Raw genomic sequence first — 57333 nt, forward strand, 5'->3', positions numbered from 1 at the left:
ACGCCGCACTGAACCTTTAGAACTTCACGTCCAGGCCAAGGCCGAAGGTACGCGGCCGCAGGATGTCGGCAGTGCTGTCCGCGGTATATATCTGGACCGCATCGCGCGAGTCCATGACGTTCCGGACAAAGGCGAAGACGCGGGCACTGCTAAATTCATAGCCGGCCTGGGTATTGGCCACCCAATACGCCGGCACCTTGCCGCGCCGCGTGTTGCTGATGTCGGAATAGTAGGTTTCCGAATACCGCGCATCCGCCCCCACATCGAAGCCCCCACCAAACTTGTAGGTAAAGCCCATATCGGCGGTCAGCGCAGGCGACTTGGGCAGATCATTACCCGAGAAGCCGGTGAATTCGTCGATCTCGGTTTTCAGCAGGCCAACACTGCCGAAGACCGTAAGGCCCTGGGCAACCAGATAGCGCGCACCGATTTCAGTGCCCATTGTATGCGCCTTGGGTGCATTGACGACGATGGCGTCGAAGCTGCCGGCCGGTGTGTAGGGCACCTGCATGCTTTTATAATCGGCGTAGAAAACATTGCCGGTCAGGTTGAGCCGGCCGCCCATCAGGTCGATGCGGGTATAGGCCTCGTAGTTCCAGACATATTCCGGCTTGAAGGCGTAGGAAATGATCGGTGCGAAGAAGGTGAGCCCGGCGCCGCCACCGTTATAGCCGCGCGACACCACGGTGCCGATAGTCCAGTCCTTCTCCACATGCCACGCAACCCCTAGCTTAGGCAGGAAGACCTCGTAGGTTTCGTCCAGATTCACCTCGGTCACACCGCCGGCAAGACGCTGGCGGCGACGGTTCTCGCGTTCCAGACGACCGCCCAGCGTGACATCGACATCGGACAGCAGGCTGTAAGTGCCCTCGCCGAATGTGGCGTAGGTGGTGGTCAGGTCTTTGAAGGTGTTGTTGCCGCCGAAGAAGTTGTAGACGAAGATTTCGTCCAGGCTGGAATGGAAAGCATGCAGGCCGGCTAGGCCCTTAAGGCGGCCATCCAGCGCGGTGAAGCGGATGCGCGGCTCCTCCAGCACCTCGTAACCATCGACGCGGGCGAAACCCTCGCCCGGCGGCGCCAGACGTGTGATGCCGAGATCGGTGTAGGAGAAGGTGTTCTCCAAAGTCATCGCATCGCTTTTTATCCACTTGGTTTCGGCGATACCGCTGAGGGTGCGCGGCTCGAAGGTGGGCATCCGCTGGTAATTCGCGCCCGTGGTCAGGCCTGCTTCCGGCCAGATCACCTGCTGGCCCTGTGGCTGCAGGGTTTCGCTGTAATTCACGGTCAGCAGCGTCGAGAATCCATCGAGCTTCCGAGGCTCGAATAGCAACTTGCCCCGCAACGTATTGGATTCGAATTCACCCGGATCGGACACATCCTTGTAGGGTGTAAAATTACTGATGTAGCTCTGATGCGTGCGGCGTTCCGCGGTCGCACGAAATGCGAGCTGATCGTCGATGATCGGACCCGAGACATAGGCGCCGAGCTGACGCTGCTGCTGGTTACCGATCATGGCGCGGCCGCCGCTCTCCCACTCCCAGGTCGGATCCTTGGTCTTCACCACGATGGCGCCGGCGATGGCATTGCGGCCCTGCATGCTGCTCTGCGGCCCGCGCAGCACCTCGACCTGATCGACATCCCACAGTGAAGAATCGCCATAGACCAGTTCATTGAAGGTGGCCGGACGGCCGTCGATCTGCAGGTTGAGGCGCGGCCGGATACCGGCAGCGAATGCGTAGCCGCCATTTGTCGGCCCGGTGCCATCGATGCCACGCACAGTGGGCGCAAAGTTGTTGCCCGGCGTCGCCACCACATTCGGCACACGCTCGATCAGGCTGTTGGTGCTGGGCATATAGGGGCGATCTTCCAGCGCCTGCCGGTCAAACACCGCCACGCTAGTCGCGGTCTCATGCATTGTGCGTTCGGTCTTCTCGCCGGTGACGGTGAGCGCATCCAGCACCACGCCGCCGCTGCCCTGCGGGGCGTCGAGCAGCGTTACCGTGTTGCCGTCGACCATGCGATAGGTGATGCCCGTACCGGCCAGCAGGCGGCGCAGCGCCTCGCGGGCGGTCAGATTGCCCTGCACGGCAGCCACGCGGCGCCCCTGCAACGACATGCCGGTGGTGACGGTCTGCAGCCCGGTGGCCCGGCTGAAGCCGGCCAGGGCGGTATCCAGCGGCTGGGCCGGCAGGTCGAAGGCATAGGACCGCTCGGCCTGGGCGACCTGGACTGAGCCGGGCGACTGCGCGGTCTGGCCATGGGCTGAAAATACTGAAAAACCGGCAATTATACCCGCAACAACCTGCAGCCCGCGACGCGCAATCATACTAACCCCCAAATGCAAATGCGTGTTCTTTGCATTATGAGACGAGACACTTCCCCGAACCCGGACCAGCCCGGGGCGGAATTTTCAGAAAATCGCGATCAGCGCCCGCGCCGGACCCGCAGCAGCCCGCCCGGCCAGTTCTGCACCTGCAGCGGCATGGTCCCCTGCAGTGCTGCCAGCGCCCGCTCCGGCTCGGCCACCTGCAGACGCGCCGTCACCCGCAGGTCACCCACATCGGGATCGGCCAGCAGGATCGGCGCCCAGCGATAGCGGCCGATCTCGGCCAGCACGGTTTTCAGCGGCACGGCGTCATAGCTGCGCCAGCCGGCAGCGAAATCCGCAATGCTGTTCGGATCGACAGCTGCAGATTTGTCCAGCTGCTCCGCATCGGCGCGCAGGGATTGCCCGGCGGTCAGATGTGCTTCGACACCAGCCCGGTTGCGCACGGCGACGCGGCCGTGCTGCACGGCGACATAATCGCGCACACCATCCTGCGTCACCAGGAAACGGGTGCCGATCACCGTAACGGTCGCCCGCGCTGTCTCCACCATCAGTGGCCGCTGCGGATTGGATACGGCCTCCACCACCACACCACCCTTGCGCAGGACGATGCGGCGATGCGTGGGCGTATAGTCGATATCGACAGCCGCGCCGGCATCCAGCGTCAGTTGCGTGCCATCGGCCAGCGTCGTCTGCAACATGCCATAGGCTGGCGCGTGATAGTCGGCCACGACCCAGGCGCCGAAACCGGGCATCAGCAGCAGTGCCCCGGCCGCGACGAGGGTCAACACCGCCGCGACAGCGGCCATCCAGCGCACGCCGTTGAACGGCTGCGGCACGATCTGCTCCGTGGCCGCCAGGGCCTGGGCGAGCTCGTCACGCCGCCAGAAGTGCACGGCATTCTGCCAGGCCCGTTCATGCGCGGGATCGGCCTGACGCCAGGCCCGGCAGGCCGCATCATCCTCGGCACTGACGCCGGCATCGCTCACACGCATCAGCCAGCGCGCAGCCTGCTCGGCAAGCGCGTCGTCATCGGCGGACGGAAGATGGTGGACGGACATGGTTTCGCTGATCGGTTGTCTTGAACGTATGACGGGGCAGAGGGGGCAACCCCGACGCTTCACGGCTCACATTTAGGTGTTCGGCCTACCTCAGGGCCAGTCCTCACCCAGCACGGCGCGCAGGCGCTGCAGCGCGCGGGTCAGGGCTTTTTCCACCGCGGCCGGGCTCAGGCCCGTCCGTACGGCGATCTCGGCATGGCTGAAGCCGTGCAGGCGCTTCATCGTCAGCACCTGACGCTGCTGCACGGGCAATGCAGCCAGGCCAACCTGCAGCCGCCGCAACAGGTCGCGGTCCAGCGCCACGGTTTCCGGCGATGGTTGCGCGGCAGGCAGGCTTTCATCCAGCGCCTCGCGATCCAGCACGCTGTCGGCGACACGACCGTGCCGCAGCGCGTCGGTAGCGAGATTGCCGGTGATGCGGAAGAGATAGGCCCGCGGGTTATCCAGCAGCGGGTTGCTGTCGTTGACCGCATTGGCGAGCCGCACGAAGGTATCCTGCACCACATCGGCCGCGCGTTCGCGATCGCCGAGCCGGCGCAGCGCAAACCGCTGCAACTCGTCGCGATGCAGCTCGAACAGCCGCGCGATATCGAATGTGCGCCTCACAGACCCCCGGCACCCTTCCCGGTGGCTCGACGCCGCCCGGATTTATCTGATGACTGGGGGCACCCTAGGCTAACTGCGAATGACTCGCAAGTACCGGATTACCGGTTTATGCCCGGCCGCCAGTACCACAGCATCAGGGCTGCCGGGATGCCCAGTGTCAGCCAGGACAGGCCATCCCAGATGCCATCTTCCAGCAGCGCCGAGATCAGGCCGACCAGGCTCATGATCCCGAGCAGGATCGGCATGCCCCACAGTTTCATGTTCATCACACACTCCCCCGCGCGGCGAGATCGAGCTGGGCGCCGGTATCCGCTTCCAGCTCGCGGATGCGCTGCTCCACCGGATTGCGGCGGCGCTTGAGCCAGAGATAGAGCCCGCTGCCGAGAATGACGATGGTGAGGATGTCGAACAGCGCCCAGATGATCTTGAGCGGCATGCCGCCGTAATCGCCGAAATGCAGCGGCTGCGACACCAGCAATGCGGTCGCGTACCAGGGCAGCTCGCGGCTGTCGGTGAGGTCGGCAGTCACAGCATCGACCAGCACCGGCTTGAGCAGGCGCGCGGTGAGCGGCGTCTCGCCACGCATGAAGATGGCATAGTGATGCGGGCTGGAGAAATTACCACCCGGGAAGGCGACGAAGCCCGGCGTCATACCCGACGCATTGGCCTTCGCAGTGGCCATCGCGGCATCGAGAGGCCCGAGCTTTTCCGGCACCGGCTGACCAGCATAAGGCGCCACCATCGCGCCAAGCTGGTCATACTGCCAGTATTTGAAGATCAGGTCGGCCCAAGTGTTGATCACGCCGGTACCGCCGACAACCAGCGCCCAGGCCACGGTGATGATGCCCAGCATGTTATGCAGGTCGAGCCATTTGATGCGGGTGCTGCGCTGCTTGCGCACGGTGCCGAAATCCAGCTTCTTCATCAGCGGGCCGTAGACAGCGATGCCGGTGACGATGGCGACCACGAACAGCAGGCCCATGAGACCGAGGAACAGCTTGCCCGGTAGCCCGGCGAACAGGTCGACATGCAGCTGGAACATGATGCGCATGAAATCGAGATCGTTCTGCGACATCACCTTCAACACATCGGCCGTGCGGTTGTCGAAGGCGAGGAAGTGCAGATTCTCGTTCGCCTTCGGGTCAGCACCGGTGGTGACCCAGACCAGATGCGGCTCCTCGTCGTCCCAGGACATGAACATGACATGCTCGCCGGGCTTCTGCGCACGAGCGGCCTCGACCACCCGGTCGAGCGAGGTCTTCGGCGTACCGGCCGGCATTTCGGCCACTTCGGGCTCGTCGCCCAGCAGATGTTCGATCTCATGATGGAAGATCAGCGGCAGGCCGGTGATGCAGAGCATCAGCAGGAAGACCGTGCAGATCAGGCTGGTCCACTTATGGACAAGATACCAGGCCTTGAAGGTCTTCACGGTCATGGGGCGCTCCGGCGGCGAAAAAGCGGAAAAACAGGGCTCTGCCCTGTTAGACGAAGCAGGCGACAAAAACCGGAACGGAATTTCGGCTTTTAGACCGGCTCGCCCCGCAAAAGACGGGGCACCTGGCCCAGATCGCCCATCGCATGGCGCATGAACAGCTTTTTCAGCGGCGGGATACGGTCGACCAGACCCAGGCCCAGATCGCGGGCCAGACGCAGCGGTGCGATGTCATTGGAGAACAGCCGCGTCAGGCCGTCGGTCACCGCGCCCAGCACCACATTGTCGACGCGCCGCCAGCGCTCGTAGCGCTCCAGCACATCGGTGCGGCCGATATCCAGGCCGAGCCGTTTCGCCTCGACCACTGCCTCGGTCAGCGCCGCGATGTCGCGCAGGCCCAGATTGAGGCCCTGCCCCGCGATGGGATGAATGCCATGCGCCGCATCGCCGATCAGCGCGAGACGATGACCAGTGTAGCGCTGCGCCAGCAGGAAGCTGAGCGGATAGGACCAGCGCGGACCGGTGACATCGCAGGCGCCATAACCGGTCCCGAAGCGCAGCCGCATTTCGACGGCGAAATCCGCATCGTTCAGCGCCATGATCGCGGCGGCGCGCTCCGTCGGCTCGGTCCAGACCAGCGAGGAGCGATGGCGGCCCGCGTCATCGTCGGGCATCGGCAGGATGGCGAATGGCCCGGCCGGCAGGAAGCGTTCCTGCGCCACGCCTTCATGCGGCAGCGCATGCTGCACGGTGCAGACGATGCCGGTCTGGTCGTAATCCCAGTTCAGGGTGCGGATGCCGGCCTGCTGGCGGATGGCGGACTGCTTGCCATCGGCGCCGATCACCAGGCGCGCGCGGATGTGGCGGCCGTTGGCCAGCGTGAGCCCGGCCGGCGCGCCGGCACCGGATGCGCCGTAGACGATCTCGGTCGCGCTCATCGGCGCGATCAGTTCGATCCTGGGCTGCGCGGCGATGGCGGCCTGCTGGGCCACCCGCAGCACGCGGTTCTCGACCAGGTAGCCGAAGGGATCGGTCCCCAAGTCGCTGTGGTCGTAATGGAGGAACAGCAGCGAGTCGCCGTCCGAGACCCGGATATCCCACATCGGCTGGGCCTTTGTGACATGGTCCCACAGACCAATCGTGGCCAGCATGCGCTGGGAGGCCAGCGCGATCGCCGAAACACGGCCGTCAAAGCCGGCTGCGGTGATTCTGGCCGGGTCCTCGCGGTCGATCACGGCCACTGAAATGCCGTGGCGGGCCAAGGCGATGGCCTGGGTCAGGCCGTTCAGGCCGCCACCGATCACGGCGACGTCGAACAGGTCTCCAGCAGAGGCGGGCTGCGCGGTCATGGCGCGTACCATCCGCAGACGGAGGTCGCTTGTCCAGCCGCCCCGCAGCCTTTCCGCGGCAATTTCTTTGGACGGCGGGTGCCTGCCGTACTAGCTTTTGAACCATGCAGTTCAGGCCGCAGGCGCTTCTCCTTGTGCTGGCATGGCTGACGGGCTTCCCGGCCTTGGCCGCCGAGAAGATGCCCGTCGATCTGGAATTGATGCTGGCCATCGACATCTCGGGCAGCATCGATGCCGAGGAAGCCCGGATGCAGCGCGAAGGTTATGCCCGCGCCCTGGTCGACCCCATGGTGATAAAAGCGATCCGCGGCGGCATCCATGGCAAGATCGCGCTGGCCTATTTCGACTGGTCGGATTCCTACATGCAGACCGAGGTGATCGACTGGGTGCTGGTCCATGATCAGGCCAGCGCCGAAGCCGTATCGCGCAAGCTGCTGGAACAGCCGACCCGCACGGCGCGCCGCACCAGCATCACCGGCGCCATCGCCCATGCCATTCCGCGCTTCGGCGCCGGACCGTACAAGGGCGTGCGGCAGGTGCTGGATATTTCCGGCGACGGCCCCAACAACGACGGCGGCCCGGTCGACCTCGCCCGCGACAAGGCGCTGGCCGCCGGCATCATCATCAACGGCCTGCCGATCAACAACAACCGGCCCAGCCCATGGGGCTTCCCGGCGCTGGAAGATCTCGACCGCTATTACGAAGGCTGCGTCATCGGCGGGCCGGGATCGTTCGTCGTGGTGGCCGAGGATTTCAAAAGCTTCGGCGAGGCGGTCCGGCGCAAGCTGATCCTGGAAATCGCCAGCACGCCCCAGGTGGTGCCGCCGGCCTGGCAGCGCATCGGTCCGCCGGTCTTCCACAAGGCCCAGTCCGGCTCCGCCCGCTATTCCAAGGGCTGCGATATCGGCGAACGCCAGAGCCAGGAATTCTGGCGTCGCCGGATCGACCAGTAGCCGCCAAATCTGCGCCAATCCCACCGAAATCACCGGCCCGCGCCTTGGCCTCGCCCGGTTTTTGCCGTATTTCCACGGAATAACCGACCGGACTGAAAAACCGACCCGGCCCACCCGTCTGATCCGCTGCTGTCTCGGAGTATTCCCATGACCACCCGTCCCGGTCCCTTCGACCGCGCCGACTTTCCGTTCGCTCTTCGTCTTGTGACCGAAGCGGCGGCCATCGCCTCTTACGACTGGGTCGGTCGCAGCAAGAAGGAAGACGGCGACGGCGCTGCCGTGGAAGCCATGCGCAAGGCGCTGGGCAGCATCAACGTCAATGCCATCGTGATGATCGGCGAAGGCGAGAAGGACAATGCCCCGCTGCTCTATCGCGGCGAGCGCATCGGCGCCGGTGAGCCGGAAATCGAGATCGCCGTCGACCCCATCGAGGGCACGACCAACATGGCCAACGGTGTCGACAATTCGATGGCCGTGATGGCGATGGCGCCGCGTGGCGCGATGTTCGACCTCGGCCCGAGCTTCTACATGGACAAGCTGGTGCTGCCTGCACCCGCCAAGGGCAAGGTCGATCCGACCTGGCCGGTGAAGAAGAAACTGGAAGCGCTGGCCGCCGCGCTGAACAAGCCGGTGTCGGAGCTGCGCATTTTCGTGCTGAACCGCAAGCGCCATCACGCCATGATCAAGGAAATCCATGATGCCGGTGCGCGCACCGTGTTGCAGGAGAACGGCGATGTCGCCGGCGCCTTCATGGCCGTGCAGAAGGGCAGCCCGGTCGATGCGCTGTTCGGCACCGGCGGTTCGCCCGAGGGCATCATCACCGCGATCTTCGTGCGCGCCATGGGTGGCGAGTTCTTCGGCCGCGTCGATCCGCAGGGCGACGAAGAAGCGAAGAAGGTGAAGGAATTCGGCCTCGACAGCACCAAGTGGCTGTCGGGCAGCGAACTGGTGAAAAGCGACGACGCGGTCTTCATCGCCACCGGCATCAACTCCGGCCCCGTCTGCCGCGGCGTCACTATCGAAGGCGGCATCGCCTATACCCACAGCGTGATCCTGATGGCCAAGACCGGCGCGCGCTACGATATCTCCAGCCGCTTCCCGCGCAGCTGAGCCAGAGCATCCGCATGAACGCGCGCGACGTCGCGATCACGCCCTTCGACGGGCAGAAGCCCGGTACATCTGGCCTGCGCAAGAAGGTGACCGTGTTCCAGAAGCCCGGCTATCTGGAAACCTTCGTGCAGGCGGTGTTCGATACGCGGCCCGATCTCAAGGACGGCATACTGGTGCTGGGCGGCGACGGCCGCTTCTTCAATCGCGAGGCGATCCGCATCATCCTGCGCATGGCCGCCGCCAATGGCATTGCCCGCGTGCTGGTCGGCCAGGGCGGCATCCTGTCGACGCCGGCCTGCAGCGCGGTGATCCGTCGCCGCCAGGCCAATGGCGGCCTGATCCTGTCGGCCAGCCACAATCCCGGCGGGCCCGATGGTGATTTCGGCATCAAGTACAACATCGCCAATGGCGGCCCGGCCCCGGAAGCCGTGACCGAAGCGATCTATGCCCGCACGCAGGTGATTGACCGCTACCGCATCCTGGAGATCGATGCGCCGGGACTGGATCGCATCGGCGAGTTCAGGCTGGGCGAGATGACCGTCAGCGTCTTCGATCCGGTCGCCGATTACGCCGAACTGCTGCAGACGTTGTTCGACTTCGACGCCATTCGCCGCCTGATCGCCCGGCCCGGCTTCCGCTTCCGCTTTGACGCCATGCATGCGGTCACTGGACCTTATGCCAAACGCCTGTTCATCCAGATGCTGGGCGCTTCGGCCGCCAGCGTGATCAACGCCGAGCCGAAGGAAGATTTCGGCGGCGGCCATCCCGATCCGAACCCGGCCTATGCGCCGGAACTGTACAAGGCCGCCGTCACCGATGCCGCGCTGGACTTCGCCGCCGCATCCGATGGCGATGGCGACCGCAACATGATTCTGGGCAAAGGCATCGCCGTGTCGCCCAGCGACAGCCTGGCCGTGCTGGCCGCCAACGCGACGCTGGCTCCGGGTTACGCCAAGGGCATCAGCGGCGTGGCGCGTTCCATGCCGACCAGCCGCGCTGCCGATGCGGTGGCCATCGCGCTGAAGATCGAAAGCTTCGAGACACCGACCGGCTGGAAATTCTTCGGCAACCTGATGGACAGCGGCCGCATTACGCTCTGCGGCGAGGAAAGCTACGGCACCAGCTCCGCCCATGTGCGCGAGAAGGATGGCCTGTGGGCCGTGCTGTTCTGGCTCAACCTGCTGGCGGCGAAACCGGACCAGACCGTGCTGTCGCTGCTGCAGGCGCACTGGCGCCGCTTCGGTCGCCATTTCTACAGCCGCCATGACTATGACGCGGTGGATGCGCAGATCGCCGCCGCCGCGCTGGATCGCCTGCGCACCAGCCTGCCCGGCCTGGTCGGCCAGACCCTGGCCGGCATGACCGTCACGGCGGCCGACGATTTCGCCTATACCGACCCGATCGACCATTCGGTCAGCAAGGGCCAGGGCCTGCGGGTGATTTTCGGTGAGCAGGCCCGCCTGATCGCCCGGCTGTCCGGCACGGGCACCGAAGGCGCCACCGTTCGTTTGTATTTCGAACTGTTCGAAGCCGATCCGGCACGACAGGGCGATGACGTGCAGACCCGCCTTGAACCGATGATCGAGCTGGCCGAACGGCTGACCGGTCTGCGCGCCAGCAGTGGCCGCACCGGTCCGGACGTGGTCACGTAAGGTCTCTGTAACACTTTCATGCAACCGTCGGAGGGATGATGTCGCTGCCGCCGCCGATCGACCAGACACCTGCCTGGCGCGCCCTGGCCGCCCATGCCTCGGCCACCCGCACGCGGCAATTGCGCGACCTGTTCGCCGCCGATCCGGCACGCTTCGAAACTTTCTCCTATCGCTGCGGCGACATGTTGCTTGACCTGTCGCGCCAGCGCATCGACGCCGAGACGCTGGAGCTGCTGCTCGATCTGGCCAAGACCGCCGATGTCGAAGGTTGGCGCGACCGCATGCTGCGCGGCGAGCATATCAACACCACCGAAGACCGCGCCGCCCTGCATACCGCGCTGCGCCTGCCCACCGGCAGCAGCCTGCTCGTGGGCAACACCGACATCGCCGCCATGGTGCATGGCGAACTGGCTCGGATGGAAGAGATCATCACGGCGTTGCGCGATGGCACCTGGCGCGGCATTACCGAAAAGCAGTTCAAGAGCGTCGTCGCCATGGGCATCGGCGGCTCGGACCTCGGCCCCCGCATGGCGCTGGAAGCACTAACCGCCGACCGACTGCCCGATATCGATGTCCATTTCGTCAGCAATGTTGACGGCGCCGATATCGCGCGCGCGCTGGAGAAATGCGAAGCTGAAACCACGCTGTTCATCGTGGCCTCGAAGACCTTCACCACCCAGGAAACCATGGCCAATGCCGAGACGGCGCGGGCCTGGCTGCAGGAAAAACTCGGCCCCGGCATCATCGACTGGCCGCGACATTTCATGGGCCTGTCGGCTAACACCACGGTGCCGGGCAAGTTCGGCATCCGGCCGGAACAAGTGCTGCAGTTCTGGGACTGGGTCGGTGGTCGCTATTCGTTGTGGTCGGCCATCGGCTTCCCCATCGCGCTCAGCATCGGCATGGACAAGTTCCGCCAGATGCTGGACGGCGCCCATGCGATGGACCATCACTTCGCTACCACGCCGCTGGAAGAGAACCTTCCCGTCCTGATGGCGCTGGCCGGCGTGTGGAACATCAACTTCCTCGGCTCGACCTCACTCGCCGTCCTGCCCTACGACCAGGGCCTGTCCAAGCTGGCCCCGTATCTGCAGCAGGCGGATATGGAGAGCAACGGCAAGAGCGTCGACCGCTGGGGCCGGTCGCTGGGTTATGCCACCGGACCTGTGGTGTTCGGCGAACCCGGCACTAACGGCCAGCACGCCTTCTATCAGCTGCTGCATCAGGGCCCGCAGGTGATCCCGGCCGATTTCGTCGCGCCGCTGAAGAGCCGCTACCCGTTAGGCAAGCATCACGACATGCTGCTTGCCAATGTCTTCGCTCAGGCCGAAGCCCTAATGCGCGGCAAGACTCGCGCCGAAGCCGAGACCGAACTGCGCGATGGCGGTGCGGATGACGCCACCGTGGCGGCGCTGGCCCCGCACAAGGTCTTCTCCGGCAACCGGCCCAGCAGCACGCTGCTGTTGCCGCAGGTCGATCCGTATCACCTCGGCATGCTGATCGCGCTCTATGAGCACAAGATTTTCACTCAGGGTGTCATCTGGGGCGTGAATTCCTTCGACCAGTGGGGCGTCGAGCTGGGCAAGCAGTTGGCCAAGCCGATCCTGGAAGAGCTGAGCGACGCGGCCGTGCAACACGAGCATGACAGCGCCACCAGCGGCCTGATCGCCCTGGCGCGCGTGCCCAAGACTTGATCCGGCCCTATTCAGCCGGCGGCAGTCCCACCGCATCGGTGAAATCGGTGCCCTCGATATTGGCGTCCTGCAGATCGGCGCCGGTCAGGACGGTCCCCTTCAGATTCGCGTTGCGCAGATCGGCGTGACGCAGGTTCGCGCCATCCAGGTGGCAGGCGAAGCTGCGCGTCGGCGCGACCACCAGCGGGCTCAGGTCGGCGCCGCGCATGTCGGCATGGCCGAGCTTGGCATCCTTCAGATTGGCGCCGCGCAAATCCGCTCGTGTCAGCCGGCAGTTGCGCAGGTCGGCGCCGGTCAGACGCGCGCCCTGCATGGCGGCCCCTTCCAGATTGAGCCCGAAGAACACTGCCTTCACCGCCATCAGGCCGGTCAGTTGCGCCTTGTACAGGCTGCCGATCTTGCGCAGGTCAAAACCGCTGAAATCCACCAGCTTGCCTTCCGCGCCGCCCGACGTGACCCACAGGCCGTGCAGGCGCAACGCCTCTTCGGGCGTCATGCCCAGTTCTTCCAGCGGCCGGCCGGCCGGCTTGTCGCCCAGCATGCCATCGGTCTTGGCACCGGACATATCGGCCATCTGCAGCTTGGCATCGGTCAACACCGCATTGGTCAGCGTCGCACCGGTGAGCCGCGCGCCCGAGAGATCCGCGCCCGAGAGATCGGCATTGGTCAGGTTGGCATGCGCCAAATTGGCGCGGACAAGATTGCAGCCCACCATGATCGCATCAGTGAAATCGGTGTGATGCGCAACCGCGCCGGTCATGCGCGCCTTGGTCAGGTTGGCGCCCTGCATCGCCGCGCCCTGCATCTCGACTGCGCCGGGCTTGTACTGGATAGCCTTGATATCGCGGGTCTGGCCGTCGCGTTCGGCGATCATGCCGTCGCGCAGGTCGGCATCGAACAGATTGGCTTGCGTGAGATTTGCGCCCTGGAGAATCGCACCGCGCAGATCGGCGCGCACCAGGCTAGCGCCGGTGAGGTTGGCATTGCGCAGGTCGGCGCCAAAGAACACGGCGCGATCCAGGTTGCAGCCACCCAGGCTGGCGCCATAGAGCGCCGCACCGGTAAAATCCGCATCGCTCAGATCGGCGCCGGCGAACAGCATGCCTTCCAGGTCGTGGAACGACAGGATCGCGCGTCGCCCGCCATAGACGCCGTTCCGATAATCCTGATGCAGCTTGATGAGGCTATTAATCTCGGCCTGGGACAGTTTCTTGCGGACCATGCCCGGTTGCGGGGCTGGTCCCGGCGATGTCTGCTTCGGACTATTGTCCATCCGATTTCCTCCGCGTGGGGACTTTCAGTCCCCTCAGAAGGAGATGGCGTCAGGCCGGCATCTTTTCAATGGCAGCCAGGCCGTCCTTCATCAGCTTGGCCGCAGCGGTGCCGCCGCTGACCAGCTCCAGCATACGCACGGCGCCATAGAGCTGCTGCTTGGCCGCTTCCTTGCCCAGCGCGTTCAGCTTGCCGGCCTTGATATCGGCGATCAGCGTGCCGCCACCCTCTTCGATCTGGCCACCGAGCTGCTTCAGCGTGACGCTCACATCCTTGTCGGCGCCGATCTCGCCCGCCACCTTCGCCACCTTCTGGATGGCATAGACGCGGTTCTCCGCCTCGACCTTGGCCTCGAAGATCGCCTGTTTCATGGCGGCTTCCTGGCCCGGCTCGATGCTGGCCGGTGTGGCCAGCGCATTGAGGACCTTATCATCCGCCCCGGCCAGAACACCGGTCTTCACCATATCGCGCAGCTTCACGCCGGCCGCATCCATCTCGGGCTGGGGGCCCTCGGCCATGCCGTCGGCCTTCAGGCGGCCGATCATGCGTACGAAATCGTCGACCATGCCGGCGATATTGCCGGCGTCCATCTTGGCAGCGTCGCTGCGACCGATCGCCTTGAAAAAGCGCTTGCTGTCGCCGGCGATCATGCGGCGGGCATACTGACCCGGCTTGAGATCGGCAATGCCGGTTGGCAGGTCGCCCATTTCACCGAAGATCGGCAGGGCCTGGAAAGCGTCGGTCATGCGCGCCAGCACGAAGGCGATCATATAGCCGGGCCGCGCCGCGCCGAAATTGCACAGCGCCGCGTAGGTGTCCTTGATCGCCTCGACCTGGCTGTCGAGGAACCTGCCGACCGGCTTGGGCGACAGCTCCTCGCGCAACGTCTCGAGGAAGGCGGCGATCTCCAGCATGCCCAGCATGTCGATCAGATCGAGATAGGCGGTTTCGCCACCCAGCTTGGTTACCAGATCGGTGCGTTTGGCCGGATCGGCCTCGGCGGCATCGATCTGCCCGCGCAGATGGCGCGCCGCAACCGACCAGAGCGTCTCGCCCAGCTTGGCGATGCGCGGATCCCCGACCGCACCCATGGCCGGAGGCGCTTCCTTGCGTAAGGACGCTTCCAGCTCCTTCACGGCGGCCTGATCGAGGCCACCCAGCACGAAGTCCCAGCAAGGCGCAAGCGAAGTACGCGATATGCGACCGAATTCCTTGTCGCTGTCTTCAGGGAAGACCAGAAGGTCTTCGAAGGGATGGCAGAAGATGCGCTGCAGGGTCAGATGGCGCGGCGGACGAGTCTTGGCCAGGCGCGGGCGCAGCGTGCCCAACGCGGCATCGGCCAGCGCCGCCGACAACACCACGGCGCGCGAGCGCTCGATCAGCAGGGTAAGCTGGGCGACTTTTTCGTCGGGAATCTCGAAAAGCTTGCGCTCGATATCGCGCAGTTCGGAGGCCAGATCGGTCATATCCGTCTCCGCTTCACATTTTCGACGCGACGGATCATCTCGATATCCAGCGAGCCCGAATTCCATCCCTCAAGGGCACGCACCTGCATGCGCGTGTTCTCCTGCATTGCCTGCACGTTCGGCCGGTTCAACGCTTCTTTCTCGGGGATCATCGGCAGAACTCGATAAATTTCCGTTACTGCTGCCCGCTGGTGGTCCCGGTCCTGCCCTTCGGCATCTTTCCACAGCAGGCTGATGAACTCCCAGCCATCAACGGTCCAGTACAGCCGCTCGACATCCTTCTGCAGAGTCTCCATCGCCTTGTCCCAGTTGGCCAGAACGCGCTCGACATAGTCCACCGGCCGCACCGCCGCAGTCGCCAGGTCGGCAGCGAAGCTTTCAGTGAAGGCCGCCACCTTGGAAATGCCGCGCGCCAGATCGGCGGCCTCCGACTTGTCGGTCATCGACCACTGGTTCAGGCGATCCGAAAGCGTGCCGACCTCCCTGATCAGGCGGCGCAGGCGACAGTCCTTGGTGGTGCCGGGCATACCCAGCGGGGCGATCATCTGCCCCCACAGTTCGAGGCGGGAATACAGCTCGTTGGCGGTGGTGCCGAAGCGCTGGGCGATCTCACCCAGGTCGCTTTTGACGCGCTCCCGGCCAGACGAGGAGGTAAAGTCGGAAAGATGCAGCTTCATCTCGCCGCCGGAGAGCTTTTCCACGGCCGACTTGAACAGGTAGAAGCGCGTCAGCAGCGCCTCATTCTCATCTTCCGCGATCGCTTCCTCGGCGCCGCGCTGTGATTCCGGACCGGCCAGGCCGGTCCGTGCGGTTTCCAGCGTGGCCCGCCGCACATCGGCCGGCAAGCAGGAATTTTCACGGAAGATGGCCTCCTGCAGAGCGCGATCATGCATGGTCAGCGAAAAGATGTCGGGCACGTCCTTCCAGCGGATGACGTAATTACCCTTCACGCCGGAAAAGGCAGAGACCGTCAGCTCGAGCTGGTCGCGGTTATCCAAGCGCACGCGCGCCTGGCTCAGGGCCGGCGTGGTGAAGGCAACCGCTGTTCCGCGCTCATCGAATTTGGCCGGCTGGAACTGCTGTCCCGCGCCTTTCGGAAAATTCATCCCCCACGCCCGACAGTAGAATAGAGAAACCTGTCTCCCTACTTAATCACATGGCAGGGACGGCGCAAACGATCTGGGCCTCTATGCCGGAAGCCAGACCCGTGATTTTTCGATTACCCTGATGGTTTCATCCCAGAGGTCCATCCGATGCAGATCGGCGGGGTCGACCCAGGCGACAGCCGCCGCGTCATCACCGGCCACCGCCTCCCCACCGGTCCAGCGGGCGGCATAATCGATGATGGTGTAGTGGTACAGGACCCGGCCGGCGGCATCGCGCTGAACGGAATCGATCACCTCGACCAGTCCCAGCAGTTCGATCTCGATCCCGGTTTCCTCGGCGATCTCGCGCCGGATACCATCGGCCACCGTCTCGCCCAGATCCTGCGCACCCCCCGGCAAGCTCCAGATGCCAGCCCGCGGCGGCCGGCCGCGCTGCACCATCAGCACCCGGCCATCCTTCCAGACGATGGCACCGAGGCCGATGATCGGCCGGTCGGGATATTCACGCGACATGGGTGCTCCAAACCCCGGCTTGCAAGCCGGATCATTGCTTTGCGTCGGGTGCTGATTTTCGTTATAAAAGACAAATTGCTCAATGATTTAAGCGTGGTTCCGGCATTTTCATGATCGAAATCCGCCCCCTGCACATCCGCATCCCACTGCAGTTCGGCCTTCTGGTTGCCGGCTTCGTGGTGCTGGTCAGCATGAGCCTGACCTCGCTGTGGCTGGCGCGAGAGACTGATAGTGCCTCGGAGCAGGTCGCCCATACCCTGGAAGTAAACAATGCCCTTGTCATCTTCCAGGGCGCCATCCGGCGGGCCGAAAGCGGCCAGCGCGGCTTCCTGCTGACCGGCGATCGCGCCTACCTGTCGGATTACGAGATCGGCCTCAATCGGATGCGGGAAATCCGCCCCGAGGTTGAGCGCCTGATCTCCGACAATCCGTCCCAGCAGGAGAAGTTCGACAGCCTGCAGCCCGCGCTGGACGCCAAGCTGACGGAACTGTCCGAGACGGTGCGCCTGATGACTGCCGGCCGGGACGAGGAAGCCCTCAGACTTACCCGTTCGGGCCAGGGCCTGGAATTGATGAACCGGTTGCTGGCGCAGATTCTGGCGATGATCGCCAATGAGCGCGCCCTGCTGGAAGAGCGGCAGGATTATTCCGATCGCACCAACCTGATGCTGTTCATCGTCAACTTCGCTGGCGGCCTGATCATCGCGGTGCTGGCGCTCGCCTCGATCTCGCTGATCCGCAAACGCAGCCTGCAGCTGGCCCAGGCGCATGCCGAACTGGCGGCAGCCAATGACAAACTGGCGAAAACCAACACCCAGCTGGAAGACCGTGTGGCCGAACGCACCGCCGACCTGCGCGAAGCCAATGAGGAAATCCAGCGCTTCGCCTTCATCGTCAGCCATGACCTGCGCTCGCCGCTGGTGAACATCATGGGCTTCACCAGCGAACTGTCGGCCCTGCAGGAAGAGATTTTCGCCGAGAAGGCCACCGAGGACGCCGGCAAGCGCGAGGCACAGCGCAAGGAATTCAACGAGGCGCTTGGCTTCATCAAGACCTCGATCGCCAAGATGGACCGGCTGATCAACGCGATCCTGCAGCTCTCGCGCGCCGGGCGGCGCGAATTCGTCTCGCAGCCAGTCGACCTGACCGCCCTGACCAAAGGCCTCGCCAACGACATCACACATCGCGCCCAGGAAGCCAACGCCAGGATCGACATCGGCGATCTGCCGAGCATTTCCAGCGATCGCCTAGCGCTGGAGCAGATTTTCTCCAACCTGCTCGACAATGCGATCAAATACCTGCGCACCGACATCCCGGGCCAGATCGACATCACCGGTGAAACGCGGCTCGGCTTCGTCCAGATTCAGGTGTCCGATAACGGCCGCGGCGTCGACCCGAAAGATCACGAGCGCATCTTTGAGCTGTTCCGTCGCGCCGGCGTGCAGGACCGTCCCGGCGAGGGCATCGGCCTTGCGCATGTGCGTGCACTGGTGCGACGCATCGGCGGCACGATCAAGGTCAACAGCGCGATCAATAAAGGCACAACCTTTACAGTAATTTTACCCAAAGCATGGACACCGTAATCTCCCCAGAAGTCAGGAAGCCCCATGTCCGAGAATAAACCCGTAACCATCGTGATGATCGAGGATGACGAAGGTCATGCCCGCCTGATCGAAAAGAATATCCGCCGCGCCGGCGTCAACAACGAGATCGTCGGCTTCAGCGCGGGCGCACCCGCGCTGGAATTCCTGCTCGGCGCTGACGGCACCGGCGAGGCCCACAAGGGCAATGCCCTGCTGATTCTGCTTGATCTCAACCTGCCCGACATGCAGGGCACCGACATTCTGCGCGCCGTGAAGAACAGCCCCGGCGTGGCGCTCTCACCGGTCGTGGTGCTGACCACCACTGACGACAAGACCGAAATCCAGCGCTGCTACGAACTGGGCTGCAACGTCTACATCACCAAGCCGGTGAACTACGAGAATTTCGCCCAGGCGATCCGCCAGCTGGGCCTGTTCCTGACCGTCATGCAGGTGCCGCAGAACGGCCAGCACTGACCGCAGAGTTCAGCAGACAATAAAAAACGGCGGGCCTTGGCCCGCCGTTTTCGTTTCCGGATAGAGCGACCGATTATTCAGCAGCCTGACTCAGGCCGCCATGCAGAAGCTGCCACAGCTTCTGCGGTGTCGCCGGCATGTCGACATGCTTGATGCCCAGATCGGCCAGCGCATCGACCACGGCGCTGATGGTGGCCGGGGCCGAACCGACGGCGCCGGCTTCGCCCGCACCCTTCACGCCTAGCGGATTGGTCTTGCAGGGTACTTCACACAGGATCACGTCGATATCGGGGAAGTTGTCGGCGCGCGGCAGGCAGTAATCCGTGAAGCTGCCGGTCAGCAGCTGGCCATCGGCGTCATAAACCACATGCTCGTACAGCGCCTGACCCACGCCCTGCACCACGCCGCCATGAATCTGGCCCTTCACGATGGTCGGGTTGATCACCTTGCCCATGTCGTCAGCCACCACATACCGCACCACTTCGGCGACGCCAGTGGCCTCGTCGATCTCGACCTCGCAGGCATGACAGCCATTGGGGAAGGTGATCGCCTGAATCTGGTGATCGGCAGCGGTATCCAGCCCGGCGGCCTGGTCATAGCCGACCCCGGAGCGCGCACGCGCCTCCTTGGCCACATCCAGGATGCCGACGCCGCGATCCGTGCCGGCGACAGCAAAGCGTCCGGCCGTGAATTCGATATCGCCGACGGCGGTTTCCAGCATCTCGGCCGCGACTGCCTTGCCCTTCTCGATCACCGCATCCTTGGTCTTGAGGATGGCGCCGCCCTGAGAATAGAGCGAGCGCGCACCACCGGTGCCGCCACCGGTGGGAATCATGTCGCTGTCGCCTTGCTTGATCCGGATCATGTCGAAATCCACGCCCAGCTGTTCGGCGACGATCTCGGTATAGGCGGTCTCATGCCCCTGGCCGGTCGACTGCGTGCCGACATAGACATCGACATAGCCGTCCTCGGCGAAGCGAATTTCCGCGCGCTCGGTCGGCGCGCCGCCGGTGGCTTCCAGATAATAGGCCATACCGATGCCGCGACGTTTTCCACGTTTGCGGGCCTCTGCACGCCGAACCTCGAAGCCGGCCCAGTCGATGGCCTTGAGCGCGGTGTCGGCAGTGTTCTCGAACTCGCCCGAGTCATAGGTAAGCCCCATGGCGCTGGTCCAGGGGAAGGCGGTCGGCGGGATGTAGTTCTTGCGGCGCAGCTCGGCGCGATCGATCTTCAGTTCCTGCGCCGCCACATCGATCAGGCGCTCCATCACATAATTCGATTCCGGGCGACCGGCGCCGCGATAGGCATCCACCGGCACGGTGTTGGTGAACACGCCCTCGACGCGGCTATGCACCGCCTGGAAGCGATAGACCGAGGACAGCACCTTGGTGCCGGCCATGGTCGGGATCATCGGCGCGTAGGTGGACAGATACGCGCCCATATCGGCGATGTTGTGGATGCGCAGCGCCAGGAAGTGATGGTCCTTGTCTAACGCCATCTCGGCATGGGTCAGGTTGGCGCGGCCATGAGTATCGGTGAGGAAGGCCTCGCTGCGCTCCGAAGTCCACTTGACCGGACGGCCGAGCGCGCGGGCGGCAAACAGCGTCAGCACCTGTTCAGGGTAGATGAAGATTTTCATGCCGAAGCCGCCGCCGACATCGTTGGTATAGACGGCAAATTTCTCGTCCGGCAGACCGAAAATCTTGGCCAGCAGCTTCTTCTGCACCCAGACGCCCTGGGTCGGCACATAGAGGGCGAAGCGGCCGGTGTCCTTGTCGAAGGAGGCAAGCGACGCACGGGCCTCCATCGAGGCGACGATGACGCGGTTGTTGTCCAGCGTCAGTTTCACGACCTTGGCAGCACCGGCGAAGATGCCATCGACCTTGGCCTTGTCGCCGACTTCCCAGTCGAAGGCGCGGTTGTTGGGCGCCTCGGGCCAGATCTGCGGCTGACCGGCATCCAGGGCAGTATTCAGGTCGGCCGCGGCCGGCAGGCTGTCATAGTCCACCTCGATCAATTCAGCCGCGTCGCGCGCCTGCGCCACGGTTTCAGCGACCACGAAGGCAACCGGATCGCCGACATGGCGCACCATGGCATCGGCCAGTGCGGGACGCGGCGGATCGGCGCGGTTGCTGCCGTCGCGGTTCTTGAGCGGGATGGTGCAGGGCAGGTCGCCGATATTGGCAGCCTTGAGATCGGCCAGCGTATAGACGGCCACCACGCCCGGCGCGTCCTTGGCCGCCGTGGTGTCGATCTTCAGAATCCTGGCATGCGCATGCGGAGAGCGCAGGAAAACGCCATGGGCCTGGTTCTCCAGGCTGATGTCGTCTGCGTAACGGCCCTTGCCGGTGATGAAACGCTGGTCCTCGACACGGCGAACCGGCTGGCTCTGGCCGAACTTGGTCATGCAGGCATTCCTTTCAGGAGAGACGCGGAGCCAGGCTTTCCGGGGCGTCTCTGGGGGGGGCACTGGTGGGGAAAATGATAGGGATTCTCCCTGCCCTTTCAACCCACCGGATTGTTACCCGACAAAGTTATGGGCCATAGGCCCGCAACGAGCGGTAGGTCCAGAAGGGCAGCGCACCCATGATCACGCAGGCGGCCGAAAATAGGAAAACCGCCGTGTAGCCACCGGTCACGTCATGCAGGGTGGCGCCCGTGAAGGTGCCGAAGGCCACACCAAAGCCGCTGCCCACCATGATGGTGCCGAAAATCATGCCGAAACGGGGCCCATGGAAGATACGGGCCGCGGTCGCGCCCACCATGGGGCCGCGCGCGCCAAACGACAGGCCGACCAGCAACACAAAGACCCAAAGCAGTAGCGGCGAGGACCAGGCCTTGAGCGCCCAGAGTGCGCCAAGACCGGTGAGACTGAAGGCATAGGAAATGGCGGCCGAGGCATGGCGGCCGATGCGGCCATCCATCCAGGCAAAGCCAAGGATGCCGATGGGGGTCAGCACGCCAACCAGGCCGTAGATCGAAGCGGCCTTGAGCGGCGCATAGCCCAGCTCGACCAGATAGGCGACTGCCTGCACCAGCACCGAGAACATGCCAGCCGACGTGAAGAAGAAAACCGAGGCCAGACCCCAGAAGGCCGGGTTGCGCATGGCCGTGCCGATGGTCCATTCAATCACGGCGATCTTCTCGACAACATCGCCATTGTCCTTCGTCGCCGGCTGCGGCGGGCGGATACGCCCGACCTGCGCCGTCGGCCAGGACACCAGCAGCAGAATGGGCGCCACCAGCACCGCGATGACGGCCAGCATGCGGTAGGCGTTGCGCCAGCCCCAGGTCTCGATCACCAGCTGCGCCAGCGGCACCAGCAGCAGCGAGCCGATGCCAAGCGCCGCATAGACGACGCTCATGGCGCGCGACAGCTGGATATTCTCGAACCAGCGCGCCAGCAGGGCAGAATGCGGGGCGTTGCCCAGAAAGGCTGCGGCGCCGCCCACGCCGATGCCAATGAAAATGTAGAGCTGCCAGATCGCACCGGCGAAGGACGCCAGCAGCAGGCCGATGGCCAGCAGGATCAGTCCGCCGACATAGAGTTTCAACGGCCCGAAGCGGTCGAAGCAGTAACCGGCCACCGGCGCACAAATGCCGGCCAGCAGCATCTGCAGTGAATAGATCACCGCCACATCGGCGCGGTTGGCCTGGAATTCCGATGTCAGCGCCAGCAGGAAGGTCGTGAAGGTCTCGCCGCTGCCGCGCGACAGCGCGTTGAGCAGGAAGCAGATGCCCACCAGCAGCAGGGCCGTGCGGGCAGCACTTGTTCGTCCTGATCCGTCTTCCGGCATCGGGTTCAGGACTCCATGCCGGATTCAGCCTTGCGCAGCATCTGCTTGGCGATCACCAACTGCTGGATCTGGCTGGTGCCCTCGTAAAGCCGGAACAGACGCACATCGCGATAGAAGCGCTCGACGGCAAATTCCTGGATATAGCCCGAGCCACCATGAATCTGCACAGCGCGATCAGCGACCCGTCCGACCATTTCGGAGGCGAACAGTTTGCAACAGCTGGCTTCCATCGACACGTTTTCACCCGCCGCGTAACGCCCGGCCGCATCACGCACCATGCAGCGTGCGGCATAGGCCTCGGTCTTGCTGTCAGCCAGCATGGCCTGGATCAGCTGGAACTCGGCGATGGCCTGGCCGAACTGTTTGCGGTCGCGCGCATAGGACACGGACTCATGAATCAGGCGTTCGGCCGCACCGACGCACATGGCCGAGATATGCAGGCGGCCGCGATCCAGAACCTTCATCGCGGTCTTGAAGCCCTGCCCTTCCTTGCCGCCGATGATGTTGGCGGCAGGTACCTTCACGTTGTCGAAGATCACATCAGCAGTATGCGAGCCGCGCTGCCCCATCTTCTTGTCGGGTTTCCCTATGCTGATACCCGCTGTATTGGCTTCAACAATGAAGGCCGTGACGCCGCCGGCACCCTTGTTCGATGGATCGGTGCGGGCCATCAGGGTGAAGATGCCGGCCTGCGGCGCATTGGTGATGAAGCGCTTGGCGCCGTTGATGACGTAATGATCGCCCTGCTTCTCGGCGCGCGTCTTGACGCTGGCGGCATCCGAGCCGGCATCGGGTTCGGTGAGTGCGAAACTGGAGATCACCTCGCCACTGGCCAGACGCGGCAACCAGGTTTCTTTCTGCCCCGGCGTGCCGTCGATCAGGATGCCCTGGCTGCCGATGCCGATATTGGTGCCGAACATGCTGCGGAAAGCCGGCGAGGTCCAGCCCAGCTCGAACACCAGCTCGACTTCTTCGGCCAGATTGAGGCCAAGGCCGCCGTATTCTTCAGGGATGGAAATGCCGAACAGGCCCATCTCGGCGAAGGCGCTGCGGATATCCGCCGGCACCTTGTCTTCATCCGCGACCTGTTTCTCGAGAGGAACCAGCCGTTCGCGAACGAAACGGCGCAGACCCTGGCGGGTCTGTTCAAGCGTATCGGCATCCATGGTCGTCACTCTGCCAAATGGTCTGTACACAGCTTGGCACAACCAGACCTGAGTGCAAGCCGGAGAGAGAAAAACTTCGCCTTAGCCGCGACGGAAAGCGATGGCGGCCACCCAACCGGCGAATACCGCCATCAGCACGGCGACCATGCCGTAGACCGCCGGCTCGGTACGTGAGAATTCGTAGATTTCCTGTTCGACGCCCTGCTTGTCGATGAACAGCGGTGTCGACTGGGCGGCGATGATGCGCTCGCCGCGCACCAGATAGACTTCGGTCTGATACGTGCCGACCGGCACGGTGGCGGGGAAGCTGATTTCAGTGCGGAACAGCTTCGGCCCGAGGAAATCGATGGCGCCGATATTCTCGCGATACAGTCCGTCGCGGATTTTCAGACGCACGATGGATTTTTCGTAATCGCCGATATTGTCGAAGCGGCGCAGCCCCAGATAGCGGAAACGCAGATGCTCCGTACCGATCTGCAGGCGCTGCAATAGGCTGGCCGGCGCGATCTCGCGCAGCGGGCGGCTGCTGGCCACGGCGTAATAGGACGGCACGTTGTCAAAACTTTCCGAACGCCGCGTCAGCCACAGACCGAGGGTCGGCCGCTTGCGACGCACCACCGACGTGGCAGTCGGACCGCGCACCACTACCACCACATCGCCGGGTTCATCGATCGCGCCAAACAGCAGCAGATCGGTGCCGTTGAAGCTGGAGGTGATGGCGATCAGATGCGAGGACAGATCGGTGATCAGCGGCGAGTCGGCCGGCGCCGGTCCGCGCGGCGCATTCGGCGTCGCCTGCGCGAAGGCTTCGCTGCCGCCGAGCAGAAGCAGGAAAAGCAGCAGCGCCTTCATCGTGGCCCCGCTTCAAGGAAGAACTGGTCATCGGGCGGCAGGATCAGCTCGACGGCCAGCGCGATCGCCACCGCCAGTACCAATGCCGCCAGCAGACCGCGAATCTGTTCGCCACGCAGCTTTGCGCCATGGCGCACGCCGTATTGCGCGCCAATCACCGAACCGAGCAGCAGCAGCAGCGCCAGGGTCACGTCCACCGTTTGCGTGGTGATGGCATGCAGGATGGTGACATTGGCGGTGACGAAGATGATCTGGAACAGCGATGTGCCGACCACGATGGCCGTCGGCATGCCCAGCAGATAGATCATCGCCGGCACCAGCAGGAAGCCGGCGCCCACGCCCATGATGGCGGCGAGAATGCCGACCAGGAAACCCAGCACCAGCGGCATCAGCGCGCTGATGTAAAGCTGCGACTTGCGGAAGCGCATCTTGAAGGGCAGCGCGCGGATCAGGTCGTGATCGTTCAGCCGCTTGCGCCGCACAATCGGGGCGTTGCTCGGCTTGGCCCGCAGCGCACGCACGCTCTCGGTCATCATCATACCGCCAATGGTGCCGAGGATGATCACATAGGAGAGCGCGATTACCGCATCGAGCTGGCCGATGCGCTTCAGCACGGTGAAGAGATAGGCGCCGAAGCTGGAGCCGACGAGGCCGCCGACCAGCAGCACCACGCCCATCTTGAAATCGACATTGTCCTTGCGCCAGTGCGCGTAGACGGCCGAGACACTGGCCGCTACCACCTGGTTGGCCGAGGTGGCCACCGCCACCGGGGGCGGCACGCCGATGAAGATCAGCATCGGCGTCAGCAGAAAGCCGCCACCCACCCCGAACAGGCCCGACAGATATCCCACTGCCCCGCCGAGCCCGAGCAGCAGCCATATGCTGACCGAAAGCTCGGCGATGGGGAGGTAGATTTGCATAATTGTGGCCGGACCCTGACGACTACGCGGCTTGGGGCTTCATACGCTTACAAAGCCCGTTTTTCTTATAAAGCTCCGGGACCAAACTGCCACGCCTATCATGGTGTTCGTGTGATTTTCCCGAACAAATGACCGGTCAGCTGGCCGCCCCGGCGCCACTGTTGTGCCCCATGCCGGCCGGCACCCCGGCCTGTTCCAGCTCGCGGCCGATGCGGCCCGAGAGGAAGGCGAAGTACATGCGGAAATCCGAAACGAAGGACCACAGCGGGTATTTGAAGCTGGCCGGCTTGTTCTTCTCGACGAAGAAATGCCCGATCCAGGCCGGGCCGTAGCCGATCAGCAGCGCGCCAACCAGCCAGTACCACTGCCCGGTGACGATCAGGGCCGCCAGACTGCCGAGGGCCAGCGTGGTGCCGAAGTAATGCCAGGCCCGGGTCACCGGCTTGGCATGCTCGCGCAGATAAAAGGGCCAGAACTCGGCATATGAAGATATCCGATTGTCGGACATTGTGTTTTCCTCCATACTCTGTTGTTAATGGCTTCGGTCGTTTTTACCAGATTTCCGCGAATTAATCCAACATTTGTTCACAAACGAGATTCGAGTTGACGTTGACGTAAGCGGAAACTAAGACTCAGCTCGACTCAAATTTGAGCCTTTAGGGAGGGCCTGCCGTGTCGGATATAACCTACACGATCACCGATCTGGCGCACGAATTCAAAGTCACCGCGCGCGCGATTCGCTTTTACGAAGACAAGGGGCTCCTGCATCCGTCCCGTCAGGGCATGATGCGGGTCTACACCAAGCGCGACCGCGCCCGTCTGCTGTTGATCCTGCGCGGCAAGCGCCTGGGCTTCAGCCTGGCCGAAATCCGCGAGATGATCGACCTCTATGATCTTGGCGATGGCCGCATCGAGCAGCTGACCCTGACGCTCAAGCGCTCGCGCGACCGTCTCTCCGCCCTGGAAACCCAGCGGCATGACATCGAAGAGGCCATCACCCAGCTCAAGCAGGACGTCCGCATCCTGGACGACTTCCTGAAGCAGAGCCGTGACCGGCCCAGCGCCGTATCATTCAAGGATTTTGTACGCAGCCAGACCGAACAGTTCGCTGCCGTCGCCGAATAAGCAAGACTGGCGCCGCAGCACCCTGCGGCGCCGCTTTCCATCCGTCTCTCGCTATCCAGATAAAAGACCGTCCGCTCTCAAGGAGATTCGTCATGATGCGCAATGTGGTGATCGCCGGCTATGCCCGCTCGCCGTTCACGCTCGCCCGCAAGGGCGCGCTGGCCAAGGTTCGTCCCGACGATCTCACCGCGCAGGTGCTGAAGGCGCTGATCGAGCGGACCGGCGTTGACCCCAAGGCCATTGAAGATGTGATCGTCGGCTGCGCCTTCCCCGAGGGCGAGCAGGGCCTGAATGTCGCGCGTTTGATCAGCTTCCTGGCCGGCATCCCGCAGGATGCGGCCGGCACCACGGTCAACCGCTTCTGTGGCTCCTCGATGCAGAGCATCCATCAGGCCGCCGGCGCCATCCAGATGAACGCGGGCGAGGCTTTCATCTGCGCCGGTGTCGAAAGCATGACCCGCGTGCCGATGGGCGGCTTCAACACCCTGCCCAACCCGACGCTGCTGAAGGAATACCCGCAGGCTTATGTCTCGATGGGCATCACCGCCGAGAACCTGGCCAAGAAATACGGCATCGACCGCAAGGCGCAGGAACAGATGGCTGTCGAAAGCCATGCCAAGGCGCTGGCCGCCCAGAAGGCCGGCAAGCTGAAGGACGAGATCGTCGCCATTGTCGACGGCAATAACCGCGTCGAACTCGACGGCTGCATCCGTCCGGAAACCACGGCTGAAGGCCTGGCTGGTCTCAACCCGGCCTTCGACGAGAAGGGCACGGTCACTGCCGGCACCTCGTCGCCGCTGACCGATGGCGCGTCCGCCACGCTGGTCTGCTCGGAAGATTTCGCCAAGGCCCATGGCCTCAAGGTCCTGGCCCGCATCAAGTCGGTGGCCGTCGCCGGCTGCGCACCTGAGATGATGGGCATCGGTCCGGTGCCCGCCACCAAGAAGGCGCTGGAGCGCGCCGGTCTGAAGCTCGGCGATATCGACATCATCGAGCTGAACGAAGCCTTCGGAGCCCAGGCGCTGGCCTGTGTGGCAGAAGCCAAATACGACATGAAGAAGGTCAACCTGGATGGCGGTGCGATTGCGCTCGGCCATCCGATGGGCGCCACCGGTGCGCGCATCACCGGCAAGGCCGCCTCGCTGCTGAAGCGCGAAGGCAAGCAGTTCGCGCTGGCCACCCAGTGCATCGGTGGCGGTCAGGGCATCGCCACCGTTCTGGAAGCCGTCTAACGCCACTGCGACTGGAGTTCAAAGTATGAGCGAGATCAAGAAAGTCGCGGTGATCGGTGCGGGTGTCATGGGATCCGGCATTGCCGCCCATGTCGCCAATGCCGGCATTCCCGTCATCCTGCTGGATATCGTGCCGCAGGGCGCCAACGACCGCAGCGCACTGGCCAAGGGCGCCATCGACAAGATGCTGAAGACCAAGCCAGCGCCGTTCATGCATCCGCGCGTGGCCAAACTGGTCACCCCGGGCAACCTGGAAGACGACCTCGACAAGCTGGCCGACGTGGACTGGATCTGCGAAGCGATCATCGAGAATGTCGATCTGAAGCGGAAGCTCTATGCCCAGCTGGAGCAGAAGCGCAAGAAGGGTTCGATCGTCACGTCCAACACCTCGACGATCCCGCTCGACCTGCTGACCGAAGGTTTGCCGGAAAGCTTCGCGGCCGACTTCGCCGTCACGCACTTCTTCAACCCACCGCGCTATATGCGCCTGTTCGAGTTGGTGAAGGGCCCCAAGACCAAGCCTGCTGTGATCGACGCGCTGCGCCAGTTCGGCGACGTGAAACTCGGCAAGGAAGTGGTCGACTGCAAGGACCGCCCGGGCTTCATCGCCAACCGCATCGGCATCTACTGGTCGACGGTCGCCACCGCGCTGGCCTATGACCTCGGCCTCACCGTCGAGGAAGCCGACAGCATCGTCGGCCGTCCGATGGGCGTGCCCAAGACCGGCATCTTCGGTCTCGCCGATCTCACCGGCATCGACCTCGGCCCGCATGTGGTCGGCTCGATGCTGAAAACCCTGCCCAAGACCGATCCGCTGCTGCAGTTCTACAAGGCCGATCATCCGCTGAACGCCCTGATGCAGAAGATGATCAAGGACGGCTATACCGGCCGCAAGGGCAAGGGCGGATTCTACCGCGCCCGCGGCAAGGAAGCGCTCGATCTCAAGACCGGTGAATTCCGAGCCACCATTCGCGCCAACCTGGAATCCGCCAAGGTGGCGAAGAAGGGTCTGCGTGCGCTGGTCGAGCATCCCGACAAGGGTGGCCAGTATGCCTGGGGCGTGCTCAGTCGCGTGCTGAGCTATGCCGCCGACCTGGTCCCTGAGATCGTCGACGACATCGCCGCGGTCGATACCGCGATGAAGACCGGCTACGCCTGGAAATACGGTCCCTATCAGCAGATCGACCAGCTCGGCACCCAGTGGTTTGCCGACAAGCTGAAAGCATCGGGTATGCCCGTGCCGAAGATGGTGGAAATCGCCGCCGGCCGTCCGTTCTACAAGGAAGAAGGCGACAAGGCCTACCGCCTGACGCCGAAGGGCGACTATGCCGAGATCGTGGTGGCGCCCGATGCCTGGACGCTGGCCGACAAGAAGCGCGGCAAGCAGCCGATCCTGTCCAACAAGGGTGCCAGCATCTGGGATGTGGGCGACGGCGTCGCCTGCCTGGAATTCCACACCAAGATGAATGCGGTGGATGCCGACATCATCGCCATGGTCAAGGAAGCCGGCAAGATCGACAAGAAGGGCTTCAAGGCGCTGATCATCGGTTCCGACTCCGACAACTTCTCGGTCGGCGCCAATATCGGCATCGCGCTGTTCCAGGCCAACATTGCCATGTGGCCTGCCATCGAGCAGGGCATGACCGAAGGCCAGGACGCCTATATGAAACTGAAGTATGCCCCCTTCCCGGTCGTGTCGGCGGTTGCCGGCATGGCGCTGGGCGGCGGCTGCGAGATCACGCTGCATTCCTCTGCTATCCAAGCCCATGCCGAAAGCTATATGGGTCTGGTGGAAGTGGGCGTCGGCGTCATCCCCGGCTGGGGTGGCTGCAAGGAGCTGATCACCCGCGCCATCACCAACAAGCGCCGTCCCGGCGGTCCGATGCCGGCACTGGCACAGGTGTTCGAGGCGATCTCGACCGCCAAGGTCGCGACCTCAGCCATGGAAGCGCGCGACATGCTGATCCTGCGCGACAGCGACAGCATCACCATGAACCGCCGCCGCCTGCTGGCCGATGCCAAGGCCAAGGCGCTGGAACTGAGCAAGGACTACAAGCCGCCGGTGCCGGTGGAAATCAGCCTGCCCGGCCCCACGGCCAAGGCGGCGATGAGCCTGGCCGTCGAAGGCTTCGCCCAGCAGGGCAAGGCCACCAAACATGATGTCGTCGTCTCCGGTGCCCTGGCCAATGTGGTCTCGGGCGGCAAGACCGACATCACCGAAGTGGTGACCGAGAAGAAGCTGCTGGAGCTGGAACGCGAGAACTTCATGGCGCTGATCAAGACCAACGCCACGCTGGACCGCATCGAACACATGCTCACCAAGGGCAAGCCCCTGCGCAATTAAGCAGGGATCAGGGAGAGACAGGCCATGCCGAGCTATACCGCCCCCGTAAAGGACTTCCAGTTCGTGCTGCACGACGTGCTGCAGATGGAAAAGATGAGCAACCTGCTGGGCTTCACCGATGCCAGCCGTGACGTGATCGACGCCGTGCTGGAAGAAGGCGGCAAGTTCATGAGCGAGGTCACCGCGCCGCTGAACCGCGTCGGCGACCTGGAAGGCTGCAAGTGGGATAACGGCGTCGTCACCACGCCGACCGGATTCAAGGAAGCCTACCAGCAGTATTGCGAGGCCGGCTGGGGCGCGCTGACCGCCGAGGAAAAGTACGGCGGCCAGGGCCTGCCCCATGTGCTGGGCATCGCCATGGCGGAAATCCAGTCCTCGGCCAACATGGCCTTTGCCATGTATCCTGGCCTGACCCACGGCGCCTATGAAGCGCTGCTGCGTCACGGCTCGGAAGAGCAGAAGGACAAGTATCTGCCGAACATGGCGTCGGGCAAGTGGACCGGCACCATGAACCTGACCGAGCCGCATTGCGGCACCGATCTGGGCCTGATGCGCACCAAGGCCGAGCCCCAGAAGGACGGCAGCTATCTGGTCACCGGCACCAAGATCTTCATCTCGGCCGGCGAACATGACATGGCCGAGAACATCATCCATCTGGTGCTAGCCAAGATTCCGGGCGGCCCGGAAGGCATCAAGGGCGTCAGCCTCTTCGTGGTGCCGAAATTCCTGGTCAACGATGACGGCTCGCTCGGCGCCCGCAACGGCGTCTCCTGCGGCTCGATCGAGCACAAGATGGGTATCCACGGCAATTCCACCTGCGTGCTGAACTACGACAACGCCAAGGGCTGGCTGGTCGGCCAGATGCACAAGGGCATGCAGGCGATGTTCGTCATGATGAACGCCGCCCGCCTCGGCGTCGGCGTGCAAGGCCTGAGCCAGGCCGAGGTCGCCTACCAGAACGCGCTGACCTATGCCAATGACCGCCTTCAGGGCCGCGCCATCACCGGCACCAAGGCTCCGGACAAGCCGGCCGACCCGATCATCGTGCATCCCGACATCCGTCGCATGCTGCTGACCATCAAGGCCTTCACCGAAGGCAGCCGCGCGCTGGCGCTGTGGACCGGCATCGAGCTGGATATTTCCGCCAAGCATCCGGACGCCGACCGCCGCCAGGAGGCCGACGATCTGGTCGCCTTCCTGACGCCGATGGTGAAAGCCTACATGACCGATTACGGCTACCAGTGCGCCACCATTGCCCAGCAGGTCTATGGCGGTCACGGCTACATCGCCGAATGGGGCATGGAACAGTTCGTGCGCGATGCACGTATTGCGATGATCTATGAAGGCGCCAACGGCATCCAGGCGCTCGACCTGGTCGGCCGCAAGCTGCCCACTGGCATCGGCCGTCTCGCCCGCCGCTTCTTCCATCCGGTCTCGACCTTCGTGGAAGAGAACATGATGGACCCCGCGATCGGCAAGGACTTCGTCATGCCGCTGGCCAAGGCCTTCGCCCGCCTGCAGACCGCCACTGCGCTGGTCTCCGAGCGCGGCCTGAAGAACCCGGATGAAGCCGGCGCGGCCTCGTGGGATTACCTGAATCTCTTCGCGCTGGTCGCGGTGGGCTTCATGTGGGCCCGCATGGCCCAGGTGGCCAAGCAGAAGCTGGCCGAAGGCGGCGGCGACAAGGAGTTCTACGAGACCAAGCTGATCACTGCCCGCTTCTTCATGGAGCGCATGCTGCCCGATACGGCGGCGCAGCTGGCCAAGATCCAGGCCGGCTCGGAAAGCACCATGATGCTGAAGGCCGCCAATTTCTAAACAGGACTAGCCGTGCAGTGCATGGCCCAAGTCTAGCCGGAGGAAACAACAAGAATGACCGAATACGGCATCCCGCGTTCCATCTACACGGAAGATCACCAGATGTTCCGTGAGGCGGCACGCAAGTTCTTCGAGCGCGAAGTCGTCCCTAACCACGCCAAGTGGGAAGAAGACGGCGTGGTGCCGAAGGAAATCTGGCGCAAGGCCGGCGAGAACGGTTTCCTCTGCCCGACCATGCCCGAAGAATACGGCGGCTCGGGTGTCGACCGGCTCTATTCGGCCATCCTGATGGAAGAGCAGGCCTATACCGGCTGCACCGGCCCGGGCTTCTCGCTGCATTCCGACATCGTCGCACCCTATATCCTCGCCTACGGCTCGGAAGAGCAGAAGAAGAAGTGGCTGCCGAAGATGGCCACCGGCGAAGTGATCGGCGCCATCGCCATGACCGAGCCCAGCGGCGGCAGCGACCTTCAGGCTGTGAAGACCACCGCCATGAAGGACGGCAACGAATACGTCATCAACGGCCAGAAGACCTTCATCACCAATGGCCAGAATGCCGACCTGGTGATCTTGGTGACCAAGACTGATCCCAAGCAGGGCGCCAAGGGCACCACCCTGTTCCTGGTGGAATCGGACCGCGAGGGCTTCACCAAGGGCCGCAACCTGGAAAAGCTGGGCATGAAGGCTCAGGACACCTCCGAACTGTTCTTCTCCGACGTGCGCGTGCCGCCGGAGAACATGCTGGGCGGTGAAGGCCAGGGTTTCTTCTACCTGATGCAGGAGTTGGCCTGGGAGCGGCTGCAGATCGCCATCATGGCAGTCGCCGGCTGCGAGGGCGCACTGAAATGGACCATCGACTACACGCGTGAGCGCAAGGCCTTCGGCAAGAGTGTGCTGGACTTCCAGAACACCAAGTTCGAACTGGCCGAGCTGAAGACCGAAACCCAGATCGCCCGCGTCTTTGTCGACAAGTGCATCGAGCTGGTGGCCCAGCACAAGCTGGACCCGGCCACGGCGGCGATGGCGAAATACTGGTGCAGCGACCTGCAGTGCAAGCTGCTCGACCGCTGCCTGCAGCTCTTCGGCGGCTACGGCTTCATGTGGGAATATCCGATCACCCGCGCCTATGCCGATGCTCGCGTGCAGCGCATCTATGGCGGCACCAACGAGATCATGAAGGAACTGATCAGTCGCACTTTGTAATCCGGGTATCCGGCAGAACAAACAAGCCCAGGGAGAGAGATCATGGCTGAAGCCTTTATTTATGACGCCGTACGCACGCCGCGCGGAAAGGGCCGCGCCAGCGGCGCCCTGCATGAAGTCACGCCGATGCGGCTGGCCACCACCGCGCTGGAAGCCGTGCGCGACCGCAATGAGCTCGACACCTCTCTCGTTGATGACGTGGTTCTGGGCTGCGTCATGCCGGTCGGTGAGCAGGGTTCGGATATCGCCCGCGTCGCCGTGATCCAGTCCGGCTATGCCGAAACCACCGCCGGCGTGCAGATCAACCGCTTCTGCGCCTCGGGCCTCGAAGCCTGCAACATGGCGGCCGCGCAGGTCATGTCCGGCCAGTCGCAGATGGCGATCGGCGGCGGCGTGGAAAGCATGAGCCGTGTGCCGATGGGATCCGATGGCGGCGCCTGGGCCACCGATCCGGCCGTGGCGATCTCGACCTATTTCGTGCCGCAGGGCATCTCGGCCGACCTGATTGCCAGCAAATACGGCTTCAGCCGCGATGACGTCGATTCTTACGCCGTCGAGAGCCAGAAGCGCGCCAAGCGCTCCTGGGACGAGGGCCGCTTCAAGAAGTCGATCATTCCGGTGAAAGACATCAATGGCCTGACCATTCTCGACCGCGACGAGCATCTGCGCCCCGATACCACCATGCAGACGCTGGCCTCGCTTGATCCGTCCTTCACCGTGATGGGCGAGCAGTTCGGCTTCGATTCCGTCGCCACCCAGCGTTACCCGGAGGTCGAGCGCATCGAGCATGTGCACCATGCCGGCAATTCGTCCGGCATCGTCGATGGCGCCGCCGCCGTGCTGATCGGCAACAAGGAAGCCGGCAAGGCATCGGGCATGAAGCCGCGTGCCCGCATCCGCAGCTTCGCCTCCATCGGTTCGGAGCCGACCATCATGCTGACCGGCCCGTCTTTCGCTGCCGAAAAGGCGCTGAAGCTGGCCGGCATGAAGCCGTCCGACATCGACCTCTACGAGCTGAACGAGGCCTTTGCCTCGGTCGTCCTGCGCTTCATGCAGGCGCTCAACATCCCGCATGACAAGATCAACGTGAATGGCGGCGCCATCGCGCTGGGCCATCCGCTGGGCGCGACCGGCGCGATGATCCTGGGCACCATGGTCGACGAGCTGGAGCGCAGCGGCAAGAGCACGGCGCTGATCACGCTGTGCGTCGGCGCCGGCATGGGCACCGCCACCATCATCGAGCGCGTCTAAAGCGCAGCCGTATTTTCGGAGATTGATTCCATGATTGACTATTCCGTTGATGGCGACGGCGTCGCTACCATTACCTGGAACATGGCCGACCGGCCGATGAACGTGATGAACAGGGACAGCATCGGCGCATTCGGCGAAGCCGTCCACAAGGCCATCCAGGACAAGGCCGTGAAGGGCGTGATCGTCACCTCGGCCAAGGCCGAGTTCGTCGCCGGCGGCGATCTGGTCAGCATGCTGGCGGAGTCGAAAGACCCGGCCAAGGCGCTGCAGAACAGCTTCGGCCTGCAGAAGCTGTTTCGTGACATCGAGAAGGCTGGCAAACCCTTCGCCGCTGCAATCAACGGCATGGCTTTGGGCGGCGGCTATGAAATCTGCCTCGCCTGCCATCGCCGCATCGCCGCCGATAACCCGAAGACGCTGATCGGCCTGCCGGAAGCCACCATCGGCCTGCTGCCCGGTGCTGGCGGCACCCAGCGCCTGCCGCGCCTGATCGGCGTGTCGAAGGCCCTGCCGATGATGCTGGAAGGCCGGAAGGTCGACACCAAGGCTGCGCTCGGGCTGGGCATGATCGACGAGATCGTCGCCGCTGCCGAGCTGCTCACCCGCGCCAAGACCTGGATCCTCGCCGAGGGCCAGACCAGCCATGTGAAGCCCTGGGACCAGAAGGGCTTCCGCGTGCCGGAAGCCGCCAACACGACGAAGGGCGCGCAAATCTTCACCGCCGGCAATGCCATGCTGCGGGCCAAGACCATGGGCAACTATCCCAATGCGCAATACATCATGTCCTGTGTCTACGAGGGCATGCTGGTCGACATCGATACCGGCCTGAAGATCGAAAGCCGCTATTTCGTCGCCTGCACGCAGTCGAAGGAAGCGCGCAACATGATCCGCTCGCTGTTCTTCTCGATCGGCGACGCCAACAAGCTGGCCAACCGCCCCAAGAACATCCCCACCCAGGCCTATACCAAGATCGGCATCCTGGGCGCCGGCATGATGGGTGCGGGTGTCGCCTATTCCGCCTCCTCGGTCGGCCTGCAGGTCGTGCTGCTGGACAACACCCAGGAGTCGGCCGACAAGGGCAAGGCCTATACCGCAGGCCTGCTCGACAAGCGCGTCAAGGCGAAGAAAGCCAGCGAGGCCGACAAGGAGAGGCAGCTCGGCCTGATCAAGGCCACTACTTCCTATGACGACCTCAAGGGTTGCGACATGGTGATCGAGGCCGTGTTCGAGGATCGCGCCATCAAGGCCGATGTGACCAAGAAGGCCGAGGCGCAGATCGCGCCAACCGCCATCTTTGCCTCCAACACCTCGACCCTGCCGATCAGCGGTCTGGCTGAGGCCAGCAACCGCCCGGCCAACTTCATCGGGCTCCACTTCTTCTCGCCGGTCGACAAGATGCCGCTGGTCGAGATCATCCGCGGCAAGCAGACCTCGGACGAGACGCTGGCGCGCGCCATGGACTTCGTGAAGAAAATCCGCAAGACGCCGATTGTGGTGAACGACAGCCGCGGCTTCTACACCAGCCGCGTCTTCGCCACCTATGTCAGCGAGGGCCTGACGCTGCTGTCCGAAGGCGTGGCTCCGGCCCTGATCGAGAATGCCGGCAAGGCCGCCGGCATGCCGGTCGGTCCGCTGGCCCTGGCCGACGAAGTCTCGCTGGAGCTGATGCACCGCGTGCGCGCCCAGACGCAGAAGGACCTGGGCGATGCCTACAAACCCGATGGCTCAGCCCCGGTGCTGTCGCTGATGGTCGAAAAGCTTGGCCGCATGGGCAAGAAGGCAGCCAAGGGCTTCTATGAATACCCGGCCGACGGCAAGAAGAAGCTGTGGACCGAGCTGGGCAAGCACTTCCCGGTCAAGGCCGAACAGCCCGAGCTTGCCGATGTGATCAAGCGGCTGGTCTATATCCAGTCGGTTGAGACCGCCCGCTGCGTGGAAGAAAACGTCATCATCGACGTACGCGACGCTGATGTCGGCTCGATCATGGGCTGGGGCTTTCCGCCTTTCCGTGGCGGCACCATCAGCAACATCGACACCGTGGGTGTGCAGCCCTTCGTGGCGGAATGCGACCAGCTGGCCCAGAAGCATGGCGCACGCTTCACGCCGCCCAAGCTGCTGCGCGACATGGCAGCCGGAGGCAAGTCCTTCTACGCCGCCTGACGCGCCTCTCAGTACAAACGAAAAGGCCCGGGTTTCCCCGGGCCTTTTTATTGGCTCAAGCGCCGGTCAGTGGATAACCATCGCCGAGAACGGCCAGACATAGGCCTGCAACGTCACCAGCACGCCCACCAGGCAGGCCAGCGCGATCGAGTGCCAGAACACATAGCGCAGGATCTCGCTTTCATGGCCGAACCAGTTGGTGGCGGTGGAAGCCACCACGATGGACTGGGCGTCGATCATCTTGCCCATCACGCCGCCGGATGAGTTGGCGGCACCCATCAGGATCGGCGACAGGCCGAGCTGTTCCGACGTGATCTTCTGCAGGCCACCGAACAGCACGTTTGAGGCCGTATCCGAGCCCGTCAGCGCCACGCCCAGCCAACCGAGCAACGTGCCGAAGAAGGGATACAGCACGCCGGTGGCTGCAAAGGCGAGACCCAGCGTGGCATCGACGCCGGAGTAGCGCGTCAGCGTGCCCAGCGCCAGCATGGCGGCGATGGTGATCAGCGAGTAGCGCACCGCCCAGACGGTCCGGCCATAGGCTTTGACCAGCTCGACCGGCGAGTACTTCATCACCAGACCGGAGATGATCGCGGCCAGGAAGATCGCCGTGCCCGTCATGGTCAGGATGTTGAAGTTGAAGACGGCGGCTTCCGCGGCCGGCTTGGCCACCACTGGCGGCACCTTCTGGATCATGTTGTGCAGGCCGTCGATGGTGTATTTCGGGAAGAACCATGGATTGACCACGTCCTTGAAGGTCTGGGTGCCCCAGACAAAGACGAAGACACAGAGAATGATCCACGGAATCCAGGCCGCCAGCACCTGGCCGCCGGACGGCGCGGTGACGCTGGCCGCCGGCCTGGCCACGCCCGGGATGCCGACCGCGGAGTTATCGTCGCGGTTGCGCAGCTTGGGCGAATGCCAGACCTCGGCCGGCTTCCAGACCTTGAGGAAGGCGAACAGGCAGCCCATCGAGACCAGCGAGGCCACCACATCGACCAGCCAGGGGCCGTGGTAGTTCGACACCAAGTACTGCGGGACGGCGAAGGTGACGCCGCAGACCAGGATGGCCGGCCAGATGGCGACCATGCCGCGCCAGCCGGCGAAGGCCCAGATCAGCCAGAAGGGCACGATCAGCGAGAAGAACGGCAGCTGCCGGCCGACCATGGCGCCAAGCTGGAACACATCCATGCCGGTCACCGCACCCAGCGTCACGATCGGCGTGCCGAGCGCGCCGAAGGCCACTGGGGCAGTATTGGCGATCAGCGAGAGGCCCGAAGCCGCCAACGGCGAGAAGCCGAGGCCGATCAGGATGGCGCCGGTGACGGCAACCGGCGTACCGAAGCCGCCCGCGCCCTCGAAGAAGGCGCCGAAGGAAAAGGCGACCAGCAGCAGCTGCAGCCGGCGATCCGGCGTGATGCCGGCGATGGAGTTCTGCAGAATCTCGAAATAGCCGTTATCCCGGGTCAGGCGATACAGGAAGATGACGTTGAGGATGATCCAACCGATCGGGAACAGGCCGGTCAGCAGACCAAGCCAGGAGGCCTTCAGCGCCAAGTCCATCGGCATGGTGAAGCCGAAGACGGCGACGGCAATCGCGCCGATCAGGGCGATCACGGCGGCCAGATGCGCCTGCATGCGGGCGAAGGCGATCAGTCCAAGCAGGATGACGATCGGGATTGCGGCGATGGCAGTGGACAGCACAGCGCTGCCCAGCGGGTTATAGACCTGACTCCACATGGAGGTCCCTCCAGTTGATCTCTTTGATGTTGAGCGTGTTCCTCGCGATCGATTCGGATCACCCGCGGATGAGAAACGGCTTTTTGGATCGCGGCAAGAAAAAGCGTTTTTGCAGTGCTTTTCCGCAAAACTGCGTAAAGAACGCATAAAAAAAGGCCGGGTTCCCCCGGCCTTTTTATGGATCAGATATTGGTTCGGATCAGTCTGGCGCTGCGACTTCACCTTCATCCGGCAGGCTGTCATTGGACGTATCGAACAGCTCGCTGCCTGACACACCCCCCGTACCCGGCGGTGCATCGACACTGTTGCCATAGAGCTGCTCTGGCAGCCACAGGGCGATCTCGGGGAAGATGTACATCAGCACCATCGAGAACAGCACGATGAAGACGAAGGGATAGATGCCCTTGAAGATGTCGTCGATCGACAGACTCTTTGGCGCCACGCCCTTGCAGTAGAAGGCCGCCATCGCCACCGGTGGAGTGAGGAAGGAGGTCTGGAGGTTCAGCGCCACCAGGATGCCGAAGAACAACGGGTCGACGCCGTAATGCTGCAGCAACGGCATGAAGATCGGCACGAAGATCACGATGATCTCGGTCCACTCCAGCGGCCAGCCCAGCAGGAAGATGATGAACTGCGCCAGGATCATGAACTGCGTGCCCGACAGATCGAGATAGTCGATCAGCGCGCGCACCACTTCATGACCGTTCAGATAGGCGAAGACCGCCGAGAAGGTGGCCGAACCGACGAACAGCCAGCAGACCATCGCCGCCGAACGTGCCGTGAGGTACACGGACTCGGTCAGCTTGGCGATACTGAAGCTGTTGTAGCAGATCGCCAGAACCACCGCGCCGGCCGCACCCACCGCCGCCGCTTCGGTCGGCGTCGCCAGACCGAAGAGAATGGCGCCCAACACGGTGACGATCAGCAGCGCCAGCGGCAGGAAGGAAGTCGCCAGCGCCCAGATCACCTTCTTGAGCGGCACATCCAGGATTTCCTTCGGCGGCTTGGGAGCCAGCGACGGATTGATGATCGCGCGACCGATGACATAGGCCATGTACAGACCAGCCAGCATCAGGCCCGGCAGGAAGGCGCCGGCATAGAGCTTCACCACTGAAACGCCAGCTGTGGCGCCATACAGGATCAGCAGCACGCTGGGCGGGATCAGGATGCCCAGGCAACCGCCGGCGCAGACCACGCCGGCTGCCAGCTTGGGGTCATAGCCCGCACGCAGCATTGCCGGCAGAGCCAGCAGGCTCATCAGCGTCACCACGGCACCGACGATGCCGGTCGCCGTGGCGAACAATGCGCAGGTCAGTAGCGTCGCCACCGCCAGGGAGCCTGGCAGGTTTTTCGCCGCCAGCTCGATACTTAAAAACAATCGATCGAGGATATTGGCGCGTTCGACGATGTATCCCATGAACAGGAACAGGGGCACCGAGATCAGCACGTCATTGGCCATGACACTGAAGGTGCGCTGCACGAACAGTTCGAAGATATGACTGCCCATGGCGTAGTAGCCGAAGCCAACACCGATGGCCATGAGAGTGAATGCAATGGGGAAACCAAAGCCGATGGCGAACAGGAACACCACCAGCATCAGAATGCCAACCTGGGGGTCCGTCATCACACCTTCTCCCCATTGGCACCTTCGGTGCCGTACTGCTTCTGCAACACCTGCTCCAACTCCTCCACATCGCCCAAACGGGGCGGCCATTTGTTATGTTTGATGCAATAGATGCAACGCAGCACCTCGGCCACGCCCTGCGCAATCAGCATCGCGCCGGCAATCGGGATCACGGTCTTGAAGGGATAGATGATCGGGCCAGCCGGCGTGAACAGGCTGCGCTCCTTCACCGACCATGAATAGGCGGCGTATTCCCAACCCGTGTAGAGCAGCGTGATGATGCCCGGGAAAAAGAAAATGAAATACAGGATCAGGTCCGACTTCGCCTGCGTCCGGGGCGACCAGTTGCGGTAGATCCAGTCGCCGCGCACATGGCCGTTACGGGCCAGCGCATAGGCGCCTGCCATCATGAACAGCGTGCCGTACAGGATATAGGCGGCATCGAAGGCCCACTCGGTGGGCGCCTGCAGCACATAGCGCGCGAAGACTTCGTAGGATGTCGCTGCCGTCAGCAGAACGATAGACCAGCCGAAAAGCTTTCCCAGCCAGGTGTTGATCGTATCGATCCAGAATACCAATCGGTTATCCATGCTGTCCCGTATACCCTTCCGCCCCTGTATTTATGCGGCTTTTATGTGAGTTCTTCTTAAACGAAGGGAACCGCCGGTTGCCCGGCGGTTCCCCCAATCACTCTGCGTGTTAGGTCTCAGCCCTTGCGATTGAAGAAGTGATTGTAGGCCACTTCCTTGCTCGGGTTGTTCAGCAGTTCGTAGCGCACCGTGCGGCGCACCCAATCCAGCTGCGACTTGCTCACCTTGGAGAAGAAGGCTTCCTCGTTCTGCGCCTTCAGCACGACATCCCAGGCCTTGAGCTGCGCATCCTGCACCACGCGAGGGGTGCGGAAGACGCGGACCTTGTCCTTGTTCTGCATCTCGGCCAGGTCCTTCGAGTACCGGTCGAGCGCTTTCCACGACATGTCGGCAGACGACGCCTCGGCCGCGTATTTCAGGATCTGCTTCTGCTCGGCAGGCAGGCTGTCATACTTGGTCTTGTTGAACAGGATCTCGAACATCTCCGCTGCCTGGTGATAGCTCTGCAGCATGTAGACCTTCGAAACGTCCGGGAAGCCCAGCACGCGATCAGACGACGGGTTGTTGAACTCGGCACCGTCGAGCAGGCCGCGATCCATCGCCGGAACGATTTCACCACCGGCCACGATGGTGACGGCTGCGCCCATTTCCTTGAACAGGTCGGCCGAGAGACCGACCGTGCGGTACTTCATGTTCTTGAGGTCGTCGGCGGTCTTGATTTCCTTCTTGAACCAGCCGAGCGGCTGAGCCGGCATCGGGCCCGACATGAAGCCGACCAGATTCAGCTTCAGGATGTCGTGCATCAGCTCGTTATAGAGCTGGTAGCCGCCGCCGTAGTTCATCCAGGCCATCACGCCGTTGGCATCCCAGCCGTAGGGCGGCACGGTGCCGAACAGCGAGAAGGCCTTGTGCTTGCCGTACCAGTAGGCCGCCACACCATGGCCGGCATCCAGCACGCCGCTATGCACGGCATCCTGCATACCGAAAGCAGGCACCACCGAACCGGCAGCCAGCACATCGAGCTTCAGGCGGCCGCCCGACAGATCGTTGACGCGGGTGGCGAAGTCGCCGGCCATCTCGTGGAAGATGTCCTTGGTCGGCCAGGTCGACTGGTACTTCAGGGTCACCGTCTGGGCGCGCGAGACATTCGGCATCGCAACAGTGGCGGCAGCCGCACCGGCGGCAATACCGGCGCCGCGCAGGAACTGGCGACGACCGCTCTTTTTGGACGTGATTGTGCTGTCGTTCTGCTCGGTCATCGTTCCCTCCCGTTGGTGTTTTGCGCCGGTAGCCGGCCTATGATTTCGAAACGTAAATTCGAGCGCCGCCATCATTGGACGTATACGCTGAACGCGTCCAGATTTTTTTATGCGCGCGTTACGCCTTGCACTGCACAAATATGCAGACGTCGGCCGGTTTAGGCCGTCTACGGCGGATTTATTCGACTAAAGTCGAATGATTCCGGCATAAAACGGCCATCAAGGTTATGTGATCGCCACGTATACAACCGCGAAAGCGCCAGCTTGCCGCAGCGGCATCATCCCCGAGTCGTGATGTGCCGGAAGACCGCACAGGACGCAGTGAAATTGACTTCCCCGGCCAATCCCCCAGACTGGGGCCAATCATAAAAGACACTGGAGGAAACCGATGACCCCGCCCGCTTCCGCCACCGCTCTCAAACCCACAGCCGACATCCGCGCGCAGGTAACGCCCGAGGAATGGCAGACCCGCGTCGACCTCGCCGCCGCCTATCGCCTGGTCGCGCATTACGGCTGGGACGACCTGATCTTCACCCACATCTCCGCCCGCGTGCCGGGACCGGAGGAGCATTTCCTGATCAATCCCTATGGCTGGATGTTCCACGAGATGACGGCGTCGGCGCTGGTGAAGGTGGACCTGGAGGGCAGGATCGTCTCGTCCACCGACCAGATCATCAATCCAGCCGGCTTCACCATCCACTCCGCCGTGCATGCGGCCCGCCATGACGTTGGCTGCGTGCTGCACCTGCATACCAGCGACGGCATCGCCGTCTCCGCCATGGCCGAGGGCCTGCAGCCCTTGAGCCAGACCGCGATGATCGCGCTGGCCGGCCTCACCTATCACGAGTTCGAGGGCATCGCGCTCGATCTGGGTGAACGCGAGCGGCTGGTCGCCGACCTGGGCCAGAGCAACATGATGATCCTGCGCAATCACGGCACGATGACCTGTGGCAAAACAGTGGCGCAGGCTTTCCTCAACATGCATGTGCTGGAACGCGCCTGTCAGGCGCAGATCCGCGCCATGAGCGGTGGCGGCGCCCTGCACAAGCCGAAGAGCGAAGTGCAGGAGCTGGTGAAACAGCAGGTGCGCGGCATGAAGATCGATGTCAGCGGCCTGGCCTGGGGCGGGCTGCTGCGCATGCTGGATGCGAAGGATTCGTCCTACAAATCCTGAAGCCGGGCCAGCAGCGCATCGACATCGGCTTCGGTGTGACAGATGCCGAAGCCGATGCGCAGGCGGCGACCGCGGAAATCCGTGGTGACGCCGGCGCGGAACAGGCGCTGCCGCACCTCTTCTGCGTTATCGAGGTCGAAGCTGAGGAAATTGCCATGCGGCAATTGCACCGGCAGCAGCAGGTCCTTCGCCGCCAGCGGCCCCTTCGGCAGGCCGGCGATCAGGCGGTGCTGCAGGCTGCGTGCATGATCGTGGATCATCGCCACCGTGATACCCTCGGCCTGCAGCCAGTCCTGCACCGCGCGGAAGCGGAACAGCCCTGACGGATCGAAGGTGGCGCCCATGAAGCGCCAGCCATCCGCCGTATAGCCGACGCTGTTGTCGCCGTTGTTCAGCGTGCCGAAGGACGCATACCAGCCGGTATCGCGCGGCCGCGCGGCCCAGCCCGGCGGGCAGTGCATGAAAGCCGCGCCCTCACCCGACATCGCATATTTGTAGCCGCCGGCCATGTAGAAGGCGCGCGCGGCATAGGGTGACCAGTCGAGCGGCCGCGCCATGAAGCCGTGATAGCCATCGACCACCACCATTGCCTCGCCGGCCGAGGCCATGATCTGGTCGAACTGGTCGAGCGCGAAGCCGGAGTTGAAAAACACCTCGCTCACAAAGACCAGGTCATGACCGATCAGTGCCGCTTCGGCCAAACGCTCGGCGAAACTTTCGAAAGGCTCGGTGGCGACGCGCTGCACCCGCACCAGGCCGTCTTCCTCCATGCGCGCGATCTGGCGGCCGAAGGAATGGAACTCGCTGTCACTCGTGAGAATGCGGATGGCACGGTTGGCCGGAAAGCAGGACAGCAGCCGCACCACCAGTTCATGCGTGTTGGGCGCGAAGACGATGCTGCCCGCATCGGGCAGGTTGAGCTGACGCGCGATATGGCCCTGCACCGTCTGCATCACCGGGCCCAGCACGGTTTCCCATTTGCGGTCGATGAACTGCGCTGCCATATCCCAGGCCAGCATCTGCGCTGCACGGCTGACATCGGGCCAGGGATGATGGCTGTGCGCGGTGAAATGCAGTCCCGGCTTGTCGCCCAGGAATCGCGAGAAATGCCGTTTCAAATCGAGGGGGACCATGCCGTTTCCTCTTCCGGGCCGGTCGTGATACTTAAATTTAAAGTTTCCAGGCGCAAGTTCCATAGCGGTAGATAGCATTGAAACCGACACCCATGACCGACCAGACCTCGCCGTTCCAGGCCATCCAGAGCATCGACTATACCGCCATTATCGTGCGCGACATGGCGGCGATGCGCCGCTTCTATGAAACCGTGCTCCGCTTTCCGCTGCTGCGCGAACTCTCGGCCGGCTGGATCGAATACCGCGTCGGCAGCAACATCCTGGCGCTGTCGCTGCCGGGCTGGACGAAGAACGATGCACCGGTGCCTGTCGGCGCCGCATCATTGCAACTGGCCTTCCGGGTGCCGCCTCCGGCCGTCGACCGCTGCGCCGAGGAACTTGCCCGCCAGGGCGTGGCGATCCTGTCGCCGCCCACCGACCGTCCCTTCGGACATCGCACGCTGTTCTTCCGTGATCCCGACGGCAACCTGCTGGAAATCTACGCCGATATCTGAGACGGCTTTAGTAGGCCGTGAACAGCACCATGAAGGCCGAGACCGTCACCGTGGCGATCAGAGTCGTCACCAGGATGGTGGAGGACGAGCGCTGCACATAGGTGTTCTGCTGGGTGGCGAGGATATAGACATTCGCCGCCGTCGGCATCGAGGCCTGAATCACTGCCACGGCGGTGAGGAATGGATCGAGCTTCAGCACATAGGCCGACAGAATCCAGACCACCAGCGGATGCACTGCCAGCTTGCCGATGGCGGTGAGTGAAATCTGCTCCAGTCCCTCGGCGATCGGCCGGCCCACCAGCGTGAGGCCGAGCGCGAACAGCGCGCAGGGCGCGGACGCATTGGCCAGCAGGTTCAGCAGGGTCTCGAGCGGTATCGGCAGGCTGAAGCCGGTGAGGCCCCAGAGCAGGCCGGCAAAGGTGGAGATGATCAGCGGGTTGCGCGACATGCCGATGGCGACGCGGCGGAAAATCGCGCCCAGCGAGGCATTGCCGCCATTCGAACCCTCGATCAACGCCGTGGTCAGCGGGATCAGCAGAATATGGTCGAAGACGATGATCAGCACGGCCGGCAGCACGGCGGCGTCGCCGAACAGCGTCACCAGAATGGGGAGCCCCATGAAGCCGACATTGCCGAAGCTCGCGCCCATGCCCTGCATGGCGCGCTCGCCCCAGGTGACCGGAAACAGCAGGCGGCTCAGGCCCACGGTGAAGGCATAGGCGATCAGGCCGCCGCCGCTGTAGGCCGCAACGAATTTCCAGTCGAAAGCCTCGAAGACCGGGGCCGCGGCCATCTTGGTGAACAGCATCGCCGGCAGCGCAAACCAGATCACGAAAGCATTGAGGCCGAGATAGGCCTGCGCCGTGATGATGCGCGTATAGCCTGCCGCATAGCCGACGAAGATCAGGCCGAAGAAGGGCAGCGAGACATTCAGCAGGGTTCCCATCGCAGCCTTCGCCTTCCCGTTATTCTGCCGGCTGCGGCGACAGCAGCCGCGTGGTGAAGGCCGCCCTGATATGATCGGGCATCGGGATCGACTTGCGCGCCTTTGTATCGAACATCACGGCGATGATCTCGGCCCGCGCCAGCGGCTGTTCCGTCTTGCTGTCGAGCAGGAAATGGCAGAACCGCCAGGTCTTCTCGCGCAGCTCCAGAACGGCGGTGCGGGTGTGATAGATGGTGCCGATATGCAACGGGCGATAATAGTCGATGGCATAATCCAGCGCCGCCGCACCCACGCCCAGTTCGCGCATCTTTTCCGCCGTCAGGTCGACACCGGCCAGCGTATGCGCCGCGGCTTCCGAAAAGCGTGCCATGTAGAAGCGCGTGGCCATGCGGCCGCTCTCTTCCGCCTGCCAGCGATCCACCATGCCGCGGCAGGTTTCGTACATGCCGTCCACCGGTGCCGCCGGCGCCGACGGGCCGCCCTGCGGCTGCGGCGCGTCTGGCGCTTTCAACTGCCGCGCCAGCGCTTCGCCGGCTTGCCGTATATCGGCGGGCAGCGCCAGCGGGCCGCCACCATCCAGCCGATCGATAATCACCACCGCCTCGCAGACTGCCGACAGCGTGCCGGTCTCGTCCTCATAAAGCTCGTGGCAGAGATGCAGGCGATCGGCCTCCATCTTGCGGATGCCGGTGCGCAGGCGCAGCACCGCGCCTTCATGGTTCTCACGCCGGAACTGGATGCGATGGCGCACGGGGCGCACAGCGACCTTGTCTTCCTTGCGGCGCGTTGGGCCATAGCCCAGCGCCAGCAGCACCTGCTTCTCGGCCTCGGCGAAGCGCGCCAGATAGAACTGCACGTTCATATGGCGATAAAGGTCACATTCCCAGGGCTGCACCGGGGCGCGCCCCGTCGGCAGGAAGCCGTCTTCCGTTGCCGGCACCGCCACCTGCCCGGCCGGCGCATTGGCATCCACCAGCACGGCCTTGAAGCCCGCTTCCAGGTCGGCCGGCAACGGCACGGCTTTGCGTGCCGTCAGGTCGAAGCACAACGCCAGCACATCGGCCTGCATGCTGAGCACACCGGTCTCGGCGTTGTAGACGCGATGGTGGAACTTGATCTTCTTGCCTTCGGCCAGGGTCACGCCGCTTTCCATGCGGATCGGATCGCCGGCATGCAGTTCGGAGACGAACCGCGTCTCGGCATTCACCGCGGCGATGCCCAGCTTGTGCGTCTTGAACGCTTCCTGTCCGAAGCCGGCCGCCAGCATCACGCTGGCCGCCGCGTCGCTGATGCGGGCGGTGTAAAACTGCACGTTCATATGGCCGTACTGGTCGCATTCCCAGGCGGCAACGGAACCGCGGTAGGTTTCGCGGAAATTGGTCACGGCAAACTCTCGATAGTGAATACGAAAAACCTGAGGCGGGTCTCTATGTTCGCCGCTTAAGCTACGGCGCGCAACCGCCCAATGAGCGCGTCCACATGCCGGCGCACGACGGCCTCGCCGCTGTCGCCCAGCACTTTCAGCCGGCCGGTGGTTTCCAGCATCAGTGCGCCGCCGATGGCCGCCACCAGCGACACGGTTTCGGCCCGCACGGCTTCAGGGTCCAATGCCACCAGCCGCCGCATGGCATCGCCCAGCACGGTATAGCCCTGGATCATCCGGCCATTGAGCAGGCGGTCCAGCTCCGGCGTCAGGCTGGTGGGACGAAAGCCCTGTCCCAGATAGAGGCCGAGATAAAGGTCGTCGGGCCGTGCGCGGTAGAAGCCGTAAAAGGCCAGCGCACCCGCCATCAGCTGTTCGTCCGGTGCGACCTTCGCCACCGCATCGCGCAGGTGTTTCTGCAGGTCGGCCAGCGAGCCCGCCAGCATGTCGGCATACAGCGTCTCCTTGCTGGAGTAATGCAGATACACCGTCCCGACTGCAACGCCAGCCTCGGCGGCAATTGCACGCAGCGTGGCGCCATCCAGGCCATCGCGGGCAAAGATGCCACGCGCCGCCTGCAGGATCGCATCGCGCTTGAAGGCGCGGACGGCGTCTCGCCGCCCGCTTTTCTTCTTTTCGATCAGGGCGGCTTCAGCGGGCATTTTTCCACGCCAGCGGGTCGCCGCCATCGCGTTCCTTCACGGCGGCCTTGAAGCCGATCTGCTCGCAGCGCGCCTTGAAGGCCACGCCCTCGGGCGAATGGCGGGTGATGCCGTCGAACAGCGTCGCCAGCGTCTGCGTCGAATTCAGGCCCATATTGTCATAGGCCTGATTGACCATCATCTTCTGCATCATCAGCTGGTTCTTCGGCACGCTGGCGATGCGCGCCAGCAGCGCCTCGACATGGTCGTCCAGATCGGCCTCGGGCACCGCGTCGATCACCAGGCCATAATCCTTGGCCGTCTTGCCGTCGATCAGGTCGCCGGTCAGCAGCATGCGCTTGGCCTTCTCGGCGCCCAGGCGATAGACCCACATCGCCGTGGTGGGACAGCCCCAGATGCGCGCCGGCGGATAGCCGATCCTGGCATCCTCGGCCATCACTACCAGGTCGCAGCACAGCGCGATGTCGCTGCCGCCCGCCACGGCGAAGCCGCGCACCTTGGCGACCACAGGCTTGAGCGACCGCCACAGACTCATGAAACAGTCGGTGGAATGCCGCATCCACTGGTAATCGACCAGCGGGTCCCAGGGCATGTCCTGGCTGCCTTTCACCGGGCGCGGCTTCTCGGCGTATTCCTTGAGATCGTAGCCGGCGCAGAAGGCGCGGCCGGCACCGGTCAGCGCGATGACATGCACATCGTCATCCTGGTTGGCGCGCTCGACAGCGGCCCGCAACAGGTCGGGCGTCTGTTCATGGATGGCGTTCAGATGCTCGGGACGGTTCAGCGTGATGCGGGCGATGCGGCCGTCGCGCTCGTACAAGACAATCGGCGGCTCTTTCTTTAGGGCCATGGCTTCCTCCGGCTTTCCGGAGAAAACAATATCAGGGTTCAGAAAAATGAACAGTGTTCATAATTTCAGTTCGCGATAACGGGCACCCGGCAGCGGATTATCATAATATGGCGGAATATCGGTAAAATTTAGAGCGTCATAGATGCGGTTCGCCGCCACCATCGAGGGGAAAGTGTCCAGCCGGATGGCGCGGTAACCCAGTCGGCGGGCCTCGCCCAGCACGGCATCGGTCAGCCGGCGGCCCAGATTATGGCCCCGGCCCTCGGGCTCGATATAAAGCCGCTTCATCTCGGCAATGCCGTCTCCCAGATCGCGCAGGCCCACCACCCCGACGATCCGCTCGCCCACGCGGCCCAGCAGCAGGGCGCCTTTTTGCGCCGGTGCATATTTGCCGGGCAGGCCGACCAGTTCGGCCTCGAAGCCCTGGAAGTCGAGGCTGAAATCCAGCGACGTCGCATAGGCGGTGAACAGCCGGCGCACCGCCGCAAGATCGTCAGCGGTGGCAGCGGGCTGGATGGTCACAGATGAGTCGGACATGGGAGTATCAGAAAAGAAAAGGGCGCGGCACACAACAGGGGAGTGCACCGCGCCCAACCGGCTTGCACCGGCTTTTCGGCGATTATCGGGGCAACCGCCGAAAACGAAATCTTCTGCCGCCTCTACAGCGTGATAAATCCTTCCAGAAATGGCTTGGCTGAACCGGCCATATGCACACGGTCGCCATCCAGCCGGCAGTACAGCGTGCCGCCACGAACCGAGGCCTGGTAGGCGGTGATCTCGGTCTTGCCCAGTCGTGCCGCCCAATAGGGTACGATGCTGCAATGGGCCGAGCCGGTGACCGGATCTTCGGGAATGCCCTTGGCCGGCGCGAAAAAGCGCGACACACAGTCGATGCCCGGCCGGTCGCCCGGCGCGGTCACGATCACCGCGAACTTGTCGAGCGTCATCAGCGCCATCATGTCAGGCTTCAGCGCCCGCACCGTGGCGGCGTCGTCATAGACCAGCAGGTAATCGCGCGCTGCCAGCACCTCGCTCGGCGCAACGCCCATGGCTTCGATCAGGCCATCGCCCGGCTTGACCGGCTCCGCCGGCCGGGCCGGGAAATTCAGCGCCAGGCGATCGCCCGCCGCATCGCGCGTCACCGTCAGCGTGCCGCTCTTGGTAAAGAAGTTGACGCTGCGTCGCGCGGTATCCAGCTTGTTGAAAATCACCCAGCTGCTGGCCAGCGTGGCATGGCCGCAGAGGTCGACCTCCACTTCCGGCGTGAACCAGCGTAGCCGGAAGCCCTCGCCTTCCCGAACGAAGAAAGCCGTCTCGGCCAGATTGTTCTCGGCGGCGATGCTCTGCATCACCTCATCGGGTAGCCAGCTTTCCAGCGGCATCACGGCGGCCGGATTGCCCTTGAACACCGCATCGGCAAAAGCATCGACCTGATAGATCGGCAGGCGCATCACCATGATCCTCAGACGAACAGCAGCAGGGCGGACAGCACGGTCAGCCCCGCCATGACGAGATTGAAGGTCAGCCGTGCGCGGTCACCGGTGAGGAACCGGCCGATGCCGACGCCGAACAGCGCCCAGAGCGATACGCAGGGCAGATTGATGATGGTGAAGATCACGGCGATCAGCGCCAGTTCGACGGCATAGTTGCCGCCCGGCGTGGTGAAGGCGGCAATGGCGCCCACCGCCATCATCCAGGCTTTCGGATTCACATACTGGAACAGCGCGGCTTCATGAAAGCGCATCGGTCGCGCCTTGCTCATGCTCTGGATATTGCCGGCGCGCGCCAGCTGCCAGGCCAGCCAGACCAGATAGGCGGCGCCCACGATCTTCAATGCGCCATGCAGCCAGGGCGTGGCGGTGACGACCGCGCCGACGCCAAGGCCGCAGACGATGATCAGCGAGAAGAAGCCGGCGCTGATGCCCAGCGCGTGCGGAATGGTCGGGCGGAAACCGAAGTTCGCGCCCGACGCAGTCAGCAGAATGTTGTTCGGCCCGGGCGTGATCGAGGTGACCACGGCGAAGATCACCAGCGGCACCAGCAGGAACACGGAATCAGGCGGAACGGCGGACATGGATGGCTTTCGGGAAAACCGGCGTCGCGGACAGTGGTGATGGCACCGTGCGACGCCGGCAGCCGGGGGGCTTAAACGCCGGAAGGCTAATAGAGGTAAGCGCGGGGGTTATCGAAGCCACACCGATTTGCTTGTCTCGCCATGGACGTCGGCTTTGCTCAGCCCGACGTCTTTCAGAATTTCAGGCGGCAGAGATGCCAGTTCGCTCCGTTCCCGGGCCTGGCGCTGCCAGTCGAGCAGCATCAGCACTACAGACGTCGCGCCCTGGGCGCTGACAGTCACAGTGCGGTCGATAACCCGGCCGATCGTGCTGCCCGCGCGTTCGACCGGGCCAATACCAGAAGGCCGATCGATTGTACCGATCCAATTTGACATGATATCCCTCCAATTTTGGATATATTCTAAGATTGAACCCGATCAATTCGGGCAATTGAGATAATTGATTGACTCTTTGATCGAGTCAATGCGAGTATTGTCACCATGACAATGTGGATCCCCAAACTCGAACACTTCCCCGGTCCGCGCTATCAGGCGCTGGCCTCGGCCATCGAGACCGCCATCCAGACCGGCGAATTGCCTGTGGGCGCCAAGCTGCCGCCCCAGCGCAACCTGGCCTGGAAGCTCGGCGTCACCGTCGGCACCGTCAGCCGTGGCTACATGCTGGCCGAGCAGAAGGGCCTGCTGTCGGGCGAGGTCGGCCGCGGCACCTTCGTGAAGCCATCGGAAGACGGCACGCCGATCACCGGCAGCAGCGAGATTCTCGCGCCCGACCAGATGGAGATTCCGCGGCTGAACACGCCCGGCGTGATCGAGATGTCGCGCAACGAGCCCAGCCTGCCCGATTTCGAAGAGATCATGCGCCGTTCGATGCAGCGCCTGGCTTCGCGGCGCGGCCTGCAGAACCTGCTGGGCTACAGCCGCACGCTGGGCGACCCGGCGCATCGCGCCGCCGCAGCCAAATGGATTTCGCGCGTCGGCCTCACCGTCGCGCCCGAGCAGATTCTCGCCACCGCCGGCGCGCAGCAGGCGCTCGCCATCGTCATCACCGCGATGACCATGCCCAACGAGATCATGCTGGTCGAAGCGCTGACCTATGGCGGCGTGCATGAGAATGCCCGGCAGCGTCCGGTCCGCCTCGAAGGCGTGTCGATGGACGAAGAAGGCATGATGCCGGAAGCGCTGGCGGAAGCCGCGCGCCGCACCGGCAGCCGGCTGGTACTGATCCAGCCGACCATCCACAACCCGACGACCGTGACGATGTCGGCCGAGCGTCGCGCCGCCATTGTGGCGGTCGCACGCAAATACGACCTCACCATCATCGAGGACGACGTTTACGGTTTCCTGATCCGCGAGCGGCCGCTGCCGCTGGCGGCGCTCGCGCCGGAACGCACCATCTATATCGCCAGCGCGTCCAAATGCATGGCGCCGGGCCTGCGCGTGGGCTGGATCGCCTCGCCGCCGGTGCTGGTCGAGCGCTTCACCGATGCCCTGCATGCCATCGCGGTCAACAATCCGCGGCTGAACCAGGAAATCGTGCGCCAGTGGATCGAGGACGGCACCGCCGCTGGCTTGGTCGACCGCCTGCGCGACGAGGCCGAAATCCGCAACATCATGGCCGCCGAAACCTTCGACGGCCTGACCATGCGCAGCCATCCGGCCAGCCTGCATTGCTACCTGGAGCTTCCCGCCCCATGGAAGCCGAACGAGTTCACCAACCAGGCGCTGGGCCAGGGCGTGCGTATCGCCAGCTGCACCAGCTTCCTGCTCGACACGCGCCCCAATCCGCCGCCGTGGGTGCGCATCTCGCTGGCACCCTCGCCCGACCGCAATGAGGTGAGCGAAGCGCTGCGCCGCCTGCGCAGCCTGATCGAGCGCGGCCCGGAAGCCCGCCAGTCTATCGTCTGACGCGCGTCCCTCGCCCGTGACCATCCTGCTTTATCTCGCCCCGATCATCCTGGTGATCGGTCTGGTGGCTACCGGCCGTGTCTCACTGATCAAGGCAGGCGTCGCCGGCCTGCTTGCAACGCTGCCCGCCGCTGCAGTCGCGCTGCATGGCGAGCGCGGCTTTGGCGAATTCCTGCTGATCGAAAGCCTGAAGGGCGCCTGGCTCGCCTGGCATGCCATCGCAGTAATCCTCGCCGGCCTGCTGGTGCATCACGTGATCAGCACCGCCGTGCCGAAACCGGTGGACGATGCGCGCAAGGACGTCGTGATCTCACGCCATCGCCAGGCCTATTTCGTCTGCTTCATCGCCGGCGGCCTGATCGAGGCGGCGGTCGGCTTCGGCGTCGGCTATGCGCTGGCCATCCACGGCATGCTGCGGCTGGGCGTGGCACCGCTGGCCGCCATCGCGGTGGGACTGTTGAGTCAGATGCTGGTGGTCTGGGGCGGGCTGGGCATCGGCACGGTGATCGGTGCAGCATTGGGCCATCTGCCGTTGCAGGCATTCGGCCTCTACAGCGCGATCCTGATCCTGCCCTTCGTGCTGCTGCTGCTGGGCTGGTTCTGGTGGTGGTCGCACAAGCTGGGGCTCGGCCTCAGCCTGCAGAACATGGCAATCGACCTGGGCTGGACCGGCGCCATGCTGGGGCTGCTTTACCTGGGCAACTTATACGCGTCGGTCGATACAGCCGGCCTGATCGCCACCGCGCCACTGCTGGCCCTGTCGCAGGTATTGAACCCGCGCCGCCCGGCTTGGAAGCCGATGCTGCGCATCGCGCTGCCGTATCTGCTGCTGATCGTGCTGCTGCTGTCGACGCGGCTGATCAAGCCGCTGTCGCAGTATCTGCAGGGCATCGCGGCGGCGCAGCCATTTGCCGACATGCCGGCATTCCCCTTCGCCTACCAGGCCGGCGTGATGCTGCTGGTCACGGCGCTGCTTTATGGCGCGCTGATATTGAAGCCGGCGCAGGGCATGCAGATTCTCAAACAGACCTGGCAGGCCGGCCGCGTCGCTGTCGCCACGACCTTGATCTTTCTGGTGATGGCGCGGCTGATGGCGGCAAGCGGCATTCCGGCCGAACTGGCGATGGCCTGGCAGGGTATCGCGGGCGAGCATGCGCTGCTGGCGACGCCGGTCTTTGCAGCGGTGGCCGGCGGACTGACGGGAAGCAACACGGCCTCCAACAGCCTGATGCTGCCGTTGCAGGCGGCACTGGCCGGATCGGCCGGTGCAAGCGTCTTATGGGTCAGCGCCTTACAAAACGTGACCGGCAGCCTGTTCACGCCGTTTTTCCCGGGCAAGGTGGCGATGGCCTGCGCCTTTGCCGGCTGCAGCGGCGCTGAGCGCCAGAGCTATCGCCTGATCCTGCCGCTGGTGCTGCCGCTGGCGATCTGCGGACTTATACTCGCAGCCCTGCTTTAGCCACGGTATGCGCGTGGTTGAGCGGGCCGTGGCCATGGCCGAAGCCCGGCGCGGTCTCGATCGCTTTGCGCACATAGGCACGGGCCTGCGTCACTGACTCTTTCAACGACAGACCGAAAGCCAGACCGGTCGCAATGGCGGAAGCCAGCGTGCAGCCGGTGCCGTGCGTGGATTTCGTAACAAGCCTGGTATCGACAAAGGGCGTCGCGCCGGCATCGTCGCGCAAGAGATCAACCAGCCGGTCACCCGGCAGATGGCCGCCCTTCAGCAGGACGGCGCGCGGCCCGAGCCGCAGCAGCGCATCGGCAGCAACCGCCATGTCGGATTCTTCCTCGACCTTCAGCGCCGACAGAACGGCGGCCTCGGGCAGATTGGGCGTAATGACCGTCGCGCGCGGGATCAGCTTCGTGCGCAGCGCTTCCGCCGCAGCCGGCTGCAGCAGCGACGCGCCGCCTTTCGCCACCATCACCGGATCAACCACCAGCGGCACGCCGGGGGCATATCGATCGAGTGCTGCCACGACGGCTTCGATGATGTCGGCGCGATGCAGCATGCCGGTCTTCACCGCATCGGCGCCAATATCCTGCAGCACGACGCGAAGCTGCAAGGCGATGAAGTCGGCCGGCACCTCGTGGATGTCGTGCACCGTGCGGGTATCCTGCGCGGTCAGGGCTGTAATGGCGGTCATGGCATAGCCGCCGAGCGCCGTCACGGTTTTTATGTCGGCCTGGATGCCGGCACCACCGCCGGAATCCGAACCCGCGATGATAAGGACGCGGCCTTTTTTCTGCGGCGCTGCGACGTTCATGCCGCCTGTTCCAGCGCGGTGACGATATCGTCGACCACGGTCTTGACCAGCGTCTCGTCCTCGCCTTCCGCCATCACGCGGATCAGCGGTTCGGTGCCGCTGGCGCGGATCACAAGCCGACCGCTCTTGCCCAGACGCTTCTCGCCGGCGTCGATGGCCGACTTCACCTTGGGCAGTTCCAGCGGCGCGCCGCCGCTGTGGCGCACATTGCGCAGCAGCTGCGGATAGGGCGTGAAGCGGCGGCAGAATTCGGATGCCTTCTTGCCGGACTCGCACAGCGCCGACAACACCTGCAGGGCCGCGACAATGCCGTCGCCGGTGGTGGCGAAATCGGACAGGATGATATGGCCGGACTGTTCGCCGCCGAGATTGTAGCCCTCGTTGCGCATGGCCTCGAGCACATAGCGGTCGCCTACCTTGGTGCGGATCAGGTTGACGCCGATCCCTTCCACGAAGCGTTCGAGGCCAAGATTGGACATCACGGTGGCAACCAGACCGTTTTTCGCCAGCCGGCCCTGCTGCAGCCAACTTTCGGCGATCACCGCCATGAGCTGGTCGCCGTCGATCACCTGGCCGCGCTCGTCCACCATCACCAGGCGGTCGGCGTCGCCATCCAGCGCGATGCCGATATGCGCGCCATGCGCCACCACGGCTTCCTGCAGGGCGCGCGGATGCGTCGAGCCGCAATCGCGGTTGATGTTGAAGCCGTCGGGCTTGACGCCCAGCGTGACCACCTCGGCTTCGAGTTCCCACAGCACGGCGGGCGCGACCTTGTAGGCGGCGCCGTTGGCGCAATCGACCACCACCTTCAGGCCGGCGAGCATCTGGCCCTTGGGCAATGTCGCCTTGGCGAATTCGATATAGCGGCCGTCGGCGTCATCCAGACGGCGGGCGCGGCCGAGCCGGGCCGCATCGGCCAATGCGGGCTGCGCCTCACCCAGGATCATGGCCTCGATCTCGGTCTCGGCCGCATCGGACAGCTTGTAGCCATCGGGGCCGAACAGCTTGATGCCGTTATCGTGGAAGGGATTGTGCGAGGCCGAGATCATCACGCCGAGATCGCAGCGCAGCGCGCGGGTCAGCATGGCGACAGCCGGCGTCGGCATCGGGCCGACCTGGAAGACATCCATGCCGACGGCGGTGAAGCCGGCCACCAGCGCCGGTTCGAGCATGTAGCCCGACAGCCGCGTATCCTTGCCGATCAGCACGCGATGACGATGGTCGCCGCGGGTGAAATAGGCACCGGCGGCCATACCGACGCGCAACGCCATGGCGGCGGTCATCGGTTCGGTATTGGCCATGCCGCGGATGCCGTCGGTGCCAAAGAATTTGCGGGTCATGCGACTCGGGTCCCGTTGCTTTTGTAACGCGGCGGACTATGCCACAGAAGCCGCGAAAACGGCAGGCTTTACGCTGTAAATCCGGGGTCGGCGCTGTTACGTCTCGTTACAATTCAAGCTCCGGGCCAGGCCCTTACAATGCCGGCGGCCTTGCGATGGCACGCCAGGTCTTCAGCGCCTGCGCGGTCTTGGCCACATCATGCACCCGCAGGATATGCGCCCCCTTCTCGGCCGCCCACAATCCGGCCGTGATGGAGCCCGGCACGCGCTGCGCCGGATCGCGCTCGCCCGTCAGCGCGCCGATGAAGCTCTTGCGCGACACGCCGATCAGCAGCGGGCAGTTCAGATCGGCGAAGCGATCCAGATGCCGCAGCAGGGCGAGGTTATGCTCCACCGTCTTGCCGAAGCCGATGCCGGGATCGACGATAATCTTTTCCCGCACAATACCGGCAGCAACACAGGCGGCGATGCGCCCGGCCAGATAGGCATGCACATCGGCGACGACGTCATGGTATTTCGGCGCCTGCTGCATGGTGCCGGGCTCGCCCTGCATATGCATGAGGATGACCGGCAGCCCGGTCTCGGCAACCGCCGCCAGACTGCCCGGGCCTTCCAGCGCCGAGATGTCGTTGATGATCGACGCACCCGCCGGGGCGGCGGCGCGCATGGTGGCGGCGTTGCGCGTATCCACCGAGATCGGCACGCCTATATCTTTCAGACCGTCCAGCACCGGCAGCAGCCGTGCGATTTCCTGCTCTGGTGTGACCACGGCAGCGCCGGGCCGCGTCGATTCAGCCCCCAGATCAAGGAGATCGGCGCCGGCCGCGACCATGGCGCGGGCCTGGGCGATGGCGGCCGAGGCATCAGACTTCAGGCCATCTCCCGAGAAGCTGTCATCGGTGACATTGACGATGCCCATCACATGGGGGCGCGACCAGTCGAGGCCGCATATGGGGGCATGCGTCACCACGATATCGAGTCCTGTTCCCGCGGCTTCATTCGGCTTCGTTTTCGTTCGTTTCGCTTCGTTTCAGTTCGTTTGGCTTCGTTTGCGTTCGTTTGCGTTCGTTTGGCTTCGTTTTCGTTCGATCCCGTTCGCGCCCGCTGGAGACCGCCGCGATATTCGTCCCAGCCGTGTTAACGGCTTTCGCCCGCCAAAGCGAGATTCCAGCCAGAGTCTGGCCTGAACGCACTCTGACGGGCGGGACAAAATGTTCTTATCATGTTCTCATCCGGAAAGCAAGATTTTCGGACTTTCCAGCCGGGCGCGGCACGGCGATAGTCGGCCGGTCTTCACCGCCCATCTTCAATTATGGAATACCATCGTATGACCCTCGAATTCCTGATCATTGCGCTGATCGTCGTCGCCACGCCGGGCACCGGCATG

51 protein-coding genes (2 of these 51 cut by a window edge) are annotated in these 57333 nt (G+C 63.8%); 19 read left to right on the top strand and 32 right to left on the bottom strand.

All coding sequences use genetic code 11. From position 1 onward, the window contains the following. Positions 1-12: the final stretch of a gamma-butyrobetaine hydroxylase family protein gene (locus AC1RRE_RS15635; RefSeq protein WP_492982119.1), read on the top strand. Its footprint begins 387 nt before the window's first position; only the last 12 of its 399 coding nucleotides appear in the window; its start codon lies beyond the left edge, outside the window; its stop codon occupies positions 10-12. 4 nt (positions 13-16) lie between these two features. On the opposite strand, the gene AC1RRE_RS15640 is transcribed toward AC1RRE_RS15635, so the two are convergent. From AC1RRE_RS15640 to AC1RRE_RS15665, 6 genes are all read right to left on the bottom strand, one after another. Next, entirely contained in the window at positions 17-2326 is a 2310-nt protein-coding gene (locus tag AC1RRE_RS15640; protein ID WP_492982120.1) for a TonB-dependent receptor, read from the bottom strand. A gap of 98 nt (positions 2327-2424) precedes the next feature. Beyond that, a complete protein-coding gene (locus AC1RRE_RS15645; RefSeq protein WP_492982121.1) occupies positions 2425-3387 on the bottom strand; it encodes a FecR family protein in 963 nt (320 codons plus the stop codon). Positions 3388-3477: 90 nt separating this feature from the next. Continuing rightward, positions 3478-3993, bottom strand: a complete 516-nt coding sequence (locus AC1RRE_RS15650; RefSeq protein WP_492982122.1) for an RNA polymerase sigma factor — start codon at positions 3991-3993, stop codon at positions 3478-3480. A 98-nt stretch (positions 3994-4091) separates the two neighbouring features. Beyond that, the gene (locus tag AC1RRE_RS15655; RefSeq protein WP_492982123.1) at positions 4092-4259 is read right to left on the bottom strand and encodes a hypothetical protein; all 168 of its coding nucleotides are present in this window, start codon (positions 4257-4259) and stop codon (positions 4092-4094) included. After that, complete coding sequence (locus tag AC1RRE_RS15660) at positions 4259-5428, bottom strand: PepSY-associated TM helix domain-containing protein (RefSeq protein WP_492982124.1); 1170 nt, start codon at positions 5426-5428, stop codon at positions 4259-4261. The genes AC1RRE_RS15655 and AC1RRE_RS15660 overlap by 1 nt, the downstream gene beginning before the upstream one ends. 89 nt (positions 5429-5517) lie before the next feature. Further along, entirely contained in the window at positions 5518-6774 is a 1257-nt protein-coding gene (locus AC1RRE_RS15665; RefSeq protein ID WP_492982125.1) for a UbiH/UbiF/VisC/COQ6 family ubiquinone biosynthesis hydroxylase, read from the bottom strand. A gap of 104 nt (positions 6775-6878) precedes the next feature. Here AC1RRE_RS15665 and AC1RRE_RS15670 point away from each other — a divergent pair, with 104 nt between their 5' ends. The 4 genes from AC1RRE_RS15670 to pgi all read left to right on the top strand — a co-directional run bounded on the left by AC1RRE_RS15670 (position 6879) and on the right by pgi (position 12183). Then, on the top strand, positions 6879-7727 hold the full coding sequence (locus tag AC1RRE_RS15670; protein ID WP_492982126.1) for a DUF1194 domain-containing protein: 849 nt from the start codon (positions 6879-6881) through the stop codon (positions 7725-7727). A gap of 147 nt (positions 7728-7874) precedes the next feature. After that, a complete protein-coding gene (gene glpX / locus AC1RRE_RS15675; RefSeq protein ID WP_492982127.1) occupies positions 7875-8837 on the top strand; it encodes a class II fructose-bisphosphatase in 963 nt (320 codons plus the stop codon). 14 nt (positions 8838-8851) lie between these two features. Next, positions 8852-10489, top strand: a complete 1638-nt coding sequence (locus AC1RRE_RS15680) for an alpha-D-glucose phosphate-specific phosphoglucomutase (RefSeq protein WP_492982128.1) — start codon at positions 8852-8854, stop codon at positions 10487-10489. A 44-nt stretch (positions 10490-10533) separates the two neighbouring features. Further along, the gene (gene pgi / locus AC1RRE_RS15685; RefSeq protein WP_492982945.1) at positions 10534-12183 is read left to right on the top strand and encodes a glucose-6-phosphate isomerase; all 1650 of its coding nucleotides are present in this window, start codon (positions 10534-10536) and stop codon (positions 12181-12183) included. Positions 12184-12190: 7 nt separating this feature from the next. Here the strand turns inward: pgi and AC1RRE_RS15690 are convergent, their stop codons facing one another. The 4 genes from AC1RRE_RS15690 to AC1RRE_RS15705 form a co-directional block, all read right to left on the bottom strand. Further along, positions 12191-13405 carry a pentapeptide repeat-containing protein gene (locus AC1RRE_RS15690; protein ID WP_492982129.1) on the bottom strand — a complete coding sequence of 405 codons (1215 nt, stop codon included), beginning with the start codon at positions 13403-13405 and terminating at the stop codon, positions 12191-12193. 100 nt (positions 13406-13505) lie between these two features. Continuing rightward, entirely contained in the window at positions 13506-14921 is a 1416-nt protein-coding gene (locus tag AC1RRE_RS15695; RefSeq protein WP_492982130.1) for a hypothetical protein, read from the bottom strand. Continuing rightward, entirely contained in the window at positions 14918-16027 is a 1110-nt protein-coding gene (locus tag AC1RRE_RS15700) for a hypothetical protein (protein WP_492982131.1), read from the bottom strand. Before AC1RRE_RS15700 ends, AC1RRE_RS15695 begins: the two co-directional genes overlap by 4 nt. An 81-nt stretch (positions 16028-16108) precedes the next feature. Continuing rightward, a complete protein-coding gene (locus AC1RRE_RS15705) occupies positions 16109-16540 on the bottom strand; it encodes an NUDIX hydrolase (protein WP_492982132.1) in 432 nt (143 codons plus the stop codon). A gap of 110 nt (positions 16541-16650) precedes the next feature. Between AC1RRE_RS15705 and AC1RRE_RS15710 the strand changes: the two genes are divergently transcribed. Both AC1RRE_RS15710 and AC1RRE_RS15715 read left to right on the top strand, forming a co-directional pair. Further along, positions 16651-18123: a sensor histidine kinase gene (locus tag AC1RRE_RS15710; protein WP_492982133.1), complete on the top strand. Its 1473-nt coding sequence runs from the start codon at positions 16651-16653 to the stop codon at positions 18121-18123. A 24-nt stretch (positions 18124-18147) separates the two neighbouring features. Then, entirely contained in the window at positions 18148-18597 is a 450-nt protein-coding gene (locus AC1RRE_RS15715) for a response regulator (protein ID WP_492982134.1), read from the top strand. A gap of 73 nt (positions 18598-18670) precedes the next feature. Here the strand turns inward: AC1RRE_RS15715 and AC1RRE_RS15720 are convergent, their stop codons facing one another. The 6 genes from AC1RRE_RS15720 to AC1RRE_RS15745 all read right to left on the bottom strand — a co-directional run bounded on the left by AC1RRE_RS15720 (position 18671) and on the right by AC1RRE_RS15745 (position 25840). After that, positions 18671-21004, bottom strand: coding sequence for a xanthine dehydrogenase family protein molybdopterin-binding subunit (locus tag AC1RRE_RS15720; RefSeq protein WP_492982135.1), 2334 nt, complete (start codon positions 21002-21004; stop codon positions 18671-18673). A 127-nt stretch (positions 21005-21131) separates the two neighbouring features. Next, positions 21132-22394, bottom strand: a complete 1263-nt coding sequence (locus AC1RRE_RS15725) for an MFS transporter (protein WP_492982136.1) — start codon at positions 22392-22394, stop codon at positions 21132-21134. Positions 22395-22399: 5 nt separating this feature from the next. Beyond that, positions 22400-23560: an acyl-CoA dehydrogenase family protein gene (locus AC1RRE_RS15730; RefSeq protein WP_492982138.1), complete on the bottom strand. Its 1161-nt coding sequence runs from the start codon at positions 23558-23560 to the stop codon at positions 22400-22402. 81 nt (positions 23561-23641) lie between these two features. Beyond that, positions 23642-24412 carry a TIGR02186 family protein gene (locus AC1RRE_RS15735; RefSeq protein ID WP_492982140.1) on the bottom strand — a complete coding sequence of 257 codons (771 nt, stop codon included), beginning with the start codon at positions 24410-24412 and terminating at the stop codon, positions 23642-23644. Next, positions 24409-25332, bottom strand: coding sequence for a sulfite exporter TauE/SafE family protein (locus AC1RRE_RS15740; RefSeq protein ID WP_492982142.1), 924 nt, complete (start codon positions 25330-25332; stop codon positions 24409-24411). Before AC1RRE_RS15740 ends, AC1RRE_RS15735 begins: the two co-directional genes overlap by 4 nt. A 136-nt stretch (positions 25333-25468) precedes the next feature. Beyond that, a complete protein-coding gene (locus AC1RRE_RS15745) occupies positions 25469-25840 on the bottom strand; it encodes an Mpo1-like protein (RefSeq protein ID WP_492982144.1) in 372 nt (123 codons plus the stop codon). 164 nt (positions 25841-26004) lie between these two features. On the opposite strand from AC1RRE_RS15745, the gene AC1RRE_RS15750 reads away from it, so the two are divergent. The 7 genes from AC1RRE_RS15750 (at position 26005) to AC1RRE_RS15780 (ending at position 36465) form a co-directional block, all read left to right on the top strand. Continuing rightward, the gene (locus AC1RRE_RS15750) at positions 26005-26457 is read left to right on the top strand and encodes a MerR family transcriptional regulator (RefSeq protein WP_492982146.1); all 453 of its coding nucleotides are present in this window, start codon (positions 26005-26007) and stop codon (positions 26455-26457) included. Between the two features lie 95 nt (positions 26458-26552). Then, the gene (locus AC1RRE_RS15755) at positions 26553-27689 is read left to right on the top strand and encodes a thiolase family protein (protein WP_492982947.1); all 1137 of its coding nucleotides are present in this window, start codon (positions 26553-26555) and stop codon (positions 27687-27689) included. 25 nt (positions 27690-27714) lie between these two features. Beyond that, on the top strand, positions 27715-30033 hold the full coding sequence (locus AC1RRE_RS15760; RefSeq protein WP_492982148.1) for a 3-hydroxyacyl-CoA dehydrogenase/enoyl-CoA hydratase family protein: 2319 nt from the start codon (positions 27715-27717) through the stop codon (positions 30031-30033). Between the two features lie 24 nt (positions 30034-30057). Next, a complete protein-coding gene (locus tag AC1RRE_RS15765; protein ID WP_492982151.1) occupies positions 30058-31851 on the top strand; it encodes an acyl-CoA dehydrogenase C-terminal domain-containing protein in 1794 nt (597 codons plus the stop codon). Positions 31852-31905: 54 nt separating this feature from the next. Beyond that, on the top strand, positions 31906-33054 hold the full coding sequence (locus AC1RRE_RS15770; protein ID WP_492982153.1) for an acyl-CoA dehydrogenase family protein: 1149 nt from the start codon (positions 31906-31908) through the stop codon (positions 33052-33054). 42 nt (positions 33055-33096) lie between these two features. Then, positions 33097-34305 carry an acetyl-CoA C-acetyltransferase gene (locus AC1RRE_RS15775; protein ID WP_492982155.1) on the top strand — a complete coding sequence of 403 codons (1209 nt, stop codon included), beginning with the start codon at positions 33097-33099 and terminating at the stop codon, positions 34303-34305. A 30-nt stretch (positions 34306-34335) separates the two neighbouring features. After that, positions 34336-36465: a 3-hydroxyacyl-CoA dehydrogenase NAD-binding domain-containing protein gene (locus tag AC1RRE_RS15780; RefSeq protein WP_492982157.1), complete on the top strand. Its 2130-nt coding sequence runs from the start codon at positions 34336-34338 to the stop codon at positions 36463-36465. 66 nt (positions 36466-36531) lie between these two features. On the opposite strand, the gene AC1RRE_RS15785 is transcribed toward AC1RRE_RS15780, so the two are convergent. The 4 genes from AC1RRE_RS15785 to AC1RRE_RS15800 all read right to left on the bottom strand — a co-directional run bounded on the left by AC1RRE_RS15785 (position 36532) and on the right by AC1RRE_RS15800 (position 41678). After that, positions 36532-38205 (bottom strand): L-lactate permease, encoded by a 1674-nt coding sequence (locus AC1RRE_RS15785; protein WP_492982159.1) that lies wholly within the window; start codon positions 38203-38205, stop codon positions 36532-36534. A gap of 199 nt (positions 38206-38404) precedes the next feature. Beyond that, positions 38405-39829 carry a TRAP transporter large permease gene (locus AC1RRE_RS15790; RefSeq protein ID WP_492982161.1) on the bottom strand — a complete coding sequence of 475 codons (1425 nt, stop codon included), beginning with the start codon at positions 39827-39829 and terminating at the stop codon, positions 38405-38407. Next, positions 39829-40419: a TRAP transporter small permease subunit gene (locus AC1RRE_RS15795; RefSeq protein ID WP_492982163.1), complete on the bottom strand. Its 591-nt coding sequence runs from the start codon at positions 40417-40419 to the stop codon at positions 39829-39831. Before AC1RRE_RS15795 ends, AC1RRE_RS15790 begins: the two co-directional genes overlap by 1 nt. 116 nt (positions 40420-40535) lie before the next feature. Continuing rightward, positions 40536-41678: a TRAP transporter substrate-binding protein gene (locus AC1RRE_RS15800; protein WP_492982165.1), complete on the bottom strand. Its 1143-nt coding sequence runs from the start codon at positions 41676-41678 to the stop codon at positions 40536-40538. 388 nt (positions 41679-42066) lie between these two features. Here AC1RRE_RS15800 and AC1RRE_RS15805 point away from each other — a divergent pair, with 388 nt between their 5' ends. Further along, positions 42067-42852 (top strand): class II aldolase/adducin family protein, encoded by a 786-nt coding sequence (locus AC1RRE_RS15805; protein ID WP_492982167.1) that lies wholly within the window; start codon positions 42067-42069, stop codon positions 42850-42852. On the opposite strand, the gene AC1RRE_RS15810 is transcribed toward AC1RRE_RS15805, so the two are convergent. After that, positions 42840-43985 carry an aminotransferase class V-fold PLP-dependent enzyme gene (locus AC1RRE_RS15810; protein ID WP_492982169.1) on the bottom strand — a complete coding sequence of 382 codons (1146 nt, stop codon included), beginning with the start codon at positions 43983-43985 and terminating at the stop codon, positions 42840-42842. The genes AC1RRE_RS15805 and AC1RRE_RS15810 overlap by 13 nt on opposite strands. Positions 43986-44077: 92 nt before the next feature. Here AC1RRE_RS15810 and AC1RRE_RS15815 point away from each other — a divergent pair, with 92 nt between their 5' ends. Continuing rightward, a complete protein-coding gene (locus AC1RRE_RS15815) occupies positions 44078-44479 on the top strand; it encodes a VOC family protein (RefSeq protein ID WP_492982171.1) in 402 nt (133 codons plus the stop codon). A 7-nt stretch (positions 44480-44486) separates the two neighbouring features. Here the strand turns inward: AC1RRE_RS15815 and AC1RRE_RS15820 are convergent, their stop codons facing one another. The 8 genes from AC1RRE_RS15820 to AC1RRE_RS15855 form a co-directional block, all read right to left on the bottom strand. After that, positions 44487-45425: an AEC family transporter gene (locus AC1RRE_RS15820; RefSeq protein WP_492982172.1), complete on the bottom strand. Its 939-nt coding sequence runs from the start codon at positions 45423-45425 to the stop codon at positions 44487-44489. Positions 45426-45444: 19 nt separating this feature from the next. Then, the gene (locus AC1RRE_RS15825; protein ID WP_492982174.1) at positions 45445-46809 is read right to left on the bottom strand and encodes an acyl-CoA thioesterase; all 1365 of its coding nucleotides are present in this window, start codon (positions 46807-46809) and stop codon (positions 45445-45447) included. Positions 46810-46865: 56 nt separating this feature from the next. After that, positions 46866-47510, bottom strand: coding sequence for a TetR/AcrR family transcriptional regulator (locus AC1RRE_RS15830; protein WP_492982176.1), 645 nt, complete (start codon positions 47508-47510; stop codon positions 46866-46868). Next, on the bottom strand, positions 47500-48360 hold the full coding sequence (locus AC1RRE_RS15835; RefSeq protein ID WP_492982178.1) for a crotonase/enoyl-CoA hydratase family protein: 861 nt from the start codon (positions 48358-48360) through the stop codon (positions 47500-47502). Before AC1RRE_RS15835 ends, AC1RRE_RS15830 begins: the two co-directional genes overlap by 11 nt. 57 nt (positions 48361-48417) lie before the next feature. Further along, on the bottom strand, positions 48418-48897 hold the full coding sequence (locus tag AC1RRE_RS15840) for a GNAT family N-acetyltransferase (RefSeq protein ID WP_492982180.1): 480 nt from the start codon (positions 48895-48897) through the stop codon (positions 48418-48420). 122 nt (positions 48898-49019) lie between these two features. Then, a complete protein-coding gene (locus tag AC1RRE_RS15845; RefSeq protein WP_492982182.1) occupies positions 49020-49817 on the bottom strand; it encodes a PhzF family phenazine biosynthesis protein in 798 nt (265 codons plus the stop codon). A 5-nt stretch (positions 49818-49822) separates the two neighbouring features. Next, entirely contained in the window at positions 49823-50434 is a 612-nt protein-coding gene (locus AC1RRE_RS15850) for a LysE family translocator (RefSeq protein ID WP_492982184.1), read from the bottom strand. 108 nt (positions 50435-50542) lie between these two features. Beyond that, positions 50543-50809 (bottom strand): DUF1127 domain-containing protein, encoded by a 267-nt coding sequence (locus tag AC1RRE_RS15855; protein WP_492982186.1) that lies wholly within the window; start codon positions 50807-50809, stop codon positions 50543-50545. Positions 50810-50914: 105 nt separating this feature from the next. On the opposite strand from AC1RRE_RS15855, the gene AC1RRE_RS15860 reads away from it, so the two are divergent. Then, positions 50915-52339, top strand: a complete 1425-nt coding sequence (locus AC1RRE_RS15860; RefSeq protein ID WP_492982188.1) for an aminotransferase-like domain-containing protein — start codon at positions 50915-50917, stop codon at positions 52337-52339. A gap of 16 nt (positions 52340-52355) precedes the next feature. Next, positions 52356-53798, top strand: coding sequence for an L-lactate permease (locus tag AC1RRE_RS15865; RefSeq protein ID WP_492982190.1), 1443 nt, complete (start codon positions 52356-52358; stop codon positions 53796-53798). On the opposite strand, the gene thiD is transcribed toward AC1RRE_RS15865, so the two are convergent. From thiD to folP, 3 genes are all read right to left on the bottom strand, one after another. Next, a complete protein-coding gene (gene thiD, locus AC1RRE_RS15870; protein WP_492982192.1) occupies positions 53776-54606 on the bottom strand; it encodes a bifunctional hydroxymethylpyrimidine kinase/phosphomethylpyrimidine kinase in 831 nt (276 codons plus the stop codon). The genes AC1RRE_RS15865 and thiD overlap by 23 nt on opposite strands. Continuing rightward, complete coding sequence (gene glmM, locus AC1RRE_RS15875) at positions 54603-55946, bottom strand: phosphoglucosamine mutase (protein ID WP_492982194.1); 1344 nt, start codon at positions 55944-55946, stop codon at positions 54603-54605. The genes thiD and glmM overlap by 4 nt, the downstream gene beginning before the upstream one ends. Positions 55947-56079: 133 nt before the next feature. Beyond that, positions 56080-56916, bottom strand: coding sequence for a dihydropteroate synthase (gene folP, locus AC1RRE_RS15880; RefSeq protein ID WP_492982196.1), 837 nt, complete (start codon positions 56914-56916; stop codon positions 56080-56082). Between the two features lie 357 nt (positions 56917-57273). Here folP and AC1RRE_RS15885 point away from each other — a divergent pair, with 357 nt between their 5' ends. Then, a protein-coding gene (locus AC1RRE_RS15885) for a LysE family translocator (RefSeq protein ID WP_492982198.1) crosses the window boundary here: on the top strand, positions 57274-57333 show its 5' end (the start). It continues 555 nt past the right edge of the window; 60 of the gene's 615 nt are visible here — the first part of the coding sequence; its start codon is at positions 57274-57276; the stop codon falls past the right edge of the window.

Source organism: Ferrovibrio sp. GW821-FHT12D07, assembly GCF_058807275.1.

What these genes read in the sequence shown, in the direction of transcription:
- AC1RRE_RS15640 (WP_492982120.1), bottom strand. Translation starts at nt 2,326, where the DNA reads ATGATTGCGCGTCGCGGGCTGCAGGTTGTTGCGGGTATAATTGCCGGT.
- AC1RRE_RS15645 (WP_492982121.1), bottom strand. Translation starts at nt 3,387, where the DNA reads ATGTCCGTCCACCATCTTCCGTCCGCCGATGACGACGCGCTTGCCGAG.
- AC1RRE_RS15655 (WP_492982123.1), bottom strand. Translation starts at nt 4,259, where the DNA reads ATGAACATGAAACTGTGGGGCATGCCGATCCTGCTCGGGATCATGAGC.
- AC1RRE_RS15660 (WP_492982124.1), bottom strand. Translation starts at nt 5,428, where the DNA reads ATGACCGTGAAGACCTTCAAGGCCTGGTATCTTGTCCATAAGTGGACC.
- AC1RRE_RS15665 (WP_492982125.1), bottom strand. Translation starts at nt 6,774, where the DNA reads ATGACCGCGCAGCCCGCCTCTGCTGGAGACCTGTTCGACGTCGCCGTG.
- AC1RRE_RS15670 (WP_492982126.1), top strand. Translation starts at nt 6,879, where the DNA reads ATGCAGTTCAGGCCGCAGGCGCTTCTCCTTGTGCTGGCATGGCTGACG.
- glpX (WP_492982127.1), top strand. Translation starts at nt 7,875, where the DNA reads ATGACCACCCGTCCCGGTCCCTTCGACCGCGCCGACTTTCCGTTCGCT.
- AC1RRE_RS15680 (WP_492982128.1), top strand. Translation starts at nt 8,852, where the DNA reads ATGAACGCGCGCGACGTCGCGATCACGCCCTTCGACGGGCAGAAGCCC.
- AC1RRE_RS15690 (WP_492982129.1), bottom strand. Translation starts at nt 13,405, where the DNA reads ATGGTCCGCAAGAAACTGTCCCAGGCCGAGATTAATAGCCTCATCAAG.
- AC1RRE_RS15695 (WP_492982130.1), bottom strand. Translation starts at nt 14,921, where the DNA reads ATGACCGATCTGGCCTCCGAACTGCGCGATATCGAGCGCAAGCTTTTC.
- AC1RRE_RS15700 (WP_492982131.1), bottom strand. Translation starts at nt 16,027, where the DNA reads ATGAATTTTCCGAAAGGCGCGGGACAGCAGTTCCAGCCGGCCAAATTC.
- AC1RRE_RS15705 (WP_492982132.1), bottom strand. Translation starts at nt 16,540, where the DNA reads ATGTCGCGTGAATATCCCGACCGGCCGATCATCGGCCTCGGTGCCATC.
- AC1RRE_RS15710 (WP_492982133.1), top strand. Translation starts at nt 16,651, where the DNA reads ATGATCGAAATCCGCCCCCTGCACATCCGCATCCCACTGCAGTTCGGC.
- AC1RRE_RS15715 (WP_492982134.1), top strand. Translation starts at nt 18,148, where the DNA reads ATGTCCGAGAATAAACCCGTAACCATCGTGATGATCGAGGATGACGAA.
- AC1RRE_RS15720 (WP_492982135.1), bottom strand. Translation starts at nt 21,004, where the DNA reads ATGACCAAGTTCGGCCAGAGCCAGCCGGTTCGCCGTGTCGAGGACCAG.
- AC1RRE_RS15725 (WP_492982136.1), bottom strand. Translation starts at nt 22,394, where the DNA reads ATGCCGGAAGACGGATCAGGACGAACAAGTGCTGCCCGCACGGCCCTG.
- AC1RRE_RS15730 (WP_492982138.1), bottom strand. Translation starts at nt 23,560, where the DNA reads ATGGATGCCGATACGCTTGAACAGACCCGCCAGGGTCTGCGCCGTTTC.
- AC1RRE_RS15735 (WP_492982140.1), bottom strand. Translation starts at nt 24,412, where the DNA reads ATGAAGGCGCTGCTGCTTTTCCTGCTTCTGCTCGGCGGCAGCGAAGCC.
- AC1RRE_RS15740 (WP_492982142.1), bottom strand. Translation starts at nt 25,332, where the DNA reads ATGCAAATCTACCTCCCCATCGCCGAGCTTTCGGTCAGCATATGGCTG.
- AC1RRE_RS15745 (WP_492982144.1), bottom strand. Translation starts at nt 25,840, where the DNA reads ATGTCCGACAATCGGATATCTTCATATGCCGAGTTCTGGCCCTTTTAT.
- AC1RRE_RS15755 (WP_492982947.1), top strand. Translation starts at nt 26,553, where the DNA reads ATGCGCAATGTGGTGATCGCCGGCTATGCCCGCTCGCCGTTCACGCTC.
- AC1RRE_RS15760 (WP_492982148.1), top strand. Translation starts at nt 27,715, where the DNA reads ATGAGCGAGATCAAGAAAGTCGCGGTGATCGGTGCGGGTGTCATGGGA.
- AC1RRE_RS15765 (WP_492982151.1), top strand. Translation starts at nt 30,058, where the DNA reads ATGCCGAGCTATACCGCCCCCGTAAAGGACTTCCAGTTCGTGCTGCAC.
- AC1RRE_RS15770 (WP_492982153.1), top strand. Translation starts at nt 31,906, where the DNA reads ATGACCGAATACGGCATCCCGCGTTCCATCTACACGGAAGATCACCAG.
- AC1RRE_RS15775 (WP_492982155.1), top strand. Translation starts at nt 33,097, where the DNA reads ATGGCTGAAGCCTTTATTTATGACGCCGTACGCACGCCGCGCGGAAAG.
- AC1RRE_RS15780 (WP_492982157.1), top strand. Translation starts at nt 34,336, where the DNA reads ATGATTGACTATTCCGTTGATGGCGACGGCGTCGCTACCATTACCTGG.
- AC1RRE_RS15785 (WP_492982159.1), bottom strand. Translation starts at nt 38,205, where the DNA reads ATGTGGAGTCAGGTCTATAACCCGCTGGGCAGCGCTGTGCTGTCCACT.
- AC1RRE_RS15790 (WP_492982161.1), bottom strand. Translation starts at nt 39,829, where the DNA reads ATGACGGACCCCCAGGTTGGCATTCTGATGCTGGTGGTGTTCCTGTTC.
- AC1RRE_RS15795 (WP_492982163.1), bottom strand. Translation starts at nt 40,419, where the DNA reads ATGGATAACCGATTGGTATTCTGGATCGATACGATCAACACCTGGCTG.
- AC1RRE_RS15800 (WP_492982165.1), bottom strand. Translation starts at nt 41,678, where the DNA reads ATGACCGAGCAGAACGACAGCACAATCACGTCCAAAAAGAGCGGTCGT.
- AC1RRE_RS15805 (WP_492982167.1), top strand. Translation starts at nt 42,067, where the DNA reads ATGACCCCGCCCGCTTCCGCCACCGCTCTCAAACCCACAGCCGACATC.
- AC1RRE_RS15810 (WP_492982169.1), bottom strand. Translation starts at nt 43,985, where the DNA reads ATGGTCCCCCTCGATTTGAAACGGCATTTCTCGCGATTCCTGGGCGAC.
- AC1RRE_RS15815 (WP_492982171.1), top strand. Translation starts at nt 44,078, where the DNA reads ATGACCGACCAGACCTCGCCGTTCCAGGCCATCCAGAGCATCGACTAT.
- AC1RRE_RS15820 (WP_492982172.1), bottom strand. Translation starts at nt 45,425, where the DNA reads ATGGGAACCCTGCTGAATGTCTCGCTGCCCTTCTTCGGCCTGATCTTC.
- AC1RRE_RS15830 (WP_492982176.1), bottom strand. Translation starts at nt 47,510, where the DNA reads ATGCCCGCTGAAGCCGCCCTGATCGAAAAGAAGAAAAGCGGGCGGCGA.
- AC1RRE_RS15835 (WP_492982178.1), bottom strand. Translation starts at nt 48,360, where the DNA reads ATGGCCCTAAAGAAAGAGCCGCCGATTGTCTTGTACGAGCGCGACGGC.
- AC1RRE_RS15840 (WP_492982180.1), bottom strand. Translation starts at nt 48,897, where the DNA reads ATGTCCGACTCATCTGTGACCATCCAGCCCGCTGCCACCGCTGACGAT.
- AC1RRE_RS15845 (WP_492982182.1), bottom strand. Translation starts at nt 49,817, where the DNA reads ATGGTGATGCGCCTGCCGATCTATCAGGTCGATGCTTTTGCCGATGCG.
- AC1RRE_RS15850 (WP_492982184.1), bottom strand. Translation starts at nt 50,434, where the DNA reads ATGTCCGCCGTTCCGCCTGATTCCGTGTTCCTGCTGGTGCCGCTGGTG.
- AC1RRE_RS15855 (WP_492982186.1), bottom strand. Translation starts at nt 50,809, where the DNA reads ATGTCAAATTGGATCGGTACAATCGATCGGCCTTCTGGTATTGGCCCG.
- AC1RRE_RS15860 (WP_492982188.1), top strand. Translation starts at nt 50,915, where the DNA reads ATGACAATGTGGATCCCCAAACTCGAACACTTCCCCGGTCCGCGCTAT.
- thiD (WP_492982192.1), bottom strand. Translation starts at nt 54,606, where the DNA reads ATGAACGTCGCAGCGCCGCAGAAAAAAGGCCGCGTCCTTATCATCGCG.
- glmM (WP_492982194.1), bottom strand. Translation starts at nt 55,946, where the DNA reads ATGACCCGCAAATTCTTTGGCACCGACGGCATCCGCGGCATGGCCAAT.